The 57116-nt window shown below is 69.4% G+C and carries 51 protein-coding genes and 1 riboswitch (2 of these 52 cut by a window edge); of the genes, 24 read left to right on the top strand and 27 right to left on the bottom strand.

Annotation, left to right across the window (positions count from 1 at the left end; all coding sequences use genetic code 11):
* The 4 genes from JKJ07_RS23755 to JKJ07_RS23740 form a co-directional block, all read left to right on the top strand.
* On the top strand, nt 1–1202 hold the 3' portion of the coding sequence (locus JKJ07_RS23755) for a sulfatase family protein (RefSeq protein WP_307834372.1). It extends 265 nt beyond the left edge of the window; the window shows 1202 of its 1467 coding nt (coding positions 266–1467); its start codon lies beyond the left edge, outside the window; its stop codon occupies nt 1200–1202.
* Entirely contained in the window at nt 1199–2599 is a 1401-nt protein-coding gene (locus tag JKJ07_RS23750; RefSeq protein ID WP_202993890.1) for a sulfatase family protein, read from the top strand. The genes JKJ07_RS23755 and JKJ07_RS23750 overlap by 4 nt, the downstream gene beginning before the upstream one ends.
* The gene (locus tag JKJ07_RS23745; protein ID WP_202993889.1) at nt 2596–3507 is read left to right on the top strand and encodes a formylglycine-generating enzyme family protein; all 912 of its coding nucleotides are present in this window, start codon (nt 2596–2598) and stop codon (nt 3505–3507) included. Before JKJ07_RS23750 ends, JKJ07_RS23745 begins: the two co-directional genes overlap by 4 nt.
* Before the next feature lie 182 nt (nt 3508–3689).
* On the top strand, nt 3690–5963 hold the full coding sequence (locus JKJ07_RS23740; protein ID WP_202993888.1) for a glycoside hydrolase family 43 protein: 2274 nt from the start codon (nt 3690–3692) through the stop codon (nt 5961–5963).
* A gap of 162 nt (nt 5964–6125) precedes the next feature.
* On the opposite strand, the gene JKJ07_RS23735 is transcribed toward JKJ07_RS23740, so the two are convergent.
* From JKJ07_RS23735 to JKJ07_RS23725, 3 genes are all read right to left on the bottom strand, one after another.
* Complete coding sequence (locus JKJ07_RS23735; RefSeq protein ID WP_202993887.1) at nt 6126–9116, bottom strand: FG-GAP repeat domain-containing protein; 2991 nt, start codon at nt 9114–9116, stop codon at nt 6126–6128.
* Nucleotides 9117–9357: 241 nt separating this feature from the next.
* Entirely contained in the window at nt 9358–10908 is a 1551-nt protein-coding gene (locus tag JKJ07_RS23730; protein ID WP_202993886.1) for a cation:proton antiporter, read from the bottom strand.
* A gap of 9 nt (nt 10909–10917) precedes the next feature.
* Nucleotides 10918–11445 (bottom strand): TetR/AcrR family transcriptional regulator, encoded by a 528-nt coding sequence (locus JKJ07_RS23725; RefSeq protein ID WP_202993885.1) that lies wholly within the window; start codon nt 11443–11445, stop codon nt 10918–10920.
* 84 nt (nt 11446–11529) lie between these two features.
* Between JKJ07_RS23725 and JKJ07_RS23720 the strand changes: the two genes are divergently transcribed.
* Complete coding sequence (locus JKJ07_RS23720) at nt 11530–12417, top strand: oxidoreductase (protein WP_202993884.1); 888 nt, start codon at nt 11530–11532, stop codon at nt 12415–12417.
* A riboswitch (ZMP/ZTP riboswitch) is annotated at nt 12404–12495 on the top strand. (Overlaps the previous gene by 14 nt.)
* An 18-nt stretch (nt 12496–12513) precedes the next feature.
* Nucleotides 12514–13938: a glycine hydroxymethyltransferase gene (locus tag JKJ07_RS23715; RefSeq protein ID WP_202993883.1), complete on the top strand. Its 1425-nt coding sequence runs from the start codon at nt 12514–12516 to the stop codon at nt 13936–13938.
* Nucleotides 13939–14491: 553 nt separating this feature from the next.
* Here JKJ07_RS23715 and JKJ07_RS23710 read toward each other — a convergent pair.
* Nucleotides 14492–15391 (bottom strand): aminoglycoside phosphotransferase family protein, encoded by a 900-nt coding sequence (locus tag JKJ07_RS23710; protein WP_307834371.1) that lies wholly within the window; start codon nt 15389–15391, stop codon nt 14492–14494.
* A 24-nt stretch (nt 15392–15415) separates the two neighbouring features.
* Between JKJ07_RS23710 and JKJ07_RS23705 the strand changes: the two genes are divergently transcribed.
* On the top strand, nt 15416–18043 hold the full coding sequence (locus JKJ07_RS23705) for a DEAD/DEAH box helicase (protein WP_202993882.1): 2628 nt from the start codon (nt 15416–15418) through the stop codon (nt 18041–18043).
* Here JKJ07_RS23705 and JKJ07_RS23700 read toward each other — a convergent pair.
* Nucleotides 18040–18879 carry a fumarylacetoacetate hydrolase family protein gene (locus JKJ07_RS23700; protein WP_202993881.1) on the bottom strand — a complete coding sequence of 280 codons (840 nt, stop codon included), beginning with the start codon at nt 18877–18879 and terminating at the stop codon, nt 18040–18042. The two genes, JKJ07_RS23705 and JKJ07_RS23700, sit on opposite strands and share 4 nt — an antisense overlap.
* Nucleotides 18880–18932: 53 nt before the next feature.
* Between JKJ07_RS23700 and JKJ07_RS23695 the strand changes: the two genes are divergently transcribed.
* The 3 genes from JKJ07_RS23695 to JKJ07_RS23685 all read left to right on the top strand — a co-directional run bounded on the left by JKJ07_RS23695 (nt 18933) and on the right by JKJ07_RS23685 (nt 23171).
* A complete protein-coding gene (locus tag JKJ07_RS23695; protein ID WP_202993880.1) occupies nt 18933–19697 on the top strand; it encodes an IclR family transcriptional regulator in 765 nt (254 codons plus the stop codon).
* A gap of 142 nt (nt 19698–19839) precedes the next feature.
* A complete protein-coding gene (locus JKJ07_RS23690) occupies nt 19840–21270 on the top strand; it encodes an extracellular solute-binding protein (RefSeq protein ID WP_202993879.1) in 1431 nt (476 codons plus the stop codon).
* A complete protein-coding gene (locus JKJ07_RS23685) occupies nt 21267–23171 on the top strand; it encodes an ABC transporter permease (protein ID WP_202993878.1) in 1905 nt (634 codons plus the stop codon). The genes JKJ07_RS23690 and JKJ07_RS23685 overlap by 4 nt, the downstream gene beginning before the upstream one ends.
* 22 nt (nt 23172–23193) lie before the next feature.
* On the opposite strand, the gene JKJ07_RS23680 is transcribed toward JKJ07_RS23685, so the two are convergent.
* Both JKJ07_RS23680 and JKJ07_RS23675 read right to left on the bottom strand, forming a co-directional pair.
* Nucleotides 23194–23817 (bottom strand): PIN domain-containing protein, encoded by a 624-nt coding sequence (locus JKJ07_RS23680; protein WP_202993877.1) that lies wholly within the window; start codon nt 23815–23817, stop codon nt 23194–23196.
* Nucleotides 23810–24223, bottom strand: coding sequence for a helix-turn-helix domain-containing protein (locus JKJ07_RS23675; RefSeq protein ID WP_202993876.1), 414 nt, complete (start codon nt 24221–24223; stop codon nt 23810–23812). The genes JKJ07_RS23680 and JKJ07_RS23675 overlap by 8 nt, the downstream gene beginning before the upstream one ends.
* Nucleotides 24224–24377: 154 nt before the next feature.
* Between JKJ07_RS23675 and JKJ07_RS23670 the strand changes: the two genes are divergently transcribed.
* Nucleotides 24378–24737, top strand: coding sequence for a hypothetical protein (locus JKJ07_RS23670; RefSeq protein ID WP_202993875.1), 360 nt, complete (start codon nt 24378–24380; stop codon nt 24735–24737).
* Here the strand turns inward: JKJ07_RS23670 and JKJ07_RS23665 are convergent.
* Both JKJ07_RS23665 and JKJ07_RS23660 read right to left on the bottom strand, forming a co-directional pair.
* On the bottom strand, nt 24734–25966 hold the full coding sequence (locus JKJ07_RS23665) for a L,D-transpeptidase (protein ID WP_202993874.1): 1233 nt from the start codon (nt 25964–25966) through the stop codon (nt 24734–24736). The two genes, JKJ07_RS23670 and JKJ07_RS23665, sit on opposite strands and share 4 nt — an antisense overlap.
* A 119-nt stretch (nt 25967–26085) precedes the next feature.
* The gene (locus JKJ07_RS23660; RefSeq protein WP_202993873.1) at nt 26086–26577 is read right to left on the bottom strand and encodes a metallophosphoesterase family protein; all 492 of its coding nucleotides are present in this window, start codon (nt 26575–26577) and stop codon (nt 26086–26088) included.
* 341 nt (nt 26578–26918) lie between these two features.
* On the opposite strand from JKJ07_RS23660, the gene JKJ07_RS23655 reads away from it, so the two are divergent.
* Complete coding sequence (locus tag JKJ07_RS23655; RefSeq protein WP_202993872.1) at nt 26919–29135, top strand: discoidin domain-containing protein; 2217 nt, start codon at nt 26919–26921, stop codon at nt 29133–29135.
* Between the two features lie 53 nt (nt 29136–29188).
* On the opposite strand, the gene JKJ07_RS23650 is transcribed toward JKJ07_RS23655, so the two are convergent.
* Both JKJ07_RS23650 and JKJ07_RS23645 read right to left on the bottom strand, forming a co-directional pair.
* Complete coding sequence (locus JKJ07_RS23650) at nt 29189–30442, bottom strand: ATP-binding protein (RefSeq protein ID WP_202993871.1); 1254 nt, start codon at nt 30440–30442, stop codon at nt 29189–29191.
* A gap of 128 nt (nt 30443–30570) precedes the next feature.
* The gene (locus JKJ07_RS23645; RefSeq protein WP_236029690.1) at nt 30571–31524 is read right to left on the bottom strand and encodes a LacI family DNA-binding transcriptional regulator; all 954 of its coding nucleotides are present in this window, start codon (nt 31522–31524) and stop codon (nt 30571–30573) included.
* A gap of 152 nt (nt 31525–31676) precedes the next feature.
* Between JKJ07_RS23645 and JKJ07_RS23640 the strand changes: the two genes are divergently transcribed.
* From JKJ07_RS23640 to JKJ07_RS23630, 3 genes are read left to right on the top strand one after another with little or no spacing between them, the layout of a single operon-like run.
* Nucleotides 31677–32705, top strand: a complete 1029-nt coding sequence (locus JKJ07_RS23640) for a sugar ABC transporter substrate-binding protein (RefSeq protein WP_202993869.1) — start codon at nt 31677–31679, stop codon at nt 32703–32705.
* 1 nt (nt 32706) lies between these two features.
* Nucleotides 32707–33729, top strand: a complete 1023-nt coding sequence (locus JKJ07_RS23635) for an ABC transporter permease (protein WP_202993868.1) — start codon at nt 32707–32709, stop codon at nt 33727–33729.
* Complete coding sequence (locus tag JKJ07_RS23630) at nt 33726–34502, top strand: ATP-binding cassette domain-containing protein (protein ID WP_202993867.1); 777 nt, start codon at nt 33726–33728, stop codon at nt 34500–34502. The genes JKJ07_RS23635 and JKJ07_RS23630 overlap by 4 nt, the downstream gene beginning before the upstream one ends.
* A 34-nt stretch (nt 34503–34536) precedes the next feature.
* On the opposite strand, the gene JKJ07_RS23625 is transcribed toward JKJ07_RS23630, so the two are convergent.
* The 11 genes from JKJ07_RS23625 to JKJ07_RS23575 all read right to left on the bottom strand — a co-directional run bounded on the left by JKJ07_RS23625 (nt 34537) and on the right by JKJ07_RS23575 (nt 43607).
* A complete protein-coding gene (locus JKJ07_RS23625; RefSeq protein WP_202993866.1) occupies nt 34537–34758 on the bottom strand; it encodes a hypothetical protein in 222 nt (73 codons plus the stop codon).
* A gap of 123 nt (nt 34759–34881) precedes the next feature.
* Nucleotides 34882–35448: a hypothetical protein gene (locus JKJ07_RS23620; protein WP_202993865.1), complete on the bottom strand. Its 567-nt coding sequence runs from the start codon at nt 35446–35448 to the stop codon at nt 34882–34884.
* A 7-nt stretch (nt 35449–35455) separates the two neighbouring features.
* Nucleotides 35456–36388: an AAA family ATPase gene (locus JKJ07_RS23615; protein WP_202993864.1), complete on the bottom strand. Its 933-nt coding sequence runs from the start codon at nt 36386–36388 to the stop codon at nt 35456–35458.
* Complete coding sequence (locus JKJ07_RS23610; RefSeq protein WP_202993863.1) at nt 36385–36603, bottom strand: hypothetical protein; 219 nt, start codon at nt 36601–36603, stop codon at nt 36385–36387. Before JKJ07_RS23610 ends, JKJ07_RS23615 begins: the two co-directional genes overlap by 4 nt.
* Nucleotides 36604–36617: 14 nt before the next feature.
* A complete protein-coding gene (locus JKJ07_RS23605) occupies nt 36618–37106 on the bottom strand; it encodes a hypothetical protein (protein ID WP_202993862.1) in 489 nt (162 codons plus the stop codon).
* 148 nt (nt 37107–37254) lie between these two features.
* Entirely contained in the window at nt 37255–38421 is a 1167-nt protein-coding gene (gene rhaI, locus JKJ07_RS23600; protein ID WP_202993861.1) for an L-rhamnose isomerase, read from the bottom strand.
* Complete coding sequence (locus JKJ07_RS23595) at nt 38418–38750, bottom strand: L-rhamnose mutarotase (protein ID WP_202993860.1); 333 nt, start codon at nt 38748–38750, stop codon at nt 38418–38420. Before JKJ07_RS23595 ends, rhaI begins: the two co-directional genes overlap by 4 nt.
* 16 nt (nt 38751–38766) lie before the next feature.
* Nucleotides 38767–39843: a rhamnose ABC transporter substrate-binding protein gene (rhaS, locus tag JKJ07_RS23590; protein WP_307834370.1), complete on the bottom strand. Its 1077-nt coding sequence runs from the start codon at nt 39841–39843 to the stop codon at nt 38767–38769.
* Between the two features lie 23 nt (nt 39844–39866).
* Nucleotides 39867–40919, bottom strand: coding sequence for an ABC transporter permease (locus JKJ07_RS23585; RefSeq protein WP_202993858.1), 1053 nt, complete (start codon nt 40917–40919; stop codon nt 39867–39869).
* On the bottom strand, nt 40912–41916 hold the full coding sequence (locus JKJ07_RS23580) for an ABC transporter permease (RefSeq protein ID WP_202993857.1): 1005 nt from the start codon (nt 41914–41916) through the stop codon (nt 40912–40914). Before JKJ07_RS23580 ends, JKJ07_RS23585 begins: the two co-directional genes overlap by 8 nt.
* A complete protein-coding gene (locus JKJ07_RS23575) occupies nt 41913–43607 on the bottom strand; it encodes a sugar ABC transporter ATP-binding protein (RefSeq protein ID WP_307834369.1) in 1695 nt (564 codons plus the stop codon). Before JKJ07_RS23575 ends, JKJ07_RS23580 begins: the two co-directional genes overlap by 4 nt.
* A gap of 252 nt (nt 43608–43859) precedes the next feature.
* Between JKJ07_RS23575 and JKJ07_RS23570 the strand changes: the two genes are divergently transcribed.
* Nucleotides 43860–44894 (top strand): LacI family DNA-binding transcriptional regulator, encoded by a 1035-nt coding sequence (locus JKJ07_RS23570; protein ID WP_202993856.1) that lies wholly within the window; start codon nt 43860–43862, stop codon nt 44892–44894.
* Between the two features lie 516 nt (nt 44895–45410).
* Here JKJ07_RS23570 and JKJ07_RS23565 read toward each other — a convergent pair.
* Genes JKJ07_RS23565 through JKJ07_RS23550 form a run of 4 tightly spaced genes read right to left on the bottom strand, consistent with a single transcriptional unit; the run spans nt 45411 to nt 47301 of the window.
* Complete coding sequence (locus JKJ07_RS23565; protein ID WP_202993855.1) at nt 45411–45821, bottom strand: roadblock/LC7 domain-containing protein; 411 nt, start codon at nt 45819–45821, stop codon at nt 45411–45413.
* 42 nt (nt 45822–45863) lie between these two features.
* Nucleotides 45864–46481, bottom strand: a complete 618-nt coding sequence (locus JKJ07_RS23560) for a hypothetical protein (protein ID WP_202993854.1) — start codon at nt 46479–46481, stop codon at nt 45864–45866.
* A gap of 5 nt (nt 46482–46486) precedes the next feature.
* Nucleotides 46487–46933: a hypothetical protein gene (locus JKJ07_RS23555; RefSeq protein WP_202993853.1), complete on the bottom strand. Its 447-nt coding sequence runs from the start codon at nt 46931–46933 to the stop codon at nt 46487–46489.
* The gene (locus tag JKJ07_RS23550; RefSeq protein ID WP_202993852.1) at nt 46930–47301 is read right to left on the bottom strand and encodes a hypothetical protein; all 372 of its coding nucleotides are present in this window, start codon (nt 47299–47301) and stop codon (nt 46930–46932) included. The genes JKJ07_RS23555 and JKJ07_RS23550 overlap by 4 nt, the downstream gene beginning before the upstream one ends.
* Before the next feature lie 410 nt (nt 47302–47711).
* Between JKJ07_RS23550 and JKJ07_RS23545 the strand changes: the two genes are divergently transcribed.
* From JKJ07_RS23545 to JKJ07_RS23510, 8 genes are read left to right on the top strand one after another with little or no spacing between them, the layout of a single operon-like run.
* Nucleotides 47712–49742, top strand: a complete 2031-nt coding sequence (locus tag JKJ07_RS23545; protein WP_202993851.1) for a bifunctional aldolase/short-chain dehydrogenase — start codon at nt 47712–47714, stop codon at nt 49740–49742.
* Nucleotides 49742–51067, top strand: a complete 1326-nt coding sequence (locus JKJ07_RS23540) for a rhamnulokinase (protein WP_202993850.1) — start codon at nt 49742–49744, stop codon at nt 51065–51067. The genes JKJ07_RS23545 and JKJ07_RS23540 overlap by 1 nt, the downstream gene beginning before the upstream one ends.
* A gap of 5 nt (nt 51068–51072) precedes the next feature.
* Nucleotides 51073–51810: a (Fe-S)-binding protein gene (locus JKJ07_RS23535; protein WP_202993849.1), complete on the top strand. Its 738-nt coding sequence runs from the start codon at nt 51073–51075 to the stop codon at nt 51808–51810.
* The gene (locus JKJ07_RS23530; protein ID WP_202993848.1) at nt 51807–53216 is read left to right on the top strand and encodes a LutB/LldF family L-lactate oxidation iron-sulfur protein; all 1410 of its coding nucleotides are present in this window, start codon (nt 51807–51809) and stop codon (nt 53214–53216) included. Before JKJ07_RS23535 ends, JKJ07_RS23530 begins: the two co-directional genes overlap by 4 nt.
* A complete protein-coding gene (locus tag JKJ07_RS23525; RefSeq protein WP_202993847.1) occupies nt 53213–53809 on the top strand; it encodes a LutC/YkgG family protein in 597 nt (198 codons plus the stop codon). The genes JKJ07_RS23530 and JKJ07_RS23525 overlap by 4 nt, the downstream gene beginning before the upstream one ends.
* Complete coding sequence (locus tag JKJ07_RS23520) at nt 53806–55221, top strand: L-fucose/L-arabinose isomerase family protein (protein ID WP_202993846.1); 1416 nt, start codon at nt 53806–53808, stop codon at nt 55219–55221. Before JKJ07_RS23525 ends, JKJ07_RS23520 begins: the two co-directional genes overlap by 4 nt.
* 45 nt (nt 55222–55266) lie before the next feature.
* Complete coding sequence (locus tag JKJ07_RS23515) at nt 55267–56058, top strand: SAM-dependent methyltransferase (protein WP_202993845.1); 792 nt, start codon at nt 55267–55269, stop codon at nt 56056–56058.
* 10 nt (nt 56059–56068) lie between these two features.
* Nucleotides 56069–56632, top strand: coding sequence for a DUF1707 SHOCT-like domain-containing protein (locus tag JKJ07_RS23510; RefSeq protein WP_307834368.1), 564 nt, complete (start codon nt 56069–56071; stop codon nt 56630–56632).
* Here the strand turns inward: JKJ07_RS23510 and JKJ07_RS23505 are convergent.
* A protein-coding gene (locus tag JKJ07_RS23505; protein ID WP_307834367.1) for a LamG domain-containing protein crosses the window boundary here: on the bottom strand, nt 56629–57116 show its 3' portion. 214 nt of this gene lie beyond the right edge of the window; 488 of the gene's 702 nt are visible here — the last part of the coding sequence; its start codon lies off the right edge, out of view — the gene reads right to left on this strand; its stop codon occupies nt 56629–56631. The genes JKJ07_RS23510 and JKJ07_RS23505 overlap by 4 nt on opposite strands.

Below are 57116 nucleotides of genomic sequence, written 5' to 3'. Positions count from 1 at the left end.
CGGTGGCGCTGCGCGAACAGGGCTACAACGTGGGCCTGGTCGGCAAGTGGCACGCGGGCACGATCAAGGCGCCCGCGGACTACGGGTTCGACGGCCCGCACCTGACGGGCTGGCACAACCCGGTCGATCATGAGGACTATCGGGCGTATCTCAAGGAGCACAACCTTCCCCCCTACGAGATCACCGACCGGATCCGCGGCACGCTGCCCAACGGGGGGCCCGGCAATCTGCTCGCCGCCCGATTGCAGCAGCCGGTCGAGGCGACCTTCGAGTACTACATGGCGACGCGGACGATCGAGATGCTGCGGTCGTATGCCTCCTCGGAAAAACCCTTCTATCTCGCCACGCACTTCTTCGGGCCGCACCTGCCGTACATCGTCCCCGACCACTACTTCGACCTGATCGACCCGTCGACTGTCGAACTGCCGAAGTCGATCGCCGAGACGTTCGAGGGCAAGCCGCCGGTGCAGCGCAACTACAGCGCCCACTGGACGTTCGACACCATGCCGATCGAGGTCACGCGCAAGCTGATCGCGGTCTACTGGGGTTACGTAATGATGATCGACGAGCAGGTCGGGCGGATCCTCGACGAGCTCGACCGGCTCGGCCTGACCGACGCGACGACGGTGTTCTTCACGTGCGACCACGGGGAGTTCACCGGCTCGCACCGGCTGCACGACAAGGGGCCGGCCATGTATGAGGACATTTACCGTACGCCCGGGATCATCCGGATCCCCGGTGCGCCGCCGCAGGCACGATCCGAGTTCGTCAGCCTGCTGGACTGCACGGCCACGATTCTTGATCTTGCCGGCCTTTCCCGGGGTGCCGCGGTCGACTCGCGGAGCCTGGTCCCCATCGTTCGTGGCGAGCACCCCGAATGGCAGCAGGACATCGTGGCCGAATTCCACGGCCACCATTTTCCCTATCCGCAGCGCATGCTCCGGGAGGACCGCTACAAGCTGGTCGTCAACCCGGACTCGACCAACGAACTCTACGACCTGGTCAATGATCCCGACGAGCTGCTGAACATCTATCACCACCCCGAGATGGCTCCGGTGCGCGGGCGGATGCTGCGCCGGCTCTACACGCTGCTGGTCGAGCGGGACGACCGGTTCTACCACTGGATGACCTCGATGTACGACGTCGGCGAGGTCGATCACGACCCGACCCTGAGCGGGCTCGACGAGGCCTCGTACCGATGAACATCGTGCTGATCCTCACGGACGACCACGCCGCGCACGCGATCTCGGCGTACGGGTCCGTGGTGAATCAGACGCCCCGGATCGACGAGATCGCCCGGCTCGGCCGGCGCTTCGACAACTGCTTCGCCACCAACTCGCTGTGCTCGCCGTCGCGGGCCAGCATCTTGACCGGCACCTACAGCCACGTCAACGGCGTGACCACGCTCGTCACGCCGATCGACGCCTCGCAGCCCAGCTTTGTCAGCGCGTTGCGGGCCGCCGGGTATCGCACCGCCATGGTCGGCAAATGGCACATGGGGGACGGGCCGGGGCACGACCCGGAGCATTTCGATTATTGGGACGTGCTGATCGAGCAGGGCGAGTATGTGGACCCGGTCTTCTTGAGCAAATCGGGCCGGCGGACCGTTCCGGGGTATGCCACCGACATCATCACGGACTTGGCGCTGAACTGGATCTCGTCCTTGGACGGCGACGACCCGTACTGCGTGCTGATCTATCACAAGGCGCCGCACCGGCCCTGGGTTCCGCCGCCGTCTTTCGCCGATCGTTACGTCACCCCGATTCCCCTGCCGGCGACCTTCGACGACGACTATGCGACCCGTACGTCCTCGGCCCGGCGCGCGGCCATGCGAATCGCCGAGCACCTGACGCTGGAGGATCTGAAGACCGCGCCGCCGCCGGGGTTGTCGTACTCCGCGGAAGCGCTCTGGAAATACCAGCGGTTCATGGAGGACTACCTGCGTTGCGTGGACTCGGTCGACGACAACGTCGGCCGGGTCATCGATTTCCTGCGGGCGCGGGGCGACTTCGACGACACTTTGCTGATGTACGCCTCCGACCAGGGTTTCTTCCTCGGCGATCACGGCTGGTTCGACAAGCGCTTCATGTACGAGGAATCGCTGCGGATGCCGCTCGTCCTGTCCTGCCCCCGTCGCGTCGAACCCGGCGTGGTCGACGAGATGGTCACCAATGTGGACTGGGCCCAGACGCTGCTCGAGGCGGCCGGGGTGCCCGCCCATCCGCGCATGCAGGGCCGCAGTTTCTGGCCGTTGCTGACCTCGGGCGCCTATGCCGCGGCCGAGGGCGTCTATTACCGCTACTGGGAGCACGACGACGTCTTTCACAAGGCGCCGGCGCACTACGGCTATCGGACTTCGCGCTACAAGCTCATCTACTTCTACAACGACGGGCTGGGCATTCCGGGCTGCGGGTGGGGCACCTATCCGCCCGAGTGGGAGCTGTACGACCTGGAGCTCGATCCGGCGGAAACGCGCAATGTGTACGACGATCCGGCGTACGCGGCCGTCCGGGACGAACTCACCGTGGCCATGTGGAACGAGCAGGCGCGCCTCGGGGACAAACCGCATCCGAGCCAGCCGCGGCCGGTGACCGCATGAGCCACTGTTGCAGCCCTTCCGGGTCTTATGGTTCGTCGCCTGACGCTTTTGTGCCCGCCGCCCCCGGCCAACATCGACTTCCGCAGGCCTCCGTTCCCGCGCAGACCTTCATCATGGGCGATGCGCACGGCGACGGAGTGCGGCCGGACGGCGAGACACCACTGCATGAGGTGGCGATCTCGGCCTTCGACATCGACGCGACCACGGTGACCGTGGCCGACTTCCGGGCCTTCGTCTCGGCGACCGGCTACCGTACGGAGGCCGAGGCTTTCGGCTGGTCAGCGGTGTTCCACCTGGCCGTTGCCGACCCCGACAAGGTCGTCGGCAGCATGGCCGGGACCCCGTGGTGGCAGGGCGTCTCCGGGGCCGACTGGGCCCACCCCGGCGGCCCGTCGTCGACCGCCGCCGACGACCACCCGGTGGTGCACGTCAGCTGGAACGACGCCCAGGCGTACTGCGCGTGGGCCGGCCGGCGACTGCCCACCGAGGCGGAATGGGAATGCGCGGCCCGCGGCGGCCGGCCGTCACTCCGCTACCCCTGGGGCGACGACCTGCCCGCGGACTGGCCGTGCAACATCTGGCAGGGCACGTTCCCCACTGACAACACGGCCGCGGACGGCTGGGTGACCACCGCGCCCGCCAAGTCGTACGCCCCCAACGACTATGGGCTCTACCAGCCGATCGGCAACGTCTGGGAGTGGTGCGCCGACTGGTTCTCGCCCACGTACTACGCGATGTCGCCCGCAACCGACCCCCGGGGCCCGTCGCTCGGCGCCACCCGCGTGATCCGCGGCGGCTCCTACCTGTGCCACGACTCGTACTGCAACCGCTACCGCAACGCCGCCCGCTCCGCCAACACCCCCGACTCCTCCACCGCCAACACCGGCTTCCGCACCGTAGCCCGCTGACCCCCTTTTTGATCATCAACTGTCCCCACCCCGCCCGACCTGGGGGCTGACCACCCTAACCAGATCAACCTGGGTGCCGGCGGGTTATCCACATTGTCGAGTTATCCACAGGCACAAAAACGAAGTCGCAGCCCAGCCGGTAGCTTCACGCCCCGATCCCCCTCGCATCCCGGGAGCCACGGATGGCCCGTACGCGCACCTCGCTCTGGCTTTTTGCCCTGATAACCGCCACCTTCGCCGCCGCGCCCGCCCCTGGTGCGGCCCAAGCCGCAGCGCCCGCCCCAGGTGCCGCCGTCGCCGCAGCGCCCGCTTTGAGTGCCGCCGTCGCCGCAGCGCCTGCTTTGAGCGCCGCCCCCACCGCGGCCGCGACCTACACCAACCCGGTAAGTGCCGGCACCGTTGACACCTTTCCCGATCCCGCGGTCGTCAAGGGCAAGGACGGGAAGTGGTGGGCCTACGGCACGACCAACCCGATCTTCAACAGCCGCGGGGAGACGGGTGAGCACATCCTGCCGACGCTCAGCTCGACCGACCTCGTGCACTGGACCTACGCCGGTGACGTCTTCCCGCTGACGGCCAAGCCCAGCTGGTGGCCGGCCGGCACGCGACCCTGGGCGCCCGACGTGCGGTATTACAACAACGCGTACCGGCTGACGTACTCGCTCTCGGTCGGCGGCATCGGGCTCGCCACCAGCCCGGGGCCGAACGGGCCGTGGACCGATCGCGGCCAGATCGTCCCGGCGGCCGGCGGCTGCCCGAGCGGCACCATCGACCAGGCGATGTTCACCGACACCGACGGGTCCTACTACCTCTACTGGGGCAGCTACGACACGATCTGCGTGGCCCGGATGAACGCGGACGGCACCGCGATCGCCGGCCCGGTCACCCAGATCGGGCACGGCCGCCGGATGGAGGGCGGCTTCGTCGTCCACCGCGGCGGCTACTACTACCTGTTCTATTCGGACGGTGGCTGCTGCGACGGCGCGTTCAGCGGTTACACCGTCAAGGCCGGCCGGGCCACGTCGCCGCTGGGGCCGTTCAGCACGCCCACCGGCGTCCGGCTGACCGACCTGACCAGCAAGGACGGCAACGTGCTGGCGGCCACGGGCAACGGCTGGGTGGGCCCGGGGCACAACGCGCTCGCGACCGACCTGGCCGGGCAGGACTGGCTGGTCTATCACGCCATCCCGCAGAACGACCCCGACTTCCCGCCGGTCACCGGGGCAAACGGCGCGACGCTCAACCTGACCAAGCGGCCCCTGATGATCGACCGGCTCGACTGGATCGACGGGTGGCCCGTCGTACGGGCGGGGGCCGGTCCCTCGAACGGCGCCGAGACCGCGCCTGTCACCACATGGGCCGTGGGCAGCACGTTCGACTCGGGCGCGGCCGGCTTCACGGGCGGCTTCACCTGGTCGGGCGGCCTGCTCACCACCGCGGCGGCGGCCACCTCGCTCAGCGCGGGCTCGGTCGCCGGCAACGTGCGGGTCGAGGGTGACGTGCGGGGAACGGCGGCCGGCATCTCGTACGGGCCGGTCACCGCCTGGCTCGACAGCGCGTCGAAGCGGCTGGTCGTCGACGGCGCGGTCACGGGCTCGGCGGCGCTGCCGGCGAACTTCAACTACCAGTCCTGGCACACGATCGTGCTGACCCGGCGGGGGAGCTCGCTGGTGGCCACGGTGTCGGCCGACCGGCTGCTGCAGGATGTCGCCACGGTCTCGTTGACGCTTCCGGCCGGGTTCGCCGGCGGGCGGGTCGGAGCGGTTTCCCGTACGGGCTCGGCCGACGTCGACAATCTCGGTGCGGCGCCGTTGTCCGTTCCGGTCACCTCCCTGGCGCCGACGCCAAGAGCGGGTGCGCTGCTGCCGGCGTACACCGACGAGTTCACCGGCACGGCCCCGAACGCGGGCTGGAGCTGGGTGCGTCCGGACGCGTCGGCCACGGTGAGCGGTGGTTTCCTCGTACGCCCGACGCAGGCCGGCGATCTGGCCCTGGGCTCGAACAGCGCCGGGGTGCTGGTGCGCGACGCCCCGGCCGGGCCCTTTGTCGTCGAGACCAAGCTCCAGTTCGACGGCGTACGGGGGAATCAGCAGGCCGGGCTCGTCCTCTACGACCACGACGACCGGTTTGTGAAACTGGCCCACTCGGTGCTGCCGCTCAACGGGATCGCGAACACGTTCCTGCAGCAGACCGAGTTCACGAAGGAGGACCGCCGGGTCTCGAACAATGCTGTCACGTCGGGGCCGTCGTTCGGTGGTCCGGCCCCGGCGACCATGTGGCTGCGGCTGCTGCATCGCGACGGCGTGGCCCGGATGGCGTCCAGCCGTGACGGCGTGACCTGGGAGTGGGGCGCGGCCTGGACGATGGCCCGCCCGCTGCGGATCGGCGTCGTCGCGATGGGCGGCACGGGCGCGACGGCCCGCTTCGACTACGTCCGCACGTACGCCGCGGGCTGAGCGACCGGGCCGAGACACCGGAACCGAGACCGGGCCGCACCGGGCGGGGCCGGGCGGGGCCGGGCGGCACCCGGTGGCACCGGGTGGCACCCGGCGGCACCGGGTGGGGCCGGGCTGAGACCGGGGTGGGGGCCACTTGGGCGGGGCCCCCACCCCTCAGGCTCAGTTGATGCTCGAATACTGGCCGAAGTCGGGGCCGATCAGCTGCCGGTCCCCGAACGTGCCGTTGCCGGTGCCGAGCCGGCGGTAGAGGGCCTTGGCCCCGTCCCGCATGACCAGGTCGTTCTTGCCGTCCTCGTTGAGGTCGCCCGCCCCGATCACGATGTTGTAGCCGAGCCAGCCGGTGCCCACGACCCGCAGCCCCGACTGGAACGTGCCGTCCCCGGCGCCCAGCATCGCGTACATGGTGCTGGTCGGGTCGTACTGCAGCAGCAGGTCGGGCTTGCCGTCGCCGTTGATGTCGCCGGGCCCGATCACCTTGCTGTAGCCCTTGTAGCCACCGGCCAGCTTGACTCGCGCGTTCAGGCCGCCCGTGCCGTTGCCCGCGAAGACGTAGAGCGCGCCGGTGGCCGCCTCCCGGGCGATCAGGTCGGACTGCTTGTCACCGGTCACGTCACCCGTGTGCACCAGCCAGTCATAGATGTTCCAGTCGCCGGGCAGGGCCAACGACGGGCGCCCGGCGAACTGCATGGTGTCATCGCCCAGGTAGACCCGCATGGTGCCGTCGGCCCGGCGGATCAGCAGGTCGTTCTTGTAGTCCTTGCTGATGTCGCCGTACGGCACGACGGCGGTGAGCGCCGGCAGGGTGTTGTAGCCGGCGTTGGGCATGGCAGCGCTGTCCGGCCGGCTCAGCTTCCAGGTGCCCGTGGTCGTGCTGCTCATCGCCAGCAGCGCCGGATAGCCGTTGCAGTCGTAGCTGTGCAGAGGCGACCCGCCGCCGCAGGTCACAGCCATGGTGCCGGCGGCGATGTCGGTGGCCCGGCCGTCCACGGTGGCCGAGAGCGACCACCGATAGCGGCCCTTCATCGCCCGCTTGCCGTCGGCGCCGTTGCCGTTCCAGGTGGTTTCCGAGGTGGCCCGGGCCGCCCCGCCCTTGGCCCGGGCCACCACCGCACCCGTACGGACCTGGGTGACGGTCAGGGTGGTCGAGTCGACCGCCTGGGTCAGCTGCGCCGTGACCGTGTATGCGCCGGGCAGCGTGAGCGTGGCCGGAGCGGCGACCGCGAAGACCGCCGGGGCCGACGGAGCAACCCCGGGGTCGACAACGTGCACCGCGTTGCCGCTGTCGACCCAGGCCACGTCGCCGCCGAACTTGTCGACCGCCCAGCTGATGTTGCGGTGGTCGGCCAGGTCGCCGCGGGGCACGGTGGCCAGCTCGACCGCATCGCCCAGCGAGCCGTCAGTCAGGTCGAGGCGCACCAGGGTGCCGTCGGCGTCGTGCCGCACCAGGTAGTTGTCGCCGAGCAGATACTGCCCGGCGGGCACGGTGACGTTCTGCTTGCGGACCAGGTCGTAGACGCCGGCCGGGCCGCTCGCGCCGCACGTCCAGTACAGATGGCTGACGGTGGCCTGCACCTCGGTTGCCGTGCAGTCGGAGCCGGTGCCGAGCGCAGCGCCCTCGCTGCCCGACTTCAGGTTCAGCGGGCGAAGCGAACCGGCCGCGTCGGCGCGCCACAGCGTCTCGAACGACAGGGCGGCGCCGGTGCGCGGGAAGGTGCGTGGCTCGCCGACGCCGTGGACGTAGAGCTTCGCCGAATCGCTCACCAGCACGTAGCCGTGGGACGCGTCGACGAGCCTGTCCACCGTGGAGGCGAGCTGACTGACGTAGTGGGGGTCGGAGTACCGCAGAACCGGATCCTGGCCAAGGTCGGAGAGATAGGTGGCACCGGGCTGATAGCCGTCCACCAGCCGGACGCAGGTCGCACCGGGGGCGCACGGTTTCGGCTCGTCGAGCTGGAGGGCGGGGTCGCCCGCCTCGCTGAACAGGTGATAGTCGGCGTTCTCGCCGACGCGGGGCAGGGCCGCGGTGTGGCGGACCACGCCGTAGGAGAGCGTGACGCCCGCGTTGACCAGCGGCTTGACGATCGGCAGGACCGGTGACTGGCCGGACTTGGTGGCCCGCCGCACCGACCAGTCGCCAGGTCCGGTGCCGCCGACGAACAGCACTCCGTCGGGTGCCTGCACCAGCTTGTTCCTGGCTTTCGGCAGCACCGTCACCGGCTCGGTGCCGCCGACGGTGAATCGCAGCGCCTCGGTCTCGGTCACGGCCGGGTCGGGCCGGGGCACGGCGATCACATCGTCGCCGGCCAGTCCGATCGCGGCCTCGGTGACATCGCTGGGCAACTCGATGGCGTCCGGCGTGGTCGCGGTGCCGGCCATGATCTCGGCCCGGGAGAGACTCCGCACGAACGGCCGCGAGATCAGGCCGATCCGGTCCCGGGTGAGCAGGACGTTCCAGGTGAACGGGACCGTGGGCAGCACGCCGACCCGGCCGGATTCGAGGTCGAGCAGGCCGTAGCGCTCGAGGATGCCGGCCGGGCTCTGAGCGGCCAGCCGCAGCACGGCGCCGGTGGCGTCGCCGGCCAGGACGTTCATCGAGATCACGTCGTCCGGGATGCCGGTGATCGGCGTGGTCGTGTGCGAGCCGTCGGCGGCCGGCCGGCGCAGCTCCACCTTCACGTTCGGGAAGGTGCCGGTGACGGCCACAATGGAGCCGCCCAGGAACCGCTCGAAGGCGGGCTGGGTGCCGTTGATGGTCAGTTTGCGCCAGGTCATCGTGCTGAGATCCAGCGCGGCGGCGGTCGTCGAACTGACCGGGTGGCCCGGTGCCGAGACGGTCGGCACCACGGTGTCACCACCGGCCGAGTAGAGCTCGTCGGCCGCCACGCCCTTCAGCTCTTCGACCTCGGTCGTGCGGCCGTCGGCGTAGGTGCTCCACAGCCATGGCGTGGACGGCTGGCGCTGGTGCAGAAAACCGGTCTCACCCGCGAATACCGGGGTGTCCCACGGATACGCCGGATAGGACGGCGCCGCCACAACTCTGATCTCGGCCGGTGTGGCCGCCGCCCCCGCGGCCGGCGTCACGGTGACGCCGGCCGCGAGAACGACACCGGAAATGGCCGCCGCGACGACGCGGCGGGACGGCTTGTGCATATGTGCCCCCGTGGTTGGTCACGCGGATCTTAGGGATTCAAGATCGTCGAATCAACCGGGTGGGCGGCCCTAAATGCTGGCGGTGGTCAACTTGGCCACCGCAGCGGTGATTTCCGGTGTCACGTAAGCCCGCAAGGCTTCGTCCGGCTCGCCGGTGGGGCCGAGAATTGTGCCCGGGCGCAGGGCCGGGTCGGGGTTCGCCCGAGGTGGCCAAGTTCGTGCGGCACGCGGCCACGGTGCTCTAGTCGGCTGTATGCCGGGCGGCCTGGCGCAGGTCGACGTCCTCGATCAGCTCGCGGGCGATCTCCTCGGGCAGCACCCGGTCGCGCACCGCCTTGCCCAGGGCCAGCCGCTGGGCCTCGAACGACGCGTCGAGGTCGGCCGCCGGTTCCGCCGCCGCCTCGGCCGCCAGCTGCCGGCCGCGTTCGCGCAGCTGCTCGGTCTCGGCGCGCTCGGCGGTGACGTCGATCTTGAGTTTGCGGGCCAGCCAGCCGATCGTCGTGCCCTGCAGCAGCAGCGTGCCCAGCGTGACGATCAGCGCGATCGCCTGGATCGCGTCGCGGCCCGGGAACTCCTCGCCCGAGGCGGTGTGCTCGGGGATCGAGGCCGCGGCGGCCAGCGTGAGGATGCCGCGCATGCCCGTCCAGCCGACCAGCACCATCTCCTTGGTGGTCGGCGCGGGCAGCGGCACCCCACCCCGCCGGGCGTGCCGTTCCTGCCAGCGCTGATAGCGGTCGCGGAAGTCGACGTCGGACTCGACGCGGCGCTTCGTCCCGATCTCCTTGAGCCGCCAGCGCCCGAAGATGACGAACACCCCGGCCATCCGCAGCACGATCGCCGCGACGAGCAGCACGGCCGCCGCCACCACCGTGCGGGTCAGCCCCGGGCTCTCCGACTCGGCCAGCTCCTGCAGCACGAACTTCAACTGCAGGCCGATGTACGCGAAGACGAAGGTCTCGAGCAGGAAGTCGAGCACCCGCCAGACCTGTTCCTCCTGCAAGCGGGTCTTGTACGCGCCCGGGTACTGATGCTGCGGGTCGAGCGTCAGGTTCACGCTGATCGAGAACGCGGCCATGACCACGGCCAGGATGCCCGACGCGTGCACCTCCTCGGCGGCCAGGAAGGCCGTGAACGGCACGAGCAGCACGAGCGCCGTCTCGAGCGTCGGGTTGCCCAGCCGCTTGCGGATCCGCAGCGCGGCGTAGGCGAACAGCGCGCCGATGCCGAGCCCGATCGACGCCGTACGGAGGAACTCTCCGAACCCGCCCGACCAGGTGGTGTGCTCCCCGTTGACGGCGGCCACGGCGATGCTGAACAGGGTCAGCGCGGTGGCGTCGTTGACCAGGCTCTCCCCGGTGAGAATCGTGGTCGCCCGTTTCGGCAGCCCGATCTCGTCGCCGTGCGAGACCGTGGTGATCGTGTCGGGCGGGGCCAGCACCGCGCCGAGCACGAAGGCGACCGACAGCCCGAGCGTGGGCAGCAGCCACGACGAGAGGAAGCCGAGCGCCCCGCAGGTGACCGCGACCAGCAGCACGCCGAGCGCCCAGATCGACCGGATGTTGGCCCCGAAGTTGGCGAACGAGGCGCCGCGGGTGGCCGAGTAGAGCAGCGGCGGGATGACGATCGCGAGGATGACCTCGCTCTCCAGCTCGAGGCGGGGCACCCCCGGGATGAACGAGGCGGCGGCCGCGAGCACCACGATGATCATCCCCGGCTCGACCCCGCGGCGTCTCGCCACGGACGACACGAAGATGCCCAGACCGATGATGAGCAGGATCTGTACGCCGTTCACGGCCTCAGACTAATGATCAGCACGCAGTCCGGCTGTCACGATCTCGATCATCCGGGTCCGGTCGGGCGCGGCCACGCACGCGGCGAGGAGGGCCTTCACGTCGGCCCGGGTCACATCAGCCCGTACGGCTCCGGCCTGTTGCGCCGCGGCGAGCAGCGCCGACTCGAGGCCGTCGAGGTCGTGTCCACTTCGGGCGGCGGCGGCCTCGACGTCGAAACCGCCCCCGGCCAGCGCCTCGGCCAGCCCGCGGTCGGCGCCGGCCCGCTCGACCAGGCCGGCGAAGTACCCGAAGAACGCGGCGCCCGGCTCGGCGGTGGCGGACAGGCGCGCGGCCTCGTCGGCCAGCTCGGCCACCCGGGCCACGACGATCGCCTCGTAGAGCGACTCCTTGGTCGGGAAATGCCGGCTCACCGTGCCCGTGCCCACCCCGGCCCGCCGGCCGATCTCGGCCACCGGCACCGACAGGCCGTCCTGGGCGAACGCCGCCATCGCCGCCTCGATCACCTTGGCCCGGTTCCGTTCCGCGTCGGCGCGCATGCACTCGTCCTCTAGTTAAGCGGGATGGTCGTCCCGTATATTGCCTTAAGCGGGACGAGTGTCCCGATTATAGGAGGCGCCACCATGTGGACTCTCGCCGACATCCCCGACCAGACCGGCCGCACCGCGCTCATCACCGGCGCCACCTCGGGCCTCGGGCTCGTCGTGGCCACCGAGCTGCGGGCGCGCGGGGCGACCGTGATCGTCGCCGGTCGCCACCCTTCGCCCGTCGCCCGGCGGATTGGGGGCGTGCCGTTGCCGCTCGACCTGGCCGACCTGGCCTCCGTGCGCGCGGCCGCGGCCGCCGTCGACCGCCCGATCGACCTGCTCGTCAACAACGCCGGGCTGATGATTCCGCCGTACGGGCTGACGGTGGACGGCTTCGAGCAGCAGTTCGGCGTCAACCACCTCGGTCACTTCGCGCTCACCGGCCTGCTGCTCGACCGGCTCGACGGCGCCCGGGTGGTGACCGTGAGCAGCAACGCCCACCACGGCGGCTCGCTCGACTTCGGCAACCTGGACTGGGCCCGGGACTACCACCCGATGCGGGCCTACCGCCGGTCCAAGCTGGCCAACCTGCTCTTCGCCTTCGAGCTGGGCCGGCGCTGCCCGGGGCTGACCAGCGTGGCCGCGCACCCGGGAGCGGCCCGGACGGCCCTGACCCGGCACAGCCCCTGGCTGTTCCGGTTCGTGACCTCACCGCGTACGCGGAAGGCCTTTGACTGGTGGTTGATCCAGAGCGCCGAATCGGGGGCGTTGCCGATCTTGCGGGCTGCCACCGATCCCGCGGTCGCTCCCAAGAGCTATTTCGGGCCGGACGGGTGGCACGAGTTCACCGGGCGTCCCGTCCTCGTCGAAGCGGCGCCCGCGGCCCACGACGAAGCCCTCGCCGCCCGGCTGTGGGAGATCTCGCAACGGATGACAGGTGTGTGCTGGCCCGCTCGCGCCGGTATGCTCACCGACGGGCCGTGACTGGCGCGTCAAGGTGGTCAACCATCGGGGAGCGGCTCCGTCTATTCCGACGACCTGCCGTGCGCCTGGGCCTCTTCATCGTGATAGGGAGGTCCCATGTCCGAGCTGAACGCCGAATCCACCGCCTTTCGCTCCGCCCTCGAGGTGGTCCGGTCCGTCGAGCCGCGCATCGCCGACGCGATCGCCAAGGAGCTGACCGACCAGCGCGAGTCGCTCAAGCTGATCGCGAGCGAGAACTACGCCTCGCCGGCCGTGCTGCTGGCCATGGGCAACTGGCTGTCCGACAAATACGCCGAGGGCACGATCGGGCGCCGCTTCTACGCCGGCTGCCAGAACGTGGACACGGTCGAGTCGATCGCCGTCGAGCACGCGAAGGCCCTGTTCGACGCGCCGTACGCGTACGTGCAGCCGCACTCCGGCATCGACGCCAACCTGGTCGCGTACTGGGCCGTGCTGGCCGACCGGGTCGAGGTGCCGTACCTCAAGAAGTTCGAGAAGCGCCAGATCAACAACCTGACCGACGCCGAGTGGGCCGAGCTGCGGCAGGCCTTCGGCAACCAGCGCATGCTCGGCATGTCGCTCGACGCGGGCGGCCACCTCACCCACGGCTTCCGGCCCAACATCTCGGGCAAGATGTTCGACCAGCGCTCGTACGGGGTCGACCCGGCCACCGGGCAGATCGACTACGCGGCCCTGCGCGCGACGGCCAAGGAGTTCAAGCCGCTGATCATCGTGGGCGGCTACTCGGCGTACCCCCGGAAGGTGAACTTCGCGACGCTGCGCGAGATCGCCGACGAGGTGGGCGCGACGTTCATGGTCGACATGGCGCACTTCGCCGGTCTGGTCGCGGGCAAGGTCTTCACCGGCGACTACAGCCCCTTCCCGCACGCGCACATCGTCACCACCACCACCCACAAGTCGCTGCGCGGCCCGCGCGGTGGCGCCGTGTTTGCCCAGCCTGAACTGTCGGAGCAGGTCGACCGCGGCTGCCCGATGGTGCTCGGCGGCCCCCTCGCGCACGTGATGGCGGCCAAGGCGATCGCGTTCGCCGAGGCCCGGCGCCCTGAATTCGCTACATATGCTCAGCAGATCGTCACCAACTCGCAGGCGCTGGCCGAGGGCCTCGTCAAGCGCGGCGTGCAGCTGGTCTCCGGCGGCACCGACAACCACCTCGTGCTGATCGACGTGCACCCGTTCGGCCTGACCGGTCGCCAGGCCGAACAGGCCCTGCTCGACTCGGGCGTGGTCACCAACCGCAACGCGATCCCGAACGACCCGAACGGCGCCTGGTACACCTCGGGCATCCGGGTCGGCACCCCCGCCCTGACGTCGCGCGGCCTGGGCGCGGCCGAGATGGACCAGATCGCCGAACTGATCCACACGGTCCTGGCCGGCACCACCCCCGACGCCACGTCGAAGGCCAAGTTCCACCTCGACCCGGCCGTCTCCGACCGCGTCCACAAGCAGGCCGCCGAACTGCTCGCCGGCTTCCCCCTCTACCCCACCGTCGACCTGGGCTGACGACTTGATCCGTAGGCTCCGGGCCGACCCGGAGCCTACGGAGAGGCCTCTTTACCTCGTTCAGTATCACGCGGCGAAGCGCAGCGTTGCTCGATGGCGCCCCTCGGATGGGCTCAGGGCGTTCTGTTTTCCTGCGATCATGCAAATCCTTGCCGTAGCGGTCAGTCCGAGCCGCTGCCAGTTGGCTGAGGCGCAGGCTTCCGCTGGTGAAGCGGTCCGAAACCTACACGTCAGGCACTCCCGCTCCTCGCCCCATCTGCTCGTCCCTGCCAGGCGCCTGGGGACGAACGTCTCGGGGTGAGGGGATGATCAAGTTGGGAAAGCGACGACGTATGACCCGCCGCGGTGAGCCCAGAGGCTCAAGGTGGCTGGTTGTGGGTGATGTGGCTATCCGAGTTCTCGACTCGCGGCCACGGCGGCGACGCTTTACGTCACCCTGAAGGGCGGCGGCCCTGCTGGTCACTGGTGAGTGACTAGCAAGGCCGACGTAGTGGGGGAGGGCGCCAGCTCCGGGCCGGCCCGGGGGCCTGTGGATAAATAGGCTCACCACGTCTCAGCCGCGAGGCGTGGGAGTCGATGCGAGCCGCGCCGCCAGCCAGCGCAGCGTGTGTAAGCCCTGTTCGCGCTGCATGTGCCGCAGTGCGGTGGGCCCCGGCAGGTGCCCGTCGCGCCAGGCTCGACCGGCCAATCCGGCCAGCGCCACGTTCACCCCGTCGGCGGGCGCGTCCGGCCGGCAGGCCCGCAGCAACCACTCGGGATCATGTCCACAAGCGGCCACGTCCGGGCCCAGGCGCACCACGTCCATCCAGCCCGGGGCCGTCCACAGGTGGGTCCAGTCCACGATCACGAGCCGCCCGTCCGGCCGGCGGATGAAGTTGTCGCGGCGCAGGTCGCCGTGGTGCAGCGCGGTGCCGTCGGCGAGGGCGTCCAGCCACCGGCTTTCCAGGTCGGCGAGCAGCGGGATCGGCAGGTCGACGGGCAGCCGCCGCCCGCGCAGGTGATCCACCCGAGGACCGTCACCGTTGAGCGCCCGCCACGTGCCCAGCATCGGGACAAAGGCTTCCGCGTACGGGGTGCTGCCGCGCACCGGGCTGAGCTCTGCCAGGCGTCGCACGGCCGGCACCAATCGGGGCAGGTCGGCGGTGTGCCAGCGGGTCACCGGTTCGCCCTCGACCACCTCGTACGCGGCGATCCGCCACTCGCCGACAACACCGCTGCCCACCAGCCGGGGTGCCAGCGAGCCGGTCACCGCAGCCAGGATCAGGCCGGCGTCGTCGGTGCCGACCTTGACGAAGAGGCGCCTGCCGCCCGCGCCGGCCACCTCCGAGGCGATCGACGGCGTGAAGCCCGCGCTCGCGGGGTGCTCGGCCACGATCGGCTCACCGAGCAGGCTTTCCACCATTTCCCGTACGGCGTCGGGGGCGTCGGACAACCGCGGGCGGTGCTCTTCCACCAGGTCACGGTAGCCTCGGCGGCGATGGTGCCGTCACGCGTGCTCGAGGTGCTGGCCGACCTGGCGCCGGCCGGGAATGATCGTGAGCTGGACGTCAGCCGGGGTGGGCCGCTCGTGTGGCTGGATGACGCGGAGCGGGTGGGGCGCACCAAGGAGGCCAACCGGCTCGCCGCGATCGGTGCGTTGCATCGGGAGGAGCGTCCGCTGCGCCGGGGCTGGGGTTTCCTGGTCGGGCGGGCCGAGATCGAGGGCAAGCCCCGCAAGGTCAGGGTGCCGTTGCTGAGCCAGCCCGTTCAGCTCGAACGTGGCCTGCTCGGCTATCGGATCGTCCCGGCCGGCGACGTCGAGATCACGCCGCAGATCGGGAACCGCACGCTCGCGGCCGCGCTCGAGGCGGCGCCGGGGGTGGCCGGGCCGGGCTGGCTGGCGGCGACGGGCAGCAAGGCCTGGCTGTGGTCGGCCGCCGAGGCGACGGGGTTGCCGGTCGACGCGCTGGCCACCGGCCGCCGCGCCCCCAACGACCGGGTCGTGCTGGTGCCCGAGCCCGCGCTGTTCGTGGTGCGGGACGTCTTCGGGGCCGGGCTCGCCGACAGTCTGCGCAGCTGGGCGGGCCGCGAGCTGGCGGGCACGGCGCTGGCCGCGCTCTACGACACGTGCGAGGAGTCCGAAGAGGACCGTACGGAGGTGGTCTCGCCGTTGCCGTTGAGCGAGGCCCAGGCGGAAGTGGTGCGGCGCGTGCGCACGGCCCCGGTCACCGTCGTCTCGGGGCCGCCGGGCAACGGCAAGAGCCACACCGTCGTCGCGGCCGCGCTCGAGGTGGTGCACCGCGGCGGGTCGGTGCTCGTGGCCACCCAGTCGCCGCACGCCGCCGAGGTGCTGGCCGGGCTGCTCGAACGCTATCCGGGGCCGGTTCCGGTGCTGTTCGGCGACGCGGCCCGGCGGGAGAGCCTGGCCGCCGAGCTCACCGCCGGTCTCGACAGCGGCGCGAGCGACGGCGAGGTGCGGGCCGACGCCGAGGCGGTGCGGCGCGCGCTTGCGGGCGTACGGGAAATGCGGTCTCGGGTGACGGCGGCGCTCGAGCTCGAGATGCGGGCGGCCGGGCTGCCGGACTGGCAACCCCGGCTCGCGGAACTGGCCGCCGATGTGCCCGGCGCGTTCCGGGACGGCGTCGATCCGGAACGGGTCGCGGCCCGGCTCGACCGGGGTGGCCTGGCCCGATGGTGGACGCTGCGGCGGATGGGCGCGGCCGAGCACGTACGGGATGCTTTGGCCGCGGCCGCCGCTCAGCAGGCCGCCGCCCACCTGGCCGCGACCGGCGGCACCGACCTCGAGCCGCAGTGGGCCGTCCTCCACGACGCCGAGAACGCGCTGGCCCGGGCGATCGGCGACGCGATGCGACGCAGTGCTCGCAGCGCGCGTCGGTGGGATCGGGCGGCCCGCCGCGGCGCCGCCGACCTGGGCGTGGCGCTGCGAGCCGGCCGCAACCGCCGCCGCGAGCTGCTCGCCACGATCGAGGCCGGGCCGCTGGTGCGCGCCCTGCCGCTGTGGATCGGCACGGTCGCCGACGTCGAGGATCTGCTGCCCGCCGCGCCCGGCATGTTCGACCTGGTCGTGCTGGACGAGGCGTCCCACGTCGACCAGGTGCGCGCGGCCCCGGTGCTGGCCCGGGCCCGCCGCGCGCTGGTGGTGGGCGACCCGCGGCAGCTGCGGTTCGTGTCGTTCGTGAGCGACGTCGACGTGGCCGGCGTGCTGGCCCGGCACGAGGCCGACGAGCGGCTGGACGTGCGCCGGGTCAGCGCCTACGACCTGGCCGCGGGGGCCGCCCCGGCGACCTGGCTGGCCGAGCATCACCGCAGCGTGCCGCACCTGATCGGCTTCTCGGCGCGGCGCTTCTACGGCGACCGGCTCGACGTCCTGACCCGGACGCCGGCGAGTGAGCACGCGGACGCGATCGACGTGGTGCACGCGTCGGACGAGATCGCCGCGGTGCTGGCCGCGGTCGAGAAGGAGGCGGCGGCCGGCACCCGGGGGATCGGGGTGATCTCGCCGTTCCGTCCTCAGGCCGACGCGTTGGAGGCGGCGCTGGTCGAGGCCTACCCGGTCGAGCGGATCGAGGAGCTGGGCCTGCGCGTGGGCACGGTGCACGCCTTTCAGGGCAGCGAGGCCGACGTCGTGATCGTCTCGCTCGGCCTGCGACCCGACGACCCGCCCGGCCGCCGCCGGTTCGTGGCCGATCCCAACCTGTTCAACGTGATGGTGACCCGCGCCCGGCGCAAACTCGTGGTGGTGACGGCCGTCGAGCAGCCGGACGGTTTGCTCGGCGAGTTCTTCGCGTACGCGTCCGGCCCGCGCGCCGTCGCCCAGCCGGACGCCGAGGTGCCGCCGGGGTGGGCCGCGGAGCTGGCGACCGAGCTGCTCCGCCTCGACGTGATCACCAGACCCTCGTACGGGGTGGGCCGTTGGACGATCGACCTCTGCATCGGCCCGCCCGAGAGCCCGACCGGCATCCTCTGCGCGCCCCACCCGGACGGCCCCGAGGCGCACCTGGCCCGTCGCCGCGCCCTGACCCAGGCCGGTTGGCGGCTCCGGGACGCCTTCGCGAGCCGGTGGAACGGCGACCCCCGGCGGGCCGCCCTGGATCTCGCCACCTAGATCGTGACGACGGGATTGGTCAGCGTCCCGAGCGCCGCCGACGAGATCTCGATCACGTCGCCGGGCCGCGAGGTGAAACCGGCCTCCGGGACGACTCCGGTTCCGGTCAGCAGCACCACGCCGGCCGGGAAGCTCAGCGCCCGGAACAGCCAGGCGGCCAGATCGTCGAAGCCGCGGGCCATCGCCGCCGTCGACGTCGTGCCGGCGAAGACCTCGCGGCCCTCCCGCAGCACCCGCAACCCGACCGGGATCGGACCCGGGTCGATCGCCCAGGCCGGCACGATCGCCGGGCCCAGGGCGCAAGCACGGTCATAGAACTTGGCCTGCGGCAGGTAGAGCGGGTTCTCGCCCTCGATCGACCGGCTGCTCATGTCGTTGCCCAGGGTGTAGCCGAAGACCTCCCCGGCCGAGTTGAGCACCAGGCCGACCTCCGCCTCGGGCACGTCCCATCCCGAGTCGGCCCGGATCCCCACCGCGTCGCCGTCGCCCACCACCCGCCAGGGACTGGACTTGAAGAAGAGCTCGGGACGGTCGTTGTCGTAGACGTGGTCGTAGAGCGAGCCGTGCCCGGACTCCTCTTTGCGGCCGTCCCGGCTGCGCAGGTAGGTCACTCCGGCCGCCCACACCTCCTGCTCGTCGAGCGGGGGAAGCACCTGCTCACCGGGCTGGTCACCGGTGGCTTCGCGGGCCGCCGCCTCGATCGTGGCCCGGGCCTGCTCGAGCGGCACGGTGAGCAGGCCGGCCAGAGTGCCGTCGAGCGCGCGCCATCCGCCGTCCGCGCGCACCGCCCACCGCGTCGCGTCGCCGGTCCGCAGGTGGTGAAGGGATATCGACATTCGCTCATCCTAGGTTTGTGAGGTGCGGAAACACTCCGGATACCCTCGTCGGCATGGCCCGCGTCGTACCGGCGGTCGTCCGCGCGCTCGACCTCCTCGAGCTGTTCCTGGACCGCCCCCAGTTGTCGGCCCGCGACGTGATGGAGCGGCTCGACCTGCCCCGCACCACCGTGCACGAGCTGCTCGTCACGCTCGTGGAACGCTCCTACCTGATCCCCGTCCCGGGTCAGCCGGTGCAGTATCGGCTCGGCATGCCGTTGTTCCAGCTCGGCGCCGCGTTCGCCGGGCGGCTCGACCTGGTGCGCGAGGCCCAGATCGTCACGCGCGACGTGGCCGCCGCCTGCAACGAGGCGGTGCACGTGGCCGTGCTCGACGGGGCCGACGTCATCTACCTCGTCAAGGTCGACAGCACCCATCCCGTACGGATGGTGTCCGCGGTCGGGCGGCGGCTGCCGGCTCACTGCACCGCGGTCGGCAAGGTCTTGCTGTCCGGTCTTGATCGGGCTGCACTGGACGCCGTCCTGGCCAAGGGCGTCCTGCCCGGCATGACGCCGGAGAGCGTCACCGACCCCGACCGGCTGCGCGCCCAGCTCGAGGGCGTACGGGCCGAGGGTGTCGCGGTCGACGTCGGCGAGTCCGACACCGCCATGCGCTGCGTCGCCGCCGGGATCCGGGATCATGCCGGCGTCCTCATCGCGGCCATGAGCGTCTCCGCGCCGATCATCCGCTGGACCGCGCAGGCGCACGAGGAATGGACCGCGCTCGTGCGGGACGGGGCGGCCACGCTGTCGGCCCGCATGGGTCACTCGGCCCGGTAGCCCGCTTAGCGTTACCGGCCAAAAGCCGCATCGGGACATTGACACCCTTCGTCGGGGTCCTCTACCGTCGCGTCCACTCTAGACGATATTTCGAACACGGTTCGATATCTCGAACAGTGACGTGGCGAAGGAGGCGAATGTCATGGGGGACAGGACGTCATGGTCTCGGCGCGACTTTCTGGGGCTGGGGGTGGGCGCGCTCGGCGCGGCCGGCCTGGCCGCGTGCGGTGGCACCTCCTCGTCGACCGGCGGCGGGCAGGCCGAGGTGCCGAAGGAACTGCTCGACGCGGCGTCCTCGCTCAAGGGCACCGCGATGGGGCTGCTGTCGCAGAAGCTCTACTCCACGGCGGCCAACGAGGCGCTCGACAGCTCGATCAAGAAGTTCGCCGACGCCACCGGCACGAAGATCGAGAACAGCCTGGTGCAGGCCGACGCCGGTGACGTGGTGGCCAAGATCGACGCCGAGGTCAAGGGTGGCGTGGCCCGCGACCTGGCCTTCATGACCGACTCCCGGTTCATCGCGCAGTTCCACGCGCTGGGCGACCTGGAGGACGTGACCGATGTCGTCACCGCGCTGACCGCCCTGTACGGCGAGCCCTGCGCGGAGGCCAAGAACTTCTGCGTCTTCGACGGCAAGTGGTACGCCATTCCGTACCACTTCATCGGGATCGGGTCGTTCCTGCGCAAGGACTGGATGCAGGAGAAGGGCATCGCCCCCAAGGACGTCTACACCTGGGAGGAGCTGCGCGACGTGTGCCTGGCCATCTCGGACCCGGGCAAGCGCCGCTTCGGCTGGGGCATGACGGTGAACCGCTCGGGCGACGGCAACGGCATGATCGAGGCCCTGATCAACTCGTACGGCGGGGCCATCGCCTCCAACGACGGCCGCAAGGTCACCTTCGACACCCCCGAGACGGTGCAGGCGGTGACCTTCCTGGGCGACATCTACACCAACGGAAAGTTCAAGCCGATGCTGCCGCCCGGGGTGGCCAGCTGGACCGACACCAGCAACAACGAGAACTGGCTGGCCGGGGTCCTCGGCTACACCCGCAACAGCTTCAGCGTCTACGCCGACTCCAAGACCAAGAAGAACCCCGTGTACGACAACACCCACGTCTTCTCGGACTGCGTCGGCCCGGCCACCGACAAGTCGCTGCTGCTCGGCCAGTCCCAGGGCTTCGTGGTCTTCAAGGGGGCCAAGAACGCCGCGCTGGCCAAGCTGCTGGCGCAATATCTGGTCACCGCGCCCGCGCTGGTCGGGGTGTCGAAGGAGGCGCCCGGCCTGGTCATGCCGGCCTGGCAGAAGGTCTGGGACGCCGACCCGTATTTCACCGGCGGCGACCCGGCGTTCCCCATGGTCCGCACCATGTCGCAGCAGCCGCTGCCGCTGTCGACCAAGAACGGCCTGAAGTTCCCGCAAAAGGCCAGCGCCGGTCAGCAGGCCGTCGTCGCGGCCTACGTCCTGACCGACATGATGCAGCAGGTCGTGCAGGGCACGGCGCCCGCTGCGGCCGTGACGGCGGCCCACGCGAAGATGGTGCAGATCTTCGCCCAGCAGGGGCTGCCGCAGTGAGGTTGGGTTCCCTCACGACGACCCAGCGGCGGCTCGGTCGCGACTGGCGGCTGGCAGCGCTGTTCTTGGCACCGACGGCCGTGTTGGTCGGCGCGCTGGTGCTCGTGCCGATCCTCCGCTCGATCATCACCAGCACCACGGAGCGGCACGGGTCGCAGAGCGTCTTCGTCGGCCTCGGCAACTACCTGGCCCTGGCCGGCGACGACCAATTCCGTACGGGGGTGGTCAACTCCTTCGTCTTCACCGCCTACGCCGAGCTCTTCAAGGTGGTGCTGGGCCTGGCCGCGGCCCTGCTGCTGCACAACCTGCGGCGCGGCCGGGCCCTGCTGACCGGGCTGCTGCTCGTGCCGTGGGTAGTGCCGACGGTGGTGACGGCGTTCAGCTGGCGCGCGCTGCTCGACCCGATCTTCGGCAGCGTCAACAGCCTGCTCGACGGCTCGGGGATCGGGCCGTTGCTGGCCAGTACGCATCTGGTCGACAGCTGGCCCGCGGGCTGGCTGTCCGACGCGTCGCTGGCCATGCCGTCCGTGATCCTCGTCAACGTGTGGAAGGGGGTGCCGTTCTTCACCGTCTGCTTCCTCGCCGGGCTCAAAGCCATACCCACCGACCAGTACGAGGCGGCGACCATCGACGGCGCCTCGGCGCTGCAACGGTTCCGGCACGTGACGCTGCCCGGCCTGCGCCACGTGATCACCGTGACGGTGACCCTGTCGTCGATCTGGACGTTCAACAACTTCGACCTGATCTGGCTGCTGACCCAGGGCGGGCCGGGCGACGTCACCGCGCCGTACGTGCTCGTCGCCTACTCGAAAGCGATCCTGCAGCTCCAGTACGGCGCCGGGGCCGCGGTCACCCTCGTCATGCTGCCGATCATCGCCGCCCTCGTGTTCTTCCTCGTACGGCTGTTGCGCCAGGACGCCGGCACCACCGCGCCGAGCCGGATTCCTCTGTGGCCGTTCGCGGTGCTGGTCACCGGCCTGCTGGCCTGGGCGTCGCCGCAGATCTTCTGGAAGGCGGCACTGGTCCTGGCGGTGATCCTGCTGATCGCGGTGGCGGTCGGCCGGATCGTCTCGAGCGGCCGCCGCCTGTCAGCCGTCGTGTCCGGGGTCGCCCTCACCGCGTTGCTGGCCTTCGTGCTGGGCCCGATGTATTGGATCGCCGTCACCGCGTTCAAGACCGAGGGGCAGGTCGTCGCCCGGGTCAACGACCTGTGGCCGGCCCCGTGGAGCTGGGAACAATTCGGCGCGCTGTTCACCAACCAGCCCTTCGGCCGCTGGTATCTCAACACCCTGATGGTGTCGGCCGCGTCCACGATCGTCGCCCTCATCTGCGCCGTCCTGGCCGGCTACGCCCTGGCCCGGCTGCGCTTCCGCGGGGCCCAGGGCTTCACCGTCACGGTGCTGCTGACGTACGTGATGCCGGGCGCGTTGCTGTTCATCCCGCTCTACCAGCTGCTCATCGGGGCCCGGCTGACCGACTCGTTGTGGTCGCTGGTGCTGACCTACCCGACCTTCACGATCCCGTTCGCCACCTGGCTGCTGGCCGGCTACTTCTCCTCGATCCCGGCCGACCTGGAAGAGGCCGCACTGGTCGACGGCTGCTCGCGCATCCAGGCGTTCGGCCGGGTGGTGCTGCCCCTGGCCAAGCCCGGCCTGCTCGCGGTCGCCCTGTTCACCCTGACCAACGCGTGGAACGAATTCCTCTTCGCCTTCGTGTTCATCACCAAGGACGAATACAAGACCCTCCCCGTCGGCATGCAGTCAATGATCGCCGGCGACGTCGTCCCCCAGGGCCAGCTCGCCGCGGCCTCCCTACTGGTCAGCATCCCCGTCGTAATCATCTACGCCTTCGGCCAACGCTTCCTCACCGAGGGCCTCACCGCGGGCGCAGTCAAGGGCTGACGTATGGCTACCGGCATGGTCGTCAGGGCTGAAGGCCGAGAAGACGACTCATCAGATCAGCGCTTGCCGGAGCACCCGCCCGGCTCAGGGCATCGATTGTCGATCTGTCGGTCGCGCCCTTCAACGACGTGACCGCCGTACGGTGGGCCGAGAACATTTCCGGCTGGTACTCGGTGATGAGACGACCGAGCAATTGATCAGGCGTCAAAGCTTCGACATCAAGGATCCGCATCACCCCGGTCGGAAAATCCCTGATGTTGGAGGTGCACAGCACCGTGGCCTCCGCGGCGAGGGCGGCGGCCAGCACGTGGCGGTCCCCTTCATCGGGAAGCGCGACTCCGGCCAGTGCCTCGTCCAGCATTCGCCAGTGCTCGTCGCTCGGCTCGATCTCGGCGTAGGGAAAAGCCCGGTTCATCGCGTGCACGAGCCGCTGACCAGCCACAGAGTCGAAGCCAGGGACATTGATTTCGAGGTGCTCGGTGACCTCCGCCAAAATCTGCGGGCTCCAAGTAATAGCGATGATCTCTTGATCGGCCGCGTAGAGCAGGTAATCGCGTAAGACGCGGGAGTACAGGACGTTCGCATCGGCGAGAACGACGCGAACGAGATCTGACTCGTGGCTCACCTCGCGCGGGCTGTCAGTCACTTGTCAGGCCAAGCTCGTCCTGCAGCGCGGCCAAGTCGGCCAGCGCCTCGCGCCGCCGTGGGCGCTCTGACTCCAGGAACTCCCTGATCGAGGAGACGCGGATGCGGTGGTGTGAGCCGACCTTGCGGAAGCCCAGCAGGCCACGGTCCATGAGCTTACGAACCTGAGGTCGTGACATCCCCAGCAGCACCGCGGCCTCGGTCGGGGTGACTTCGGCCTTGCCCGGGGAGACGAGAACCTCCTCGCCGCGCGCCCGTGCGTCGATCCAGCGGGAAACCAGCTCTGCCGTCTCTCGTGACAACTCGACCTGCACTTCGTCGCCGGAGTTGTCGAGCGCACGGTGGAGAGCACCAGCGTCACGTGTCAGAAGATCACTCATCAGCTGCTCCAACTGCTCTAACTGCATCAACTGCACCGAGTCTAGCGCTGCTGTCAGAGCTGGGCGGGGGAGCGCCATACGTCACTTCGCGTACGGGGAGAGCCGCCCCTCGACGGACGAAGTTGGGGTCATGTCGTCGGAGCATGGGCGCGTAGGGCGGATGGCGAGTTGGGGAGGGGTTATGGGTTCGGTGCGGGTGTTGCGGGCGGCTTCGGTGGTGGGGCTGGTGGTGGGGGCGGCCGGGATCGGGTTGTTGTGGGCGGGTGGGGTCGAGTTTCCGGTCGCGGTGCCGCCGGGGATGGTGATTTTGCTGGTGGGGGCGGCCTTCGTGGCGGTGGCGCCGTGGCGGTGGGCGCCGATCGTGGCGGTGGCGCTGGGTGCGTTCATCGTGGCCGGGTTTCTCATCAGCCCGACCGGGATCGGCAACCTGACCGGGGACGCCGGTGGCACGGTGTTGGCCGGCCAGGCGATTCAGCTGGCCGGCGTGGTGGCGGCGATGGCCTTCGGGCTGCTCGCCCTGCGCAGGCGGAAAGCGAGCTAGTCGCGGCCGTACTTGTCGAACGAGACCGTCCAGTCGCCGAGGCCGTTCCAGATCGGCAGCTTGCGCGGGCTGTTCGTGACGTCGACGACGTCGCCGATCAGGAAGTTGTTGTAGACCCACTTGGCGTCGGCGGTGCTCAGGTTGATGCAGCCGTGCGACTTGTTGGCGCGGCCCAGCGAGCCGTTCCACGGGGCGGCGTGCAGATATTCGCCGGAGTAGGTGATGCGCGTGCAGAACTCGATGTTCTCCGACACGTAGTAGTTCGGGTCCTTCGGGTCGGTCACGCCGTAGGTCGCCGAGCTCATGGTGTGCTTGCGCTTCTTGCCCAGCACGACGTGCGGGCCGCCGGCCGTCCAGTAGTTGATGCTCTCGCCGTTGGCCCCGGTCGTGCCGCCGCCCTTGCCGAGGCTGCTCTTCATCGTGCGGACGAGCTTGCCGTCGATGTAGACCTTCGTCATGTGGGTGCGGTTGTCGCTGATCGCGATCAGTTGCCGGCCGATCCGGAACTCGGTCGACGCGTCCTTGGCCCCGTACGTGGTCTTGCCGAGCTGGACGCCGAACGCCTTGACGTTGACCTCGACCTTCGTGCCGGCGGCCCAGTATTTCGCGGGCCGCCAGTGCACGGTCTTGTCGTCGCGCCAGTAGAACTTGCCCGGCACCGACGGCGAGGTCTTGATCTCGATCGCCTTCTCGGCCGCGTTCTTGTTGACGGCCTTGCTGAACCGGACGATCACCGGCTGCCCGGCCCCGTACGTCTTGCCCGACTTGAGCGCGACCATCGCGTTGGCCTGGAAGGTGACCGTGGCCGTCTTCTCCGGCTTGAGCGTGGTGAAGCTGCTCTTCTCGGTGGTCGTCACGCCCGCACTGTCGGCGGCGGTGACGGTGACCGTGTATTTGCGCCCGTACGCGAGGGCACCCGTCGACTGCCAGGTGCCGTCCTCCTGCATCGCGCCGGCGATCTTGGCCTGGCCGGCGGTGACGACGACCGACTCGAGCTTGCCGTCGGCGGCGCTGACGACGATCGGCTTGACCGGCGACGCCCCGGTCTTCCCGTTCGCCGGGGTGACCGTCAGCTTGACCGGCGCGGCGACCGGCTGCTTGCCGTCATCGGCCGTCCCGACCCAGTTCGAGCCCCCGCCGTTGCCCTTGCCGTTGCCGGAACAGCCGGCGGCCGCGGTCGCCGCGGCCACCCCGATGGCGCCAATGATCACCTTGCGTCGCTGAATCATGACTCTCACATTCGAGGGATGCCGACCGGCGCCGTCCGGGGCCTGCCTATAGAGACGTAGCAGGACGCGAAAACGTTGCACCTTCATCGAAGGGGAGATGATATTGACAGACGCGGGCCCTAGAGCGCTATCAGCCGTACGTCCGTCAATGCGCCGTCGCGGATCTCGGCGGTCTGATAGGTGCGGTGCGGCTGGCGCCGGCGGTCGGTGGGCGAGCCGGGGTTGAGCAGGCGCAAGCCGGAGGCGGCGGTCGTGTCCCAGGGGATGTGGGAGTGGCCGAAGACGAGCAGGTCAACGTCGGGGAAGCGGGCCGCCATGCGCTCGGTGCGGCCGGTCGACTGGCCGGTCTCGTGGATCACCGCCAGGCGCAGGTCGGCCAGGTCGGCGTACGCGATCTCGGGCAGCCGGGCCCGCAGGTCGGGGCCGTCGTTGTTGCCGTAGCAGGCGATCAGCCGGGCCGAGCGGGCCTCGAACGCGTCGAGGGCGGCCTCGTCGACCCAGTCGCCGGCGTGGATGACGACGTCGGCCGCGTCGATGGCCGCCCACAGTGGAGCCGGCAGATCGCGGGCCCGTTTGGGCAGGTGGGTGTCGCTCGTGAGGACCAGACGCACCCGGCCAGCCTAGGCGAAGATCAACCGAAATGACGGGTTCGAGTGTTTAATCAAGGCGTGACGGAACCGGTTCCGAGGTCTTCGTTATCGAGCCCTCCCAGGGGTGAACGGGCATTCGACGTACGGGTCTGAACTGGCCTTTTGCCCGAAGGGGCAGCGCTCAGCCGGATGTGTCGGGCACAAGGCCGGCCAGGTTCCGGAACCGTGTTCATCTATGGACAGCTGATGAACGCGTCCATAGCGTCGATCGCGGGGGAGCGCTCTCCAATCACCCCGAGGAGAGTCCGGCCTTCCCTAGGGCGCAAGAGTCCCCCTTGCGCATCCCCGCCCAAGGAGAAGCAATGACCATCCCCATCTCCTCCGCACCCGAGCGGAGGCGCTCCCCCTGGCGATTGGCCGCGGTCAGCGGTCTCATCGCCACCGTCGTCGCGGGTTATGCCGCGGTCACCGCCATCGGCGCCAGCGCCGCGGAAACCCTGCTCTCGCAAGGCAAACCGGCCACCGCGTCGTCCACCGAGGCGGCCGGCGCCTACCTCGCCTCCGAGGCCGTCGACGGTAACGCCGGCACCCGCTGGGCGTCGGCGTTCAGCGACCCGCAGTGGCTGCAGGTCGACCTGGGCAGCTCGCAGGCGATCAGCCGGGTCGAGCTGAACTGGGAGACGGCCGCGGCCAAGGCCTTCCAGATCCAGGTCTCGGACAACGCCAGCACGTGGACCAGCATTTACTCGACGACCACGGCCACCGGCGGCAACCAGAACCTCACGGTCAGCGGCACCGGCCGGTACGTGCGCATGTACGGCACCCAGCGCACCACCGGCTACGGCTACTCGCTGTGGGAGTTCAAGGTCTTCGGCGGCACCCCGACCACGCCCCCGACCACCCCGCCGGTCACCGGCGACCCGATCCCGGGCGGCGGCAGCCTCGGCGCCAACGTGGTCGTCTTCGACCCGTCGATGTCGAGCGCCAGCATCCAGGCGCGGGCCGACCAGATCTTCGCGCAGCAGGAGAGCGCGCAGTTCGGCACCGGGCGCTATGTGCTCGCGTTCAAGCCGGGCACCTACAACGGACTGAACATCCAGGTCGGCTTCTACACGTCGATCGTCGGCCTCGGGCAGAACCCGCAGGACGTGCGGATCAACGGTGACATCACCGTCGACGCCGGCTGGTTCCAGGGCAACGCGACCCAGAACTTCTGGCGCAGCACCGAGAACGTGTCGGTCTATCCGGTTAACGGCACCAACCGCTGGGCCGTCTCGCAGGCCGCCCCGTTCCGCCGCATGGACATCCACGGCAACCTCAACCTGGCCCCCAACGGATACGGCTGGGCGTCCGGCGGTTACATCTCGGACTCCCGGATCAGCGGCAGCGAGGGGCAGTACTCGCAGCAGCAGTGGTTCACCCGCGACAGCCAGATCGGCTCGAACACCAACGCGGTGTGGAACCAGACCTTCGTCGGCGTGCAGGGCGCTCCCGCGGCCAGCTACCCCAACCCGCCGTACACGGTGATCGGGCAGACCCCGGTGATCCGCGAGAAGCCGTACCTCTATCAGAGCGGCGGCGACTACGCGGTCTTCGTGCCGAATCTGCGCACCAACACCTCGGGCGCGACCTGGGTCAACGGCAACACCCCGGGCTCGAGCATCCCGCTCAGCCAGTTCTACGTGGCCAAGCCCGGTGACACCGCCGCGCGGATCAACCAGGCGCTCGCGCAGGGCCTCAACCTGATCTTCCAGCCCGGCATCTACCACGTCAACCAGACGATCAACGTGAACCGGGCCAACACCGTGGTGCTCGGCCTCGGCTACGCGACGATCATCCCGGACAACGGCGTCACCGCGATGCAGGTGGCCGACGTGGACGGCGTCAAGATCGCCGGCGTGCTGTTCGACGCGGGCACCACCAACTCGTCGAACCTGCTGGTCATGGGGGCTGCCGGGTCGTCGGCCAACCACGCCGCCAACCCGTCGACGGTGCAGGACGTGTTCTTCCGGATCGGTGGCTACATCGCCGGCAAGGCCACCAACAGCCTGCTGGTCAACAGCAACAACGTGATCATCGACCACATCTGGGCCTGGCGCGCCGACCACGGCAACGCCGGCACCTACGGCTGGACGGTCAACACGGCCGACAGCGGCCTGATCGTCAACGGCAACAACGTGACGGCGTACGGCCTGTTCGTCGAGCACTACCAGAAGACCGAGGTGCTCTGGAACGGCAACGGCGGCCGCACCTACTTCCTGCAGAACGAGCAGCCGTACGACCCGCCGTCCAACGCCGCGTGGCGCAGCGACGGCGTGCTCGGCTACCCGGCCTACAAGGTGGCCGACAGCGTGCAGACGCACGAGGCCTGGGCGATGGGCAGCTACGCCGTCTTCCTCGACAACCCGGCCATCCACTCGGCGAACGGCTTCCAGGCCCCCACCCACGGCGGCGTCAAGCTCCACAACATCTTCACGATCTCGCTGGCCGCCGGCACCATCGACCACGTGGTCAACAACATCGGCGCTCCGGCCCAAGCCAGCAACGTCGTCCCCTCCACAATCACCAACTTCCCGTGACAGATCTTCCGATGAGGGCGGCGTCGCGGGTTCTCCCGCGGCGCCGCTTCCGGTCAGGGGGCGGCCACCTGCCACAGGGCGCTGACCGGCATGACGCGGAGTTTGTCGCCGAACGGCAGGGTGTTGGCACCGGTGTAGAGGACGATGCCCGCGACAAAGTCCTCGCCGAGACGGTCGCGAAGGCGTTGCAATCCGCGGAAATCTCCCTGCCTGACCGTCGAGGCGGCCTTCACTTCGATGCCCACAACCTGCCCGGAACGATTCTCCAAGACAGCGTCGACCTCGAACTGGTCTCGATCGCGGTAGTGCGACAGCTCTGCTCTCTGGCCGGACCAGGTGAGCTGGCGACATAACTCCGACAGCACGAAAGACTCGAGCAGCGGCCCGAACGGCGCGCCCGGGCGAAGCAAGGCCCGGGCCTCGACCGCCATCTCATTGGCGAGAATGCCCGAGTCGACGAAGACCAGCTTCGGCGCGGCTGTGGCTCGATGGCCGAGATTGCGGGACCAGCCCGGGATCCGTTTGATCAGGAACGTTTCTTCCAGTGCCTGCAGGTATCGCGCGATCGTCGGTCGGCTCAACTCCAGCGCGGACTCCAGAGAGTTGGCGGAGATAATAGTTGCCGACCTTGCCGCGAGCAGCCGTACCAGCTTGCGCAGCTGGCCTTTGTGCTGAATGTCGGAAAGCTGCCGCACATCACGGTCGATGAGTGCCTGAACGTACGCGTCGAGGAACTGTTCACGTCGTCCGGGATCGTCGCGGAACACTGCCTCGGGAAGACCGCCGCGGACGATCCTGGCGGCATAGTCGGCGCGGGTCACTGTCGACGTGTGCTTCAGCCGGGGACCAAGGGTGAAGACGGCATCGATGAACCCGTCCGGCTCATCGTCGATCTCGCCCTGAGAGAACGGCCAGAGCTGAACGGTCTCCATCCGGCCGGGAAGGGTGTCCGGAGCGTCGATCATCCCAAACAGTTGAGAGGAGCCGGTGAGGAGGTAACGCCCGGGGCGAGGGTCCTCGTCAACAGAGACCTTGATGGCCAGCAGGAGTTGCGGAACGCGCTGGATCTCGTCGATCACCAGCAACTCTGAGCTGTCGACGAAGCCCTCGGGGTCGGCGATGGCCACGGTGCGATCCGGCTCGCGGTCGAGGTCGCGGCGTTCGACTAGCCGATCGCCGGCGACGACGCGGACGAGGGTGCTCTTGCCGGCCTGACGCGCGCCGTTGACCAGGACGACTCGGGTGTCGGCGAGGGCGGCATTCACTTGAGCCGCAGCATGGCGTGGGATCAGCGGGCGAGTGGGCATACCCCATCCTAGCTGCACTTATTTCGATCTGCGAGCAGGCTGACTTTCGATTTGCGGGCCTGGCGCGTTCGATTTGCGGAGCCTGCGGTGTTCGGTTTGCCGGATGTTCGACGTTCGATCTGCTGCGGTCAGAGCTCGCCCGAGCCGCGCGCGATCAGGGTGGTGGGGATGCGGATCTCGCGCGGGGCGCCGTCGTAGCCCTCGATGCGCTCGAACAGAGCCGCCGCTGCGGTGCGGCCCATGCGGGACGGGTCCTGGGCGACCACTGTGATCGGCGGGTCGAGCAGGTCGGCAAACGGGAAGTCGTCGAAGCCGATCAGCGCCACCTCGTGCTGGCGGCCCAGGCGGTGCAGCGCGCGGACGGCGCCGATCGTCATCGAGCTCTGGTCGGCGAACAACGCCGTGGGTGAGCCGGGGCCGCGCAGCATGGCCACGGCGGCCGCGAGGGCGGCGGTCGGATCGCGCAGATCGTGCACGGCGGGACCGGCGCGCCGGCCCAGTGCCCGCTGGTAGCCGAGGTGCCGGTCGCGGGCGGTGGACAGGTGCTGGTCGCCGCCGAGGAAGCCGATCCGGCGGTGGCCGTGGGCGATCAGATGGCGTACGGCGCCAGCCGCTCCGGAGACGTTCGTCGAGACCACGGTGTCGCCCGCGGCGCCGGTCGGGGGGCGGTCGACATACACCACCGGCATCGTGGGGGATTCCAGGTTGCTGCCGGTCGGGGCGAGGATGAGCCCGTCGGTCTGGCGCTCGGCGAACGCGGCGGCAAGATCCCTTTCCCGTACGGGGTCATGGTCGAGACTGCCGGTCAGCACGTGCACGCCGCGCGCGCGGGCCTCGTCCTCGACGGCCCGGTGCACCGCCGCCGAGAACGGGTGGGAGACGTCGTCGAGCAGGACGCCGATCGTACGGGTGCGCTTGTCGTTTCTGCGCAGCATGCTCGCGCCCAGGTGGGGGCGGTAGTCGAGCGACTCGACGGCCGCGTGGACGCGGGCGGCCAGGTCGGGGGCGACCGTCGGCTCGCCGTTGACCACCCGGGACACCGTCTTGAGGCTCACGCCGGCGGTGCGAGCCACGTCGTTCATGGTCGGTCGGTGCTCCGCCATCTATTCACTCCCGTCGATGTTGATCACTGAGCGCAACATCTTGGAAACTCATTGTTGACATGAAGTCGGGGCGGGCGTCTACTGCGAGACAACGTTGTCCCTCGATTTCGCTAAATCGATTGGGAGGGAGCATGCGACGAAAAATGCTGGCCACCGGCTGCGTGATGATGCTGGTGCTCGGCACGACCGCGGCTTGCAACAGAGGCTCCGGCGAGGACGTCGTCGGCCTGATCACCAAGACCGACACCAACCCGTTCTTCGTCCAGATGAGAAAGGGCGCCCAGGGCGCGGCCGAGCAGCAGGGCGTCGAGCTGCAGAGCTTCGCGGGCAAGCAGGACGGCGACAACGAGGCCCAGGTGCAGGCGATCGAAAATCTGATGTCGTTCGGCGCCAAGGGCTTCCTGATCACCCCGAACGACTCGAAGGCGATCGTGCCCTCGATCGACAAGGCGCACGAGCTCGACATGCTGGTCATCGCGCTGGACACGCCGGTCGACCCGCCCAACGCGGCCGACGCCACCTTCGCCACCGACAACTATCAGGCCGGCAAGCTGATCGGGCAGTGGGCCAAGGCCAAGTTCGCCAAGGACGGCAAAGAGGCGAAGATCGCCATGCTCGACCTCAACGCCAACCAGGTCTCCGTGGACGTCAAGCGCGATCAGGGCTTCCTCGACGGCTTCGGCATCGACATCGGCGACCCCAACCGGATCGGTGACGAGAACGACCCGCGCATCGCCGGCCACGACGTCACCGACGGCGCCGAGGACGGCGGGCGTACGGCGATGGAGAACCTGCTGCAGAAGGACTCGTCGATCAACCTGGTCTACACGATCAACGAGCCCGCGGCGGCCGGCGCCTACCTGGCCCTGCAGGCGGCCGGCAAGGAGAAGGACACCGTCATCGTCTCGATCGACGGCGGCTGCCCCGGCGTCGACAACGTGGCCAAGGGGATCATCGGGGCCACCTCGATGCAGTTCCCGCTCAAGATGGCGCAGCTGGGCATCGACGCCATCGCCGCGTACGCCAAGGACGGCACCCGGCCGCAGGTGACGCCGGGCAAGGACTTCTACGACACCGGAACCCAACTGATCACCGACGACCCGCAGGCCGGCGTGGAGGCGAAGGACTCCGCGTGGGGCAAGCAGAACTGCTGGGGCTGACATGACCGCGACCACAACCACACCCGCCGACTTCGACGTGCAGAAGAACGACTCGCTCGGCCTGCGCGTCCAACATCTGCTGCACTCCAACCCCGTGCTGGGACCGCTGGCCGTTCTCGTCGTGGCGATCATCGCCTTCTCGATCGTCAACGGCCGCTTCCTGACGGCGACCAACCTCTCGCTCGTCCTTCAGCAGGTCACGGTGATCGCCACGCTCGCGCTCGGGCAGACGCTGATCATCCTGACGGCCGGCATCGACCTGTCCGCGGGCGCGATCGCGGTCTTCTCGTCGATCCTGACCGCCACGTTCTGCGTCGACGCCGGGATGCCCGGGATCATCGCGCTGCTGCTCGGGTTCGCCTGCGGCACGGCGATGGGCGCGATCAACGGTTTCCTGGTGACCCGGATAAAACTGCCACCGTTCATCGTCACGCTGGGCACGCTGACGATCTTCTTCTCGCTCAACTCGGTGGTCAGCAATTCCGAGACCGTACGGGGAACCGACATGCCGGGCCTGATGACGTGGACCGGTGACTCGATCCCGATCGGCAACTTCCGTTTGACGTACGGGTCGATCATCATGCTGTTGCTCTTCGCGTTCTTCTTCTACGCGCTGGCCAACACCGCGTGGGGCAAGCACGTCTACGCCACCGGTGACGACAGCGAGGCGGCGCGGCTGGCCGGCATCCAGACGGGCCGGGTGCTCTTCTCGGTCTACACCGTGGCCGGCCTGCTCTACGCGATCGGCGGCTGGATCCTCATCGGCCGGCTCGCCTCGGCCAGCCCCAACGTGGGCGTCGAATACAACCTCGACTCGATCACCGCGGTCGTGCTCGGCGGCACCAGCCTCTTCGGCGGCCGCGGCAGCGTGATCGGCACCCTGATCGGCGCGCTCATCGTCGGCGTGTTCCGCAACGGCCTGCAGCTGGGCGGCGTCGAGGTGGTCTGGCAGGGCTTCGCGATCGGCCTGCTGGTGCTGGTCGCGGTCTCCCTCGACCAGTGGATCAGGAAGGTGAAGACGTGACCGACACTCCGGTTCTGCAGGCGAAAGGCCTGACCAAACGGTACGGCCGGGTCGTCGCGATCAACGGCAGCGACCTCGAGCTCTACCCGGGCGAGATCCTCGCGGTCATCGGCGACAACGGCGCCGGCAAGTCCAGCCTGATCAAGGCCCTGTCCGGCGCGCTGGTCCCCGACGAGGGCGAGATCTTCCTCGACGGGCAGAGAGTCGTTTTCCGTACGCCGATGGACGCGCGCGCGGCCGGCATCGAAACCGTGTATCAGACCCTCGCCGTAGCGCCCGGCCTGGACATCGCCGACAACCTGTTCCTCGGCCGCGAACAGCGGCGCGGCGGCCCGCTCGGCTCGGTGTTCCGGATGCTCGACAAGGGCCACATGCGTTCCGAGGCCAAGCGGCACATGAGCGAGCTGGGCGTGGCCACGCTGCAGAACATCGGCCAGGCCGTCGAGTCGCTCTCCGGCGGTCAGCGGCAGGCGGTCGCGGTGGCCCGCTCGGCCGCGTTCGGCAGCAAGGTGGTGATCCTCGACGAGCCGACCGCGGCGCTCGGCGTCAAGGAGGGCAACCGGGTGCTCCAGCTGATCCGCGACGTCCGCGACCGCGGGCTGCCGGTCATCCTGATCAGCCACAACATGCCGCACGTGTTCGAGATCGCCGACCGCATCCACATCCAGCGGCTGGGCCGCCGGGCCACGGTGATCACCCCGAAGTCCCACTCGATGAGCGAGGCGGTGGCCATCATGACCGGCGCCGCCGAGCCCCCGCCCCACACGGCCTGAGTCGTCAGCCGGTGCCCCTCATCACGGGCGCCGGCTACTTCTTCTTCTTCTTGCCCTTGCCGTCGTCCCCGAACATGGCGCCGAGCATGACGTTGTCCCGCTCGTTGGCAGCCTCGCGGGCACTCTTCGGCTCCTTGACGGCAACCTTCCAGAAGACGGCCACGATGACCGCCATCCAGGCCCACCACGGAATGCCCGATTCCGGCCCGAAAAGAGCCCGGGTCACGGCCGACGCGGTGTCGAGGTACTGATCCATCCTTGGTCCCCCCGTTGCAGAAAGTCGGCCCTGTGATCGGCCGCGGCGCGACCCGCCTTAGCAATTCGCCCGAGCCCTTTCGACCGGCGGGCCGGGGCGGCCGCGCGGACCGCCCCGGCTCGGTCAGCGCAGCGGCTGGGTCATTTCCTCGTCCGGCGTCTTCTGCTGCGGGATGGAATCCTCCGGCCGCGGACGGTCTTCCGGAGTGTCGGAAGGCTCCGCCTCCGGCGGGACGTCGGACTCCGGAACATCGGACTGCTCGGGCTGCTCGGCCGGTGTGACCGTCAGCGTGATCAGGGCCGGCTTGCCGTCGGCCTTGCGCACGAGCTCGGCCAGGGCCGGCGCGACCTCCTGGGTGACCTGCACCGTGACCTCCACCTGGGCGTCCGCCGGCAGCTCCTCGAGCAGGTCCATCGGCGGGACGGAGAGGTTCTCCTCGGCGTTCATGTCGTAGTCGAGGTGCAGGCCGATCTGCATGTCGCGAGTGCCGACGAGCAGCGCCGGGGCGCCGGCCGCACGGGTGGCCAGCACCAGGTTGAACAGCGGGGTGAGCGACCGCAGCTGCGCGCCCACCTGCTCGGCGTGCGGATAGCGGCGGGCGGTCAGCACGGCGGTGGCGAACTTGGTCAGCTCGTCGATGGTGCGGCCGGCCGAATGCCGGACGGCGGTGATGGAACGCTCTGCCTTCACTGTCGGGTCACCTTCCTTGGAAGCTTTCCAAATACATGCCGCCGGCGTTCTCCAGGCCGGCCTCCGTCGCCGTGACCCAGGTCAGGGCGTCCGCGACATGGTCGATCGTGAGTTCCTTGGAGCCGATGGCCAGCGTCGCGGCCAGCACGAACACGTGGCGCAGGGCCCGGCCGGACATGCCCTCGGTCGACTGGACCATCCAGCGCCACTCGCGCACCTGCTTCTTCGCGGCGACCCGGACCGGTTCCACGTCGTACGCCGCGGCCAGCCCGGACAGCGCGGACCGCATGATCTCCTCGCGCTCGGCCGGGCCGGGCGGCGGCACCTCGAGCGAGAAGTCGACCCGCTCGCGCACCGCCCGGTCGATCGCCTTCGGGATGTTCGTCGTGAAGATGAAGATCACGTTGGGGTTGCTCCGGGTGACCGCGTCGAGCGCCTCCAGGAACGCCGTGACCTGGAACATCGCGTCCAGCGGGTTGGTTTCCAGGCTGATCCCGCCCCGGTTCGAGCCGAGCGTCTCGACCTCGTCGATCAGCACGAAGAGCGGGATGCCGAGCGAGGCCTGTTCGCCGATCCCCTGGAACAGCTGCAGGGTTAGCTTCTGCCCGCCGCCGCGCAGCCCGCTGAACAGCGCGTGCGTGTTGACGTGCATGAAGCCGGCCTCGCGGCGGGGGTCGGCCCGGTGCCAGGCGTACGGCAGGCCCCGCGCGAGGCTGGTCTTGCCGCAGCCGGGCGGGCCGAACAGCATGACCGCCCGCCGCAACCCGAGCGCCTGCGGCGGCACCCCGCCCAGCCGGTGCAGCGTGTCGACGAACCGGAGCAGCGTGTTCTTCAGCGCGTCGGCCGTGACGATGGCGTTCCAGTCCGCCGCGAACTGGGAGCGGTCGTCGGGCCGTCCGGCGAACCGGTGCAGTGAGTAGAGATCCGGGCCGTCCGTCATGACGACAGGTCCCCGAGCTCCACGTCGGTGGTGTCGCCGGCCAGCCCGTTGAGCAGGCCGTCGGTGATCTTCTCGGCGAGGTGGCCGTTGCGGGCCAGCTCGGGGTGACTCTGCCGGAGGTGCTCCTCGATCTCGCGGCTGATCTGGGCGAGGTCCTCGGACGGCCCGGTCTCGTACGTGTGCGGGCTGCCCGCGACCTGATAGCTGATCTGCATGTCGTCAGTCCTCCTCACAGGTACCGGAACATCTGGAGCTTGCCGCCGCCGGTGTTGACGACGTCGCCCACGTCCTGGCGGCGCAGGTGGTCGACGCTGCCGAGGTTGGTGGGGCCCCAGCCGTTGACGTTGGGCGCACCGTCCTTGAGGGTCACCACGACGCGGTATTCGCAGCCGGCCATCGACGGGGTGCCCGCCAGCGCCTTGCGGACCCGGTCGATGTCCGTCGAGTAGCGGTCCTCGGTGGGGTTGCTGACGTAGGTCAGGCCGAGGTCGATCCGGCTGCGCACGGCCTGGGTGTTCCGGTCGACGATCTCCAGGTGCGCCGTCTCGAGGTACTGCATGGTGATCCAGGTGCGCAGGCCGTTCTCGATCGTCTGCTGGATCTGCACGTACGCGGTGGGATCGAGCCCGGCACTCTGGATCGACTCGAGGAAGATGCGGTTGATCTCGTTCGCGATGTACACGTAGCTTCTGGCCGCCACGTGCACCGAGGTGCGCACTTGCGTACCCGATATGGCCATCGTCGTCTCGCTCTCCTGGGCGACTGTCTTTCGCTGTCGCCGCCTCCTGACGGACGGCTCGGAGAAGCGGACACGGAACGGCCCCGCCGATCCGGGAAGGACCTGCGGGGCCGCGTTCGAGGAAGGGTCAGGCGCCCCAACCGGCCTGGGTGCCGCCCACGCGGTCGGCGATGATCTTCTCGTCGTAGCCGCTGGCGCGGTAGGCCGCGATCGGGTTCGGGTCGAGGCCGGCGTCGCTGCGCACCTCGGCCAGCAGCGGGCGCACGTCGGTGTTGTAGGCGTCCATGAAGACCGCGTTCGCCTCCAGCACGTCGCCGGCCTGCTGCGCGCGGGTCAGGGCGTCGCGGTCGACCAGCAGGGCCTTCGCCGTGGCCTCCTGGACGTTCATGACCGAGCGGATGATCGCCGGGATCTTGCGCTCGATGTTGTGGCACTGGTCGAGCATGAAAGCGATCCCGTACGCCGGGTCGAGCGCGCCGCCGCGGACGATCTCGTACATGATGCGGAACAGCTGGAACGGGTCGGCCGCACCCACCATCAGGTCGTCGTCGGCGTAGAAGCGGCTGTTGAAGTCGAAGGCGCCCAGCTTCTTCTGGCGCAGCAGGAACGCGACGATGAACTCGATGTTCGTGCTGGGGGCGTGGTGGCCGGTGTCGATGCAGACCGTGGCCCGCTCGCCCAGTTCCAGGCAGTGCGCGTACGACGTGCCCCAGTCCGGCACGTCGGTGGCGTAGAAGGCCGGCTCGAACAGCTTGTACTCGAGCAGGAGGCGCTGGTCGCCGGTCAGCCGGTCGTACGCCTCGCGCAGCGCCGCGGCCAGCCTGTCCTGCCGGTCGCGCAGGTCGTCCTGGCCGGGGTAGTTGATGCCGTCGGAGAACCACAGCTTCAGGTCGCGCGAGCCGGTCTGGCCCATGATGTCGATCGCCTCGAGCAGGTGATCGGTGGCCTTGCGGCGGATCCCGGCGTCGGGGTTGGTGACCGAGCCCAGCTTGTAGTCGTCGTCCTGGAAGACGTTCGTGTTGATCGCGCCGATCTCCACCCCCAGATCCCGGGCGTACGCGGTCAGGGCCGCATAGTCGTCCACCTTGTCCCACGGGATGTGCAGCGCCACCGCGGGCGCGACGCCGGTGTACCGGTGCACCGCGGCGGCGTCCGCGATCTTCTCCTCGGGCGTACGCGGCACTCCCGGCTGGGCGAACACCTTGAAACGGGTGCCCGAGTTGGCGTAGGCCCACGACGGGGTCTCGATGCGCTGTGCCGTCAGGGCGCGCTTGACGGCGGCGAGGTCGGTCATGGGGTCTCCTGAGAACTTTCGGAAAGGTGGAACACCTCGGTGAGCAGCGGGAACCCCTCGTCGTTGGGTCCGCCGCCGGCGAAGAATCCCGCCATTTCCGCTTGCCACCTGGTGTTGACGTCCAGCGCCGCCATTGCCGCCTGGGACGCCTCGAGATCGTCCGCCTCGACGTAGCCGATCAGCAGCCCGTCGGCGCGGAGGAAGAGGGAGTAGTTGCGCCAGCCGGTGGCCCGGAGAGCGTCCTGCATCTCGGGCCACACGGACTGGTGCCGCTCCACGTACTCCGTCATCCGCTCGGGGCGGACTTGAAGCTGGAAGCAATAGCGCATTTTCCGGTACGGCTCTCTAGAAGTTGAACTGGTCGATGTTGTCCTTGGTGAACTCGGTCGGCGGGCCGAGCACGATCTCGCCGTCCTTGCCGATCGTGTATTCGCCGAGCTTGCCCGCCTTGAACTTCTCGCCCTCGGCGCCGGTGATCTGCCCCGAGGCCATCGCGGCGCCGGCGAACGCGGCCAGGTAGCCGATGTCGGCCGGGTTCCAGAGCGCGAACTTCGTGACGGTGCCGTCCTTGACGTACTCGCGCATCTGGTTCGGCAGCCCGAGCCCGGTCACCGCGACCTTGCCCTTGTAGCTGGACGACGAGATGTAGCGGGCGCCCGCCGCGATGCCGACGGTCGTCGGGGCCACGATCACCTTGAGGTTCGGGTACGACTGCAGCAGGCCCTGGGCCTCCTGGAAGCTCTTCTGGTCGTCGTCGTTGCCGTAGGCCACCTTGACCAGCTTGAGCTTCGCGTACTCGGGCTTCTTGAGCTCGGTCTTCATGACCTCGATCCAGGAGTTCTGGTTCGTGGCGTTCGGGGTGGCCGAGAGGACCGCGATCTCACCGCCGTCGCTGCCGGCCTGCTCGAGCGCCATCTTGGCCAGCGACTGCCCGATGCCCTCGGTGGTGGCCTGGTTGATGAAGGCGTCCCGGCAGTCCTTGGAGGCGTCCGAGTCGAACGTGATGACCTTGATCTTGGCCGCGCGGGCCTGGTTGAGCGACGGGCAGACCGCGTTCGGGTCGTTGGCCGCCACCACGATCACGTCCTGCTGCTGCTGGATCAGCGTGTTGATGTAGGACACCTGCGACGAGGCGGACGCGTCGTTCGGGCCGACCAGCTTGTACTCGCCCTTGAGCTCGTCCACGGCGACCTTGCCGCCGCCGGTCTCGACGTCCGAGTACGGGTTGTTGAGCTGCTTCGGCAGGAAGGCGATCTTGAGGCCCTCCTTGACTGCCGCGTTCGGGTCGGCGGCCGCGGAGGCCTGCGTACCGGAACCGCTGTTGGTGTTGCTGTCCTTCGTGGTGCCACCGCAGGCGGCGAGTCCTGCGACCAGCAGTGCGGCGGAAGTAACGGACAGTAGCGTCCGGGGGGAGCGAAGCACTGTGTACTCCATTCACTCAGGGGCTATCGGGAGGCGGCTTGCCGCAGCCTGCGGCGGTGGTAATTGCCGCGTACGGCGGTGGTGATGTTCGGAAGCAGCACGGAGAGCACGAGCAGGGAGCCCGTGACGATGTTGAGCGCCTGCCCGGAGACGTCCTCCAGGCGCAACGCGTTCTGCAGCGCGGTCAGCAGCACGACGCCGGCGAGCACACCGGGCAGGCTGCCCTTTCCGCCGAAGATCGAGACGCCGCCGAGCAGGACGGCCGCGACCACGGCGAGTTCGAGACCCGAGCCGTTGTCGGCCCGGGCGCTGGAGTAGCGCAACGTCCACAGCACACCGACCAGGCCGGCCACCGCGCCGCTGACGACATAGAGCCAGAATTTCGTACGGGCGACGCGGATGCCGGAGAAGTGCGCGGCCTGCGCGTTGGCGCCGATGGCGTACAGGGAACGGCCGAACGGGGTGGCGTGCTGGACGATCCCGAAGATCAGCGCGAGCACCACGATCAGGATCAGGACGTTCGGCACGGCTCCGCCCCCGATCGTTCCGGTGACCCAACCCGTGTAGTTCCAGGGGAAGTCGGCCACCGCGCCGTCGCCGAGCACCACGAACGCGAGCCCGCGGTAGAGGGCCAGCGTGCCGATCGTGACCGCCAGCGAGGGCAGGCCGAGGCCGGTGATCAGGAAGCCGTTGACCACGCCGCAGATCGCGCCGATGACGACGCAGAGCGGGATGATCGTCTCGATCGACAGGCCCTGGTTCCACAGCCAGCCCATCATCGAGCTGGTCAGGCCGAGCGTGCTGGCCACCGACAGGTCGATCTCGCCGGTCACGATGATCATCGTCATCGGCAGCGCGATCAGGATGATCGGCAGCAGGTCGAGCACCATGAAGGTGAAGTTCCGGCTCGTGCCGAAATTCTCCACGCTGAACGACGCGACGATCAGCACCAGCACGGTGAGCACCAGGATGATGCTGTCCCAGCTGGTCAGCCTGCTTTTTATCGCGGTGGCGCGGCCATTTTCGGGGCGCTTGTCGAGGTCGATGTCGCTGCTCTTTTGCAGGGTGTCAGACATGCGCGTCCCTCTTCCGCAGGCTGCGGGCGATGCGCACCGCGACCAGGCGGTCGGCGCAGATGGCCAGGATGATCAGCGCGCCGACGATGGCCTGCTGCCAGAACTGGTTGATGTCGAGCACCGCCAGGGCGCTGCCGATCACCGTGAGCAGCAGGGCGCCGAGGGCGGCACCCCAGACCGAGCCGCTGCCGCCGAAGACGGCCACGCCGCCGACCACGACCGCGGCCACGACGTTGAGCTCCATGCCGTTGCCGGCCGCGGCGTCGACCGTGCCGAACCGGGCCGCGTAGAGCACCCCGGCCAGCCCGGCCAGCGCGCCACTGAGGACGAACGCGCCGAGCAGGTTGCGGGCGACCTTGATGCCGGCCAGCTCGGCCGCGGCCGGGCTCGACCCCATCGCGTACAGCTCCCGGCCGACCCGATAGTTGCGCATCATCAGCGAGCCGGTGCCCACCACGATCAGCGCGATCAGCACCAGCCAGGGAATCCCCAGCAGGTTGTCGTTGGCGAACGTCAGGAAGTGCCGCGGCAGCTCGTCGGCGTTGACCTGCGAGCCGCCGGCCCACGAATACGTGATGCCGCGATAGATGTAGAGCGTGCCCAGCGTGACCACGAGCGCGGGGACCTTGCCGAAGCGTACGAGAACGCCGTTGACCAGGCCGGCGACCGCGCCGACGGCCAGGCCGGCCAGCAGCGCCACGATCATCGGCAGGCCCGGGTTGGCGCTCATCATCGTGGCCACGGTGAACGCGCTGATGCCGAGCACCGAGCCGACGCTCAGGTCGATGTTCCGGGTGATCACCACGACCGCCTGGCCGGTGGCCATGACCGCCAGGATCGCGGTGTTGAGCAGGTTGTCGCGGATGCTCTGACCACTCAGGAACCGCGGGTTGTCGATCGCCGTGTACGCGATGAGCAGGGCCAGCGCGAGCACGATGCCCAGCTCACGAGTCTTGAGCAGGTTCTTCGCGGGGGCGTGCAACGACAGTGTCGTCATGCGGCCACCTCCTGGCCCATGGCGGCGTACATGACGGACTCCTCAGTGGCCTCGGCCCTGGTGAGCTGGGCGGCGACGCGGCCCTCGCGCAGCACCACGATCCGGTCGGCCATGCCCAGCACCTCGGGCAGCTCCGACGAGACCATGACGACCGCCAGGCCGTCGGCGGCGAGCGACGACATCAGCCGGTGCACCTCGGCCTTGGTGCCGACGTCGATGCCGCGGGTCGGCTCGTCGACGATCAGCAGCTTGGGCCCGGTGGCCAGCCACTTGGCCAGCACGACCTTCTGCTGGTTGCCGCCCGAGAGCGTGCCCACGGCGTCGGAGAGCCGGCCCAGCTTGGTCTGCAGCTTGCGGGTCCACGTCTCGGCGGCCGCGCGCTCGCTGCCGCCGAAGAGCAGACCCAGCCGGGCGAGCTTGCGGGCCCGCGGCAGGGTCACGTTGCGCTCGATCGACAGGTCCATGACCAGGCCCTGCTGACGACGGTCCTCCGGGACGAGCGCCATCCCGGCGGCCATCGCGGCGCGCGGCTCGCCCTTCTTGAGGCGTCGACCGTGCACTTTGACAACCCCACTGTCGTACGGGTCGACACCGAACACGGCCTGCATGACCTCGGAACGGCCCGCGCCGACCAGCCCGGCCAGGGCGACGATCTCTCCCGCCCGTACGGAGAAGGAAATGTCCTTGAAAACGCCCTCGCGCGACAAGCCCTCGACCTCGAGCACCACCGCGCCCGGCTCGACGTCCTGCTTGGGGAAGAGCGCGCTCAGGTCACGGCCGACCATGCGCCGGATCATGTCGTCGACGCTGAGGTCGGCGACCATCTCGGTGGCCACATGCTTGCCGTCCCGCATGATCGTGACCCGCTCGCACAGGGCCGTGATCTCCTCGAACCGGTGCGAGATGAACATGATCGCGGCGCCCTCGTCCCGCAGCGACCGCACGACCGCGAAGAGCCGCTCGACCTCGACAGCCGAGAGCGCGGCAGTGGGCTCATCCATGATCAGCACCCGGGCCTCGGACGACAACGCCTTGGCGATCTCGACCAACTGCTGATCGGCGATCGACAAGCCCCGCGCCGGCCGCGTCGGATCGAGCGGGACGCCCAGCCGGCGGAACAGGCGCTCGGCGTTGGCGTGCATCTCCTTGCGGTCGATCTGCCGCAGCTTGGTCAGCGGCTGATTGCCCATCGCGATGTTCTCGGCCACGGACAGGTCGGGAAAAAGTGTCGGCTCCTGATAGATCACGGCGATGCCGGCCGCCTTGGCGTCGGCCGGCCCGGCGAAATCCACGTCGGCGCCGTCGACCCGCAGGGTGCCGGTGTCCGGCCGGTGGACGCCGGCCAGCATCTTCACGATGGTCGACTTGCCGGCCCCGTTCTCGCCGACGAGCGCGTGCGCCTCACCTGGGTAGAGCGGAAAGCTGACCCCTTGCACGGCCGCCACGGCCCCGAACGACTTCGAGACGTCGTGGACCTCCAGCCGGGCCAGCTGGGTGTTGGCCGCCGTTTTCCGGGGCCGGTCGCTTGCCTCTCGGGGCCGGTCGCTCGCCTCTTGGGGCTGGCCGCTCGCTCCCGGCAGCGGGTCGTTCGCCACCTTGGCCTCGTCGTTCGCCTGCGGGAGCGGGTCGTTCGTCTGCGGGGGATCGTTGTGCGCGTCCGCCTTCTGGGGCCGGGCGTTTGCCTCCGCCACGGGCCACCTCCACGTTGCTTGTGGGGACGATGCTTGAAATGTTTCAATAGCCGTTGAAATGTTTCATGAGTGCGTGAGACGAACGTAGGTGGCCCCGATCACACCTGTCAAGCGTTGGACGGAAACGTTGTGGAAACACGGCCGTCGCGGTGCCGTCGCGTGCCGTAAGATGCGCCTTCAACGTTTCAATGTCAACGCCCACCCCGGATCGCGGCCGAGCTCGTCGGCGGATTACCAGCTCAGGAGGTCGTGGTGCTGAACGGCAGGACGCCGTCCGTCAAGGACGTGGCCGCGGCCGCCGGTGTCTCGCTGGGCACCGTCTCCAACGTGATGAACCGGCCCGAGGTGGTGAGCGCCCGCACCCGCGAACGGGTCGAGCGGGCCATGGCCGAGCTCGGCTTCGTGCGCAACGAGTCGGCCCGCCAACTCCGCGCCGGCACGAGCCGCACCCTGGCGTACGTGATGCTCGACGGCACCAACCCGTTCTTCCATGACGTGGCCCAGGGCATCGAGAACGCCGCCGAGGACGCCGACTTGTCGCTGTTCATCTGCAACAGCAACAGCCGCTCGGCCCGCGAGGAGGTGCACCTCGACCGGCTGCTCCAGCAGCGGGTGCAGGGCATCCTGATCACCCCGGTCGACCCGGCCGCGCCCCACCTCGACGAGCTCTCCCGCCGCGGCGTCCCCCTGGTGATCGTCGACCGGGTGCGCGGCGCCGACAGCTGCTGCTCGGTCTCCGTCAACGACGTGCTCGGCGGCCGCATCGCTGTCGAACACCTCGCCGAGCAGGGCCACAACCGGGTCGCGTTCGTCGGCGGGCCCGATTCGCTGGGCCAGGTGGGCGAGCGGCTGCAGGGCGCCCGCGAGATCTGGCAGTCGCTCGGCAAGGACCCCGACGACCTGATCTACCTGCCGACCGAGGCGCTGACCGTGGCCGAGGGCCGCTCGGCGGGGGAGCGGCTGGCCGGCCTGCCCGCGCGCCGGCGGCCGACGGCGGCGTTCTGCGCCAACGACCTGCTCGCGCTGGGCCTGCTGCAGCAAAGCATCGGCGCCGGCCTGCGGGTGCCCGACGACCTGGCAATCGTCGGCTTCGACGACATCGAATTCGCTGCGGCGGCCGCGGTGCCGCTGACGTCGGTCCGCCAGCCCCGCCAAGAACTGGGCCGCGCCGCGGCACAGCTCGTACTCGACGAGGCGACCAACCCGGAACACCGGCACCAGCAACTACAGTTCCAGCCGGAACTGGTGGCCCGGGCGTCTACGGTCAGCCGGGGACGCGCTCTCTGATCCTCGCGGTTTGCGATACATCACGCGAACCGCATTGAGACCACTCCGGCTGAATCGTTACAACCACTCAGCGGGTGCCTACCCCATTCCCGAGAGTGCTCAGCCGTAGCGCGCCGCCGGGATGCCTGACCGCTGTGTGTCCCCGCCTGAGCCGAACTGGGCCGGCCCACACCCGTGCCGACAAGTTGGCCCCGGAGGGCCAGGTGAAGAAGACCCGGTTGAGGTCGCCCGGGGTCAGGTCGGCCAGTAACAACCCCGGAGGGCCAACACAAAATGGCCGCGACGTCTCGAAACGCCGCGGCCTGGGCGAAGGCAGGTTCGCGTTTTCCACAATCCCGGGTTGTCCACAGGCCGGCGCCTTGCGGTGCTCGTTGATCAGCAAATTCCGGGATAATTGGCAGTGGCGGTGGACCCCCGTGGAGGGTGGGCCCTATCCGCCCGGCGTGACAAGATCGACAACGTTCGGCAGACTGCGTCAGCGCACGGCAGGCCCGTTGTCAGTCTCGACGGCGCTCGTCAGCCGAAGTAGCCGGAGTGTTCCACGGTCTGGATGCGCAGCAGGCCGGCCAGCCGGCTGGTGACCGGCCGAGCCTCCAGGTGCAAGCGTGCGATGTTCAGCCCGCTGTCCCCGATCACGGCCAGCAGGGCGAGCTCCCCCACGGCATAGACGGAGAGGTAGCCGCCCTGGTTGCGGATCGTCACCTCTTGGAACGTGCCCTGGCTGAGGGCCGCCCCGCAGGTGCGGCTGATGCCGTGCGCGCCCGCGGCCAGGGCCGCGATGTCGTGCGGTTCGGGGCCGGAGACCGAGTCGTGCAGGATCAGCAGGCCGTCGACACCGGCGATGACGCAGCCGCGCACCCCGGTGACCTGGTGCCGCAGGTTGGCGAGCTCGGCGCGGACGGCCTGGAACGGGTCGGAGGGTTGCACGTCTTTCTCCAGGTGTGGGGGGCCTGCGGGAGGGGTGGCGAGCTACAGCGAGCGGAGGGCGACCAACACGCGATCGAGCACTGAGTCGTCCGTGACGTACGGCCGGCCCAGCAGGCTCAGCATGTCGGAGTCTTCGTCCTCCGTCTCGTGCTGGTCAAGACGGTTCCGTCGGGGGAGCAGTCCCTCGGGTGTGTCGGGGACCCGGATGGCGTCGCTGAGGTCGACTGTGCCGCCGCCGAGGTCGGGTGGGATGAGGTCGAAGTTGAGCGAGGAGCCGAGGGCCGGTGGGGTGGCGGACGCGGGGGCGAGGTCCCGCGCGTAGGCCGTCAGCATCGAATCGAACTCCCGCCGGGCCATTGCCAGGTTGGCGCCGGCCCGGCGCAGGGTCAGGTGGGCGACGAGCGGCGCCTCCGTGCCGACCACTCGCACGACGTGGAACGCGTCGGCGCTGGTGAGCAGGATGTCGCTGAGTTCGTCGCCGCCGTTCCCGTCGAGCAGCACGAGACCTGCCGCCGCTGCGGCGAGCGTGACGGCGGCGGCGGACTCTTGTTCGGTCGGCGCTGTCTCACCCGCCCACCACAGCACTCTGGGACCCTCGGGGTCGAGCAGAGACACCGCGTGGGCGCCGGGGATCCCCAGCGCCTCCGTCAGCGGCGGCACGATCATCAGTTGAGGCCGGCGTCCAGCTGCTTCATGACGAGCCGGGACTGCGTCAGGATCATGCCCGTGTTCGCGGTCTTGCGGGAGACGACGACCGCGGCGATGTCCTGGTTGTGGCTCCGCAGGAAGACGTGCACGTGCGAGTCGCTCTGCGCCATGAACTCCTGGAAGTAGTGGCGGTCGTCGAGCACGCCGTAGCGGGCCTTGAAGATGTCCTCGATCATCACTACGTTGCGCCCCTGGAACAGGTCGAACGTGGCCGCGGCGAGCAGGTCCAGCACCTCGCCGGGGTGCTCGTCGAGCGTGTCCACGGCCAGGAGCATGCCGGTGGACATGTCGACCAGGCCGGCCCCGACGCACTCGGGCACCTGGGCGCGGAACTGCTTCACGGCGTCGCCGATCAGCTGGGTGGTGCTCCGGATGCCGAGTCCGGTGTCGTCAACGGCTGTCATACGTCGAGCTCCGATTCGATCTTACGCAGCTGGTGCCGGGCCAGGCCCAGGTTCGCCCGGTTCTTGTTCAGCGCCAGGTACATGAAGAACGCCTCGTTGCCGCGACCCTGGAGCAGGCGGATCAGGTGGTACTGGCTGTCGAGGGTGATCAGGATGTCCTCGATCGAGTCGGCCAGGCCGAGCATCTCGAGCGTGCGGACCTTGGCCCGGATCACGTCGGTGTTGCCGGCGGCGGCGATGTTCATGTCCATGTTCAGGCCGCCACCCATGACACCGAGCGTCAGGCCGCTGGTGTAGTCGACGAGGGCAACGCCGATCGCGCCCTCGATCGTCATGGCTTCCTTGAGGGAAGTCTCGATGTTCGCCATTGTTCTTCCTCCTTCTCGTGTGCCGTTACTTTCGGTCACGAGGTCGGGACCCGTGAGGATTATCGGCGCCAACCTTGGCACGTCGGGCAGGCGTTGAGCAGTGATGAGGCGAGCAATCCGTGCAGGTCAGACCGAAGATCGCGGTCGCATGATCGGACGACCCCTTCGGGGGTCGGCCGAACGGCACGGATGTGACCGTTTCGTCCGATGGACACGATGCATCATGCCCAACAAAAACGGAGTGGCGCAACGGTTCGTGGCCTTTCATGTACTCGCAGGTCGAGTGCTGTATGGCGGCTGAACGACGGCTGGGAACGCTGAGCATCTTGACCGCTGGTGGGACTGCGCCGTAACCTGTCGGCAATCTATGAAACGTTTCACGCGATCGACAAAAGGGCGCGAAGGACACCATGACGAACCCCGCAGTCCGTGACCTCCTCGAGCGCAGCAACCGGCTGGGCGCCGATCCCCGCAACACCAACTACGCAGGCGGCAACACCTCGGCCAAGGGCGCCGAGATCGACCCGGTCACCGGCGAGCCGGCCGATCTGCTGTGGGTCAAGGGCTCCGGCGGCGACCTCGGCACCCTCACCGAGAAGGGCCTCGCCGTGCTCCGGCTGGACCGGCTGCGGGCCCTCACCCGCACCTACCCGGGCGTCGAGCGCGAGGACGAGATGGTCGCCGCGTTCGACTATTGCCTGCATGGCCGGGGCGGGGCGGCCCCGTCGATCGACACCGCGATGCACGGGCTGGTCGACGTCGCGCACGTCGACCACCTGCACCCCGACTCCGGCATCGCGATCGCCACGGCGGCCGATGGGCCGGCGCTGACCAAGGAGATCTTCGGCGACCGGGTGCTCTGGGTGCCGTGGCGGCGTCCCGGCTTCCAGCTCGGGCTCGACATCGCCGCCGTGCAGCAGGCCAACCCGCAGGCCATCGGCGTCGTCCTGGGCGGCCACGGGATCACGGCGTGGGGTGCGACCAGCGAGGAGTGCGAGCGCCACTCGGTCGAGATCATCGAGAAGGCCGCGCGCTATCTGGAGCAGAACGGCCGCCCGGCACCGTTCGGCGACAAGGTGCACGAGTCTCTGTCCGAAACGGAGCGACACGAGCGCGCGGCGGCCCTCTTCCCGGTTCTGCGCGGCCTCGCCTCGACCGATCGCGTACAGATCGGTCACTACACGGACAGTGACGTCGTCCTCGACTTCGTGAACAGTGAGCGGCTCGGCGAGCTGGCCGAGAAGGGCACCTCCTGCCCCGACCACTTCCTGCGTACGAAGGTCAAGCCGATGGTGCTCGACACCGCCCCCGGTGCCCCGCTCGACGAGGTCGTGGCCCGGGCCAAGGAGTTGCACGCGGCCTATCGCGCGGACTACCGCGGCTACTACGACCGGCATGCCACCGCGGACAGCCCGGCCATCCGCGGCGCCGACCCGGCTATCGTGCTGGTGCCCGGCGTGGGCATGTTCTCGTTCGGCGCCAACAAGCAGACCGCGCGGGTGGCCGGCGAGTTCTACGTCAACGCGATCAACGTGATGCGCGGCGCCGAGTCGGTGTCGACGTACGCGCCGATCGACGAGGCCGAGAAGTTCCGCATCGAATATTGGGCGCTCGAGGAGGCCAAGCTCCAGCGCATGCCCAAGCCGAAGCCGCTGGCGACCCGCATCGCGTACGTGACCGGCGGCGGCTCGGGCATCGGCCGCGCGATCGCCCTGCGGCTCGCGGCTGAGGGTGCCTGTGTAGTCGTAGCCGACCGGGACGCGGAAGCCGCAAAAAGGACAGCGGACGAGATCGGCGGCAGCGATGTCGCCCTCGCCGTGACCGCGGATGTGACCAGCGCCGACTCGATCAAAGCCTCCCTGCAAGAGGCAGTAAAACGGTTCGGCGGCGTCGACCTGGTGGTGAACAACGCCGGCCTGTCGATCTCGAAGCCGCTGCTCGAGACGACCGAGCAGGACTGGGATCTGCAGCACGACGTGATGGCCAAGGGCTCGTTCCTGGTGTCCCGCGAGACCGCCCGCGTCCTGGTCGCGCAGGGCCTGGGCGGCGACATCATCTACATCTCCAGCAAGAACTCGATCTTCGCCGGCCCCAACAACGTCGCGTACGGCGCGACCAAGGCCGACCAGGCCCACCAGGTCCGCCTGCTCGCCGCCGAGCTGGGCGCCCACGGCGTCCGGGTCAACGGCATCAACCCCGACGGCGTCGTACGGGGGTCCGGGATCTTCGCGGGCGGCTGGGGCGCCAAGCGGGCCGCGGTCTACGGCGTGCCGGAGGAGAAGCTGGGCGAGTACTACGCGCAGCGCACCCTGCTCAAGCGCGAGGTGCTGCCCGAGCACGTGGCCAACGCGGTGTTCGCGCTGACCGGCGGCGACCTCACCCACACGACCGGCCTGCACATCCCGGTCGACGCCGGCGTGGCCGCGGCCTTCCTCCGGTGATGAAGACCTTTGCCGCGGTCGACCTCGGCGCGTCCAGCGGGCGCGTCATGGTCGGCCGCGTCCACGAAAAAGGCATCAAGCTGGAAGAAACGCACCGTTTCGCCAACGAGCCGGTGCGCACCCAAAGTTTGCACTGGGACATCTTGGGCCTCTATCGCGAGTTACGAGAAGGACTCGAGAAGGCGGGCCCGGTCGACAGCATCGGCATCGACTCCTGGGCGGTCGACTACGGCCTGCTCGACGCGAGCGGCGCCCTGCTCGGCAACCCCGTGCACTATCGCGACAGCCGCACCGACAATGTGCGTCTCGACATCTCCGACGAGCAGCTCTACGAGATCAACGGCCTGCAGAAACTGCCGTTCAACACGATCTATCAGCTGGCTGCCGCACAAGCGAGCCCGCAGTTCGCGATCGCCCGGCAGCTGCTGCTCATCCCCGATCTGCTGGCCTATTGGCTGACCGGCGAGAACGGCGCCGAATACACCAACGCGTCGACGACCGGCTTGCTCGACGTGCGTACGCGGGAATGGTCTGCGCCTTTGACCTCGGGCTTGGGGCTGAGCCTGCCGCCGATCCGCCAACCGGGCGAGACGATCGGGGAGTATGGAAAGGCGAAAGTCGTGGCGGTCGGGTCGCATGACACCGCGTCGGCGGTCGTGGGAGTGCCGGCCGCCGGGGAGAATTTCGCGTACATCTCCTGCGGCACGTGGTCGTTGGTCGGGCTCGAGCTGGGAAGTCCGGTGCTGAGCGCGGAATCGCGAAAGGCCAACTTCACCAACGAGGGCGGCGTCGACGGCACGATCCGCTATCTGCGCAATGTGATGGGGCTCTGGCCGCTGCAGGAATGCATGCGCGAATGGGGCTCGCCCGACATCGGCGACCTTCTGCGGCGAGCTTCGCGCGAGAAACCGGTGGTCATCGACATCGATGATCCGAGCTTTATGCCGCCCGGCAATATGGCCCATCGGGTGGCCAGGGCGGCCGGGTTGCCCGCCGACGCGAGCCCGGCCCTGCTCACCCGGTGCATCGTGGACAGTCTGGCGGTCGCTCACCGCAAGGCGATCGAGCAGGCGCAGGAGCTCTCCGGCCGGCACGTCGACGCGGTGCACATCGTCGGCGGCGGCGCCCGCAACGAGCTGCTCTGCCAGCTCACCGCGGACGCGTGCGGCCTGCCCGTGCTGGCCGGTCCGGTCGAGGCCACCGCGCTCGGCAACCTGCTGGTGCAGGCGCGCGCGGCCGGGGTGATCGAGGGCGACCTGGCGGCGCTGCGCTCGGTTCTGCGCGACACTCAGCAGGTGGTCCGGTACGACCCCGCGAGGAGGTAAAACCGGTGCGTATAGCGTTGTTCGCCACCTGCCTGGCCGACACGATGTTTCCCGCGGCGGCCAAGGCGACCGTCCAGCTGCTCGAACGGCTCGGCCACGAGGTCGTCTTCCCGCCCGAGCAGACCTGCTGCGGCCAGATGCACGTCAACACGGGGTATCAAAAAGAGGCACTTCCCCTCGTACGTCGATACGTGCGCACCTTCGAGCCGTGTGACGTGGTGGTGGCCCCCTCGGGCAGTTGCGTGGGTTCGATCCGTCACCAGCACGCGACGGTCGCTCGCCAGGCCGGGCAGGAGGGCCTGGCGTCCCGGGCCGAGGCGGTCGCGAGCCGCACGTACGAGCTGTCCGAGCTGCTCATCGACGTGCTCAAGATCGAGGACGTCGGCGCCTACTACCCGCACCGGGTCACCTATCACCCGACCTGCCACTCGCTGCGGGTGCTGCGGGTCGGCGACCGCCCGCTGCGGCTGCTGCGCCAGGTGCGCGGGCTCGACCTGGTCGAGCTGCCGCAGGCCGAGCAGTGCTGCGGGTTCGGCGGCACGTTCTCGGTGAAGAATGCGGACACGTCGACGGCCATGCTCGCCGACAAGATGCGGCACGTGCTCGACACCGGGGCCGACGTCTGCACCGCCGGCGACGCGTCGTGCCTGATGCACATCGGCGGCGGGCTGTCCCGGCTGCGTACGGGCGTGAAAACGGTCCACCTGGCGGAGATCCTGGCGAGTACGGAGGCGACGGCATGAGCACGCACGCACCCAAGGGCGTCGGGCACCTGCGGGGTGACGAGCCGTTCCCCGCCGCCGCGAAGGTCGCGCTGGCCAACCCGCAGCTGCGCCGCAACCTGCAGCACGCCACCACTACCATCCGGGGCAAGTCGGGCCGGGTGATCGCGGAGCTGCCGGACTGGCAGGAGCTGCGCTCGGCGGGGTCGGCCCTCAAGGCGTACACGATGGCGAATCTGCCCCGGCTGCTCGAACAGCTGGAAGAGAGAGTGACCGCCGCGGGTGGGGTGGTGCACTGGGCGGCCGACGCCACCGAGGCCAACCGGATCGTCACCGACCTCGTGCGGCAGACCGGCGAGCAGCGGGTCATCAAGGTCAAGTCGATGGCCACCCAGGAGATCGGGCTCAACGAGGCCCTGGAGGACGCCGGGATCACCCCGGTCGAGACCGACCTGGCCGAGCTCATCGTGCAGCTGGGCCACGACAAGCCGTCGCACATCCTGGTGCCGGCGATCCACCGCAACCGCTCCGAGATCCGCGAGATCTTCCTGCGCGAGATGCCCGGCGTCGACCCGGAGCTGACCGACAACCCGCCCGACCTGGCCGGGGCCGCGCGGCGCTACCTGCGCGAGACGTTCCTGTCGACCAAGGTGGCCGTCTCCGGCGCGAATTTCGGGATCGCCGAGACCGGCACGCTGGCGGTGGTCGAGTCGGAGGGCAACGGCCGGATGTGCCTGACCCTGCCCGACACGCTGATCACCGTGATGGGCATCGAGAAGGTCGTCCCGGCGTGGCAGGACCTCGAGGTGTTCCTGCAACTGCTGCCGCGCGCGTCGACCGGCGAGCGGATGAACCCGTACACGTCGATGTGGACCGGGGTCACGCCCGGCGACGGGCCGCAGAGCTTCCACCTTGTGCTGCTCGACAACGGGCGTACGGCGGTGCTGGCCGACGAGGTGGGCCGGCAGGCGCTGCACTGCATCCGCTGCTCGGCCTGCCTCAACGTGTGCCCGGTCTATGAGCGGACCGGCGGGCACGCGTACGGCTCGGTCTATCCCGGCCCGATCGGCGCGGTGCTCTCGCCGCAGCTCACCGGCGTCGAGGACAACGCGTCCCTCCCGTACGCGTCGTCGCTGTGCGGCGCCTGCTTCGACGCGTGCCCGGTCAAGATCGATATCCCGTCGATCCTCGTGCACCTGCGCAACCAGGCCCCGCATCCGCGGTCGGAGAAGGCGGCGATGGCCGCGGCGGCGTACACGATGGACCGGCCGAAGCTCTACGAGCGGGCGCAGCGGGCGGCCAAGCTGTCGAAACTGCTCGGCAAACGCGGGCGGGGGTTGCCACCGCCGCTGAACGGATGGGCGGCCAGCCGTGATCTGCCCGAGCCGCCGGCCGAGTCGTTCCGGGATTGGTGGCGAGGGCGATGAGCAGCAAGAACCTGATTCTGCGGCGGATCCGGGAGGCGCTGGGGGAGTCCCCGGAGCAGCCCGAGATCCCGCGTGACTATCGGCGCGGCGAGGCGCCCGTGGATCTTGACCTGCTGGTCGAGCGGCTGATCGACTACAAGGCCGTCGTCCATCGCACATCCGATATTTCGGACACGATAAAGCGGATCGTCGGCGATGGAGCGGTGGTGGTGCCACCGAGCCTCCCCGATTCGTGGCTGCGGAATGTCCGTTTTATCCGAGACGACGGTTTGAGTCAGGACCAGATCGCCGCCGCCGACGGCGTGGTGACGGCGGCCGCGGTGGCAGTGGTCGAGACCGGCACAATCGTTCTGGATGCCGGAGAGGATCAGGGCCGCCGCATCCTCTCCCTCCTGCCCGACCTGCACATCTGCGTGCTGCGCCCCGACCAGGTGGTCGCGTCGGTGCCCGAGGCCATCGCCCGGCTGACCCCCGGCCGCCCGCTGACCTGGATCAGCGGCCCGTCCGCGACCAGCGACATCGAGCTCAACCGCGTCGAGGGGGTGCACGGCCCCCGCAACCTCCACATCGTCCTCGTAGAGGAGACAGCGTGATCCTGACCCCCAAACCCCGCCGGAAGATCCGCATCGGGCTCGTGGCCGGTGGCCTCGGCACGTACTGGCCGCAGTTCCCGCACCTGCTGCCCCAGCTGCAGGAATCCGCGCGCTATGTCTCCGAGCGCTTTCAGGAGATGGACGCCGAGGTCACCGACGTCGGCTTCATCTCGGACGCGCAGGAGGGCACGGCCGCCGCCGAGCAGCTGCGCCGGGCCGACTGCGACCTGATCGTGCTGTTCCTGACCACCTATCTCACCTCCTCGATGGTGCTGCCGATCGCCCAGCGGGCCGGCAGCCCGGTGCTGGTCATCGACCTGCAGCCGACCGAGAAGATGGACCACGCCTCCTTCGACACCGGCTCGTGGCTGGCCTACTGCGGGCAGTGCCCGGTGCCCGAGGTCGGCAACCTGTTCCGCCGGGCCGGCATCCCGTTCCGGTCGGTCACCGGCTGGCTGCGGCAGGAGTCGGCGTGGGCGCGCATCTCGCAGTGGATCACTGCGGCCCGCGTACGGGCGGCGCTGCGCGAGGCGCGGCACGGGCTGATGGGCCATCTCTATCCCGGCATGCTCGACGTCTCGACCGACCTGACGCTGCTGCCCACCACGTTCGGCTCCCACGTCGAGGTGCTCGAGTTCGACGATCTGCGCGAGCGCACCCTGGCCGTGACCGACGACGAGGTGGCCGAGCGGATGGACCTGGCCCGCAAGATCTTCGTGCTGGACGACTCGGTCAAGGAGGAGGACTTCGCCTGGGGCGCCCGCGTCTCGGTCGGCCTGGACCGGCTGGCCGACGACTTCGACCTGGACAGCCTGGCCTATTACCACCGCGGGCTGGCCGGCGAGCAGCACGAGCGGCTGGGCGCCGGCATGATTCTGGGCGCGTCGCTGCTGACCGCGCGGGGCATCCCGGCCACCGGCGAATACGAGCTGCGGACGACCGTGGCCCAGCTGGCCACCCAGGTCGCCGGGGCGGGCGGATCGTTCTGCGAGATCCAGGCCTTGAACTTCGAGGACAACGTGGTCGAGATGGGGCACGACGGCCCGGCCCACCTGGCTGTCAGCGCGAAACAGCCGTTGCTGCGCGGTCTCGGTGTCTATCACGGCAAGCGCGGCTGGGGCGTGTCGGTCGAGTTCGACGTACGCCCGGGGCCGGTCACCCTGCTCGGCCTGGGCCAGGATCGGGACGGCTCGCTGTCGTTCATCGCGGGCGAGGGCACCGTGGTCGACGGTCCGCTGCTGGCGATCGGCAACACCACGAGCCGGGTCGATTTCGGCCGCGACCCCGGCGAGTGGGTCGACGACTGGAGCGCCTCCGGGGTCGGTCACCACTGGTCGCTCTCGCTCGGGCACCGCGCGGCCGATTACCGGGCGGCCGCCTCGCTGTTGGGCATCGATTTCCGCCAAGTTTGAAACAAGCGCCCCCAACGTTGATCCACTTTGGATTAGACTTCGACGATGGTCGACGAGACGCGAGTGCACTCCGCCCGCCGCTACAACTACTGGCTCGGCGGCAAGGACAACTTCGCCGTCGATCGTGAATCGGGCGACCTGATCGCCAAGAACTTCCCGACGATCCGGATCACCGCGGTCGAAAATCGCGGCTTCCTCCGCCGCGCGGTCACCTACCTCGCGGCGGAGGCCGGCATCCGGCAGTTCCTCGACGTCGGCACCGGCCTGCCGACGGCGAACAACACGCACGAGGTGGCGCAGCGCATCACGCCCGACGCGAAGATCGTCTACGTCGACAACGACCCGATGGTGCTGGTGCACGCGCGCGCGCTGCTGACCAGCACCCCCGAGGGCCGCACGGCGTACATCGAGGCCGACCTGCGCGACCCCGAGAAGATCCTGGCCGACCCCGCGCTGCGCGAGGTCCTCGATCTGGGGCAGCCGGTCGCCGTCATGCTCATCGCGGTGCTGCACTTCATTCAGGACACCGCCGAGGCCGCCCGCATCGTGCGCACCCTGCTCGACGCGCTGCCCGTTGGCAGCTACGTGGCGATCAGCAACGGCACGGCCGACTACGCCGACGAGGAGACGCGGGCCCGGTTCGCCGCCCTGATGGCGCGGGGCCAGCTCGACGCGTTCGTGCGCACCGCGGCCGAGGTCGGGGTGCTGGTCGAGGGGCTCGAGGTGCTCGAGCCGGGCATCGTGCCGGTCAGCGAGTGGCGGGCCGAGGGCGAACCCGAGCCCCGGCCGGCCCCGAGCGAGGTCGCGGTCTACGGCGTCGTGGCCCGCAAGTCCTAGGATCACTCCAGTGACCACACCGATGCGAGTGCCGCCGTCCGAGCCCGAGCGTGAGCGTGCCGCCGAGCTGCTGCAGCAGGCGGCCGGCGACGGCCGGTTGACGCTCGAGCAGTTCAGCGTGCGGGTCGGCGCGGTCTGGGCCGCCGAGAGCTCCGAGGAGCTGGCCCAGACGACCGCCGGGCTCGACCGGACGCCGATCGTCGGCTCGGCCAGCACGGTCGACCAGGTCGTCACCATCTTCAGCGAGAACAAGCGCCGGGGCCGCTGGCGGCTGCGCACGCCCCGGCTCAAGGTGTTCACGATGTTCGGCTCGACCGAGCTCGACCTGCGTGAGGTGCTCACCGGCGAGGACGTCATCGAGATCGCCGGCACCAGCCTGTTCGGCGAGTTCAAGGTGATCGTCCCCGAGGGCGTCGAGGTCGACCTGAGCGGCACTGTCGCCTTCTCCAGCCGCAACATGCACCTGGCCGCCGTCCCCCGGGTGGCCGGCACGCCCGAGGTCCGCATCCACCTGACGAGCTGGTTCAGCAACGTCGAGGTCGTCTCCCGGCCGTACCGGCTGCCTCCCGCCTAGCTGATCTCCACCCAGACGTCGTCCAGCATCCCCTGGAATTGGTCGTTGTCGGCGAACGAGCCCTTGCCGCCGAGGCTGAACGGGATGCGGTTGCTCACCGACAGGTCGGCGGGCAGGGTGGCCCGGCCGCGCGGCACGTCGTCGACCAGGATCGTCAGGCGCGGGCCGCGGCGCCGGCACTCCAGCGTGTGCCAGTTGTCGTCGGCCACGCCCACGCTGCTGATCGCCGCGTGGATGTCGGGCCGGCGATCGTCGACCAGCACACAGCTGGGCCGGCCGGCCAGCCCGTCGATCTGCAGTTTGTACTGGCTGCCCCGGATGGAGTAGCCCTTCTGCAGCACGTTCTCGCCCTTGGTGGTCTGGTCGGCGGCCAGCCGCACCGCCGCGCCGAACCGGATCGGCCGCCGCCCGGGGTTGAGCTGCGACGTGGCCGGCGCGCGCAGGGCGATCCGCGGGCAGGGCTCCTTCTGACAGGGCGGCGGGA

Origin of the sequence: Paractinoplanes lichenicola (assembly GCF_016785085.1) — a bacterium.
Classification (GTDB): domain Bacteria; phylum Actinomycetota; class Actinomycetes; order Mycobacteriales; family Micromonosporaceae; genus Actinoplanes; species Actinoplanes lichenicola.
This window is presented reverse-complemented; position numbering and strand designations above follow the sequence as displayed.

Bases quoted from the DNA above. Each gene is read 5' to 3' on its own strand.
- JKJ07_RS23750 (WP_202993890.1), top strand. From the start codon at position 1,199: ATGAACATCGTGCTGATCCTCACGGACGACCACGCCGCGCACGCGATC.
- JKJ07_RS23745 (WP_202993889.1), top strand. From the start codon at position 2,596: ATGAGCCACTGTTGCAGCCCTTCCGGGTCTTATGGTTCGTCGCCTGAC.
- JKJ07_RS23740 (WP_202993888.1), top strand. From the start codon at position 3,690: ATGGCCCGTACGCGCACCTCGCTCTGGCTTTTTGCCCTGATAACCGCC.
- JKJ07_RS23735 (WP_202993887.1), bottom strand. From the start codon at position 9,116: ATGCACAAGCCGTCCCGCCGCGTCGTCGCGGCGGCCATTTCCGGTGTC.
- JKJ07_RS23725 (WP_202993885.1), bottom strand. From the start codon at position 11,445: ATGCGCGCCGACGCGGAACGGAACCGGGCCAAGGTGATCGAGGCGGCG.
- JKJ07_RS23720 (WP_202993884.1), top strand. From the start codon at position 11,530: ATGTGGACTCTCGCCGACATCCCCGACCAGACCGGCCGCACCGCGCTC.
- JKJ07_RS23715 (WP_202993883.1), top strand. From the start codon at position 12,514: ATGTCCGAGCTGAACGCCGAATCCACCGCCTTTCGCTCCGCCCTCGAG.
- JKJ07_RS23705 (WP_202993882.1), top strand. From the start codon at position 15,416: ATGGTGCCGTCACGCGTGCTCGAGGTGCTGGCCGACCTGGCGCCGGCC.
- JKJ07_RS23700 (WP_202993881.1), bottom strand. From the start codon at position 18,879: ATGTCGATATCCCTTCACCACCTGCGGACCGGCGACGCGACGCGGTGG.
- JKJ07_RS23695 (WP_202993880.1), top strand. From the start codon at position 18,933: ATGGCCCGCGTCGTACCGGCGGTCGTCCGCGCGCTCGACCTCCTCGAG.
- JKJ07_RS23690 (WP_202993879.1), top strand. From the start codon at position 19,840: ATGGGGGACAGGACGTCATGGTCTCGGCGCGACTTTCTGGGGCTGGGG.
- JKJ07_RS23675 (WP_202993876.1), bottom strand. From the start codon at position 24,223: ATGCAGTTAGAGCAGTTGGAGCAGCTGATGAGTGATCTTCTGACACGT.
- JKJ07_RS23670 (WP_202993875.1), top strand. From the start codon at position 24,378: ATGGGTTCGGTGCGGGTGTTGCGGGCGGCTTCGGTGGTGGGGCTGGTG.
- JKJ07_RS23665 (WP_202993874.1), bottom strand. From the start codon at position 25,966: ATGATTCAGCGACGCAAGGTGATCATTGGCGCCATCGGGGTGGCCGCG.
- JKJ07_RS23655 (WP_202993872.1), top strand. From the start codon at position 26,919: ATGACCATCCCCATCTCCTCCGCACCCGAGCGGAGGCGCTCCCCCTGG.
- JKJ07_RS23650 (WP_202993871.1), bottom strand. From the start codon at position 30,442: ATGCCCACTCGCCCGCTGATCCCACGCCATGCTGCGGCTCAAGTGAAT.
- JKJ07_RS23645 (WP_236029690.1), bottom strand. From the start codon at position 31,524: ATGAACGACGTGGCTCGCACCGCCGGCGTGAGCCTCAAGACGGTGTCC.
- JKJ07_RS23640 (WP_202993869.1), top strand. From the start codon at position 31,677: ATGCGACGAAAAATGCTGGCCACCGGCTGCGTGATGATGCTGGTGCTC.
- JKJ07_RS23635 (WP_202993868.1), top strand. From the start codon at position 32,707: ATGACCGCGACCACAACCACACCCGCCGACTTCGACGTGCAGAAGAAC.
- JKJ07_RS23625 (WP_202993866.1), bottom strand. From the start codon at position 34,758: ATGGATCAGTACCTCGACACCGCGTCGGCCGTGACCCGGGCTCTTTTC.
- JKJ07_RS23615 (WP_202993864.1), bottom strand. From the start codon at position 36,388: ATGACGGACGGCCCGGATCTCTACTCACTGCACCGGTTCGCCGGACGG.
- JKJ07_RS23610 (WP_202993863.1), bottom strand. From the start codon at position 36,603: ATGCAGATCAGCTATCAGGTCGCGGGCAGCCCGCACACGTACGAGACC.
- rhaI (WP_202993861.1), bottom strand. From the start codon at position 38,421: ATGACCGACCTCGCCGCCGTCAAGCGCGCCCTGACGGCACAGCGCATC.
- JKJ07_RS23595 (WP_202993860.1), bottom strand. From the start codon at position 38,750: ATGCGCTATTGCTTCCAGCTTCAAGTCCGCCCCGAGCGGATGACGGAG.
- JKJ07_RS23585 (WP_202993858.1), bottom strand. From the start codon at position 40,919: ATGTCTGACACCCTGCAAAAGAGCAGCGACATCGACCTCGACAAGCGC.
- JKJ07_RS23580 (WP_202993857.1), bottom strand. From the start codon at position 41,916: ATGACGACACTGTCGTTGCACGCCCCCGCGAAGAACCTGCTCAAGACT.
- JKJ07_RS23555 (WP_202993853.1), bottom strand. From the start codon at position 46,933: ATGACAGCCGTTGACGACACCGGACTCGGCATCCGGAGCACCACCCAG.
- JKJ07_RS23550 (WP_202993852.1), bottom strand. From the start codon at position 47,301: ATGGCGAACATCGAGACTTCCCTCAAGGAAGCCATGACGATCGAGGGC.
- JKJ07_RS23545 (WP_202993851.1), top strand. From the start codon at position 47,712: ATGACGAACCCCGCAGTCCGTGACCTCCTCGAGCGCAGCAACCGGCTG.
- JKJ07_RS23540 (WP_202993850.1), top strand. From the start codon at position 49,742: ATGAAGACCTTTGCCGCGGTCGACCTCGGCGCGTCCAGCGGGCGCGTC.
- JKJ07_RS23530 (WP_202993848.1), top strand. From the start codon at position 51,807: ATGAGCACGCACGCACCCAAGGGCGTCGGGCACCTGCGGGGTGACGAG.
- JKJ07_RS23525 (WP_202993847.1), top strand. From the start codon at position 53,213: ATGAGCAGCAAGAACCTGATTCTGCGGCGGATCCGGGAGGCGCTGGGG.
- JKJ07_RS23515 (WP_202993845.1), top strand. From the start codon at position 55,267: ATGGTCGACGAGACGCGAGTGCACTCCGCCCGCCGCTACAACTACTGG.